We start from the raw sequence: 56151 nt of genomic DNA, 5'->3' as shown, positions 1-56151 counted from the left end.
CGATCAGATAATCGCCGGTCACCTGGTGTTCGCGGCCGGTGCCGACGTCGGCCAGCTCGACGCGCACGGCTTCGGAGTCGGCGGTGAAACCGGTCAACTCGGTGCCGAACCGGACCTGCCCACCGCGGCGCCGCAGCTCTTCCCAGGTGAACCGCTGCACCTCGTACTGCGTCATCACGAGCCGGGGATCGGTCGGGCCGCAGGTGTCCAGCCGCTCCGCGTAGCGCGGTGGCGGGGCCGACCGGTGCAGCACGGTTCCGGTGGCGCTGTCCTTGACGATCGAGCGCAACGGCGGCGGGCCTTCCCAGCCGACCCGATCCAGCGTCGGCCCCAGTCCGATGCCCCGGAACAACTCCAGGGTCCGCATCGACGTACCGGCACGCGGCGGCCGATCGAACGGGTCGCGCGCGTCCACCACCAGCACCCGTACCCCCCGGTCCGCCAGGAACAACGCCGTCGACAGCCCCACCGGCCCGGCGCCCGCCACCACTGCTTCGAATCGCTCCACGGTGTCTCCTCACTGATCACTTCGCGTTCCACCGTGCTCGCTCAAGTGGACTTGAGCGCAACCTGCGATCCTGGTGACGTGGATTACTCGATCAGCGAGGTGGCGCGGTACTTCGGGATCTCCGTCTCCGCCCTGCGCTATTACGACCAGGTCGGCCTGCTGCACCCGGCCGGACGGCGGGGAACCGTGCGCACCTACGGCCGCGACGAATTACGCAGGCTCGCGCTCGTCCAGCTGCTCCACCAGGACGGGATGATGAGCGTGGCGAGCACCGCCGCCACGCTTTCCGACGAACCGCCGAGCGGGGAGACGAGGAAGGTCATGGCCGAGTCGATCCGCGTGATGCAGCACCAGATCGAACGGCTCCGCGCGGCACAAGAGGTGCTCGAGCACCTGCTCACCTGTCCTCGCGACGACCCGATCCGGGACTGCACCGTCCTGGGGGCGCGGCTGGAGGCCACCGTCGAGGCCGCCGTCCACGAGTAGCCTGCCGCTGTCCTTTGTGGACGCCTCAGGGATTCCTCTTGCCGTGGCCCGGAATCCGGTGGACGGCGAGGGCGACGGTGTCGTCGGCGTGCAGGACGACGTCGTGCATCCGGGTGACCAGTTCCCGGGGGAGGTCCGCGGTGGCCAGGGTGGCGTGTGCGCGGGCGAGCGCGAGGAGCCGGGTCTGCCCTTCCTGGAAATCCTTGCGGCTTTCGACGAGACCGTCGGTGTAGAGCAGCAGGGTGTCGCCCGCCGCCAGGACACAGTGGGCGAGTTCGGGGGTGCCGGGGTCGGGAAAGCCGATCCCGCGGCCGACGACCGGGGACCGCAGCAGCCGTGGGTCACCGCCCGGGGTGAGGTGCACGGGGGCCGGGTGGCTGCCGCTCGCGAGCGTCACGTCGCCGGTCGCCGGATCGATCCGCGCGAGGATCACCGTGGCCATCAGATCGGGTTCGATCGTCGCCAGGGTCCGTGCGGTCCTGGCGACGAGATCGCGGAAGGGATGGCCTTCCAGGGCGAGGGTGCGGATCGCGTGGGTCACGGTGAGGGCGTGGCGGGTCGAGGTGACGCCGTGCCCGACGGCGTCGACGAGGGTGATGTGCAGGTGCCCGTCGGGGAGGACGAACCAGTCGTAGAGGTCGCCGCCGGTGGGGGAGTCCGGATCGGTCGGGGAGTAGTGGACGGCCAGTTCGAGGCTCGGGACGGCTGGTGGCGGGGGCCGGAGCGCGTCTTCCAGTTCACGGAAGATGACGGCGTGCGCCCGGCGGAGTTGCTCGTCGCGTTGTTCGAGTTCGACGTACATCGCCAGGACGCCGCTGTTCGTCTCCGCGAGTTCGTGTTTGAGTTCCCGCTGTTCCTGGGCGAGTCCGTCGGCCCGCGCGATGAGCGCGAGCGTTTCCTCCCGGGTGGCCTCGGCGTCGTCGGCCGGGGCGGGGTGCCGGGCCGGGGTCGTGGGGAGGTGCCAGGTGAGACCGGCGCCGTCCCCCGCGTCGGGCAGCAGCGGGAGCCAGTCTCGCTGTGACCGCGCGACCGGATACGGGAGCCGGAGGGTGACGGCGAGCAGGCCGTCCGTGGTGGAGGTTTCGAGCGTGATCTTCGCGCCCGCGTCGAGGGCGGGTTCGGCGAGCAGGGTCGCGGCGACGACGAGACGTGCGCGCTCGTACGCCGGGACACCGCCCTCGGCGCAGGCGGCGCGCAGGAGACGGCGGAGCCGGGCGAGATCCGGGTGCATCAGGTCAGCCTGTCCGGGTGCAGGGCGAGCAGGGCGGCGTCGTCGCGGGGATTGCGGTGGTGGTGGGCGACGCGGGCGGCGAGGGACAGCGCGTGCGCCGGGAGGTCGGTGACGGCCGGGGTGCGCCAGGTGCGCTCGACACCGTCGGTGTGCAGCACGACGACGTCGCCTTCGGCCAGCACGGTGTGCCGGACCTGGATGGCGGGCAGGGTGAAGCCGACGACACCGGGGATGCTCAGCAGCAGCTGCGACCGGCCGCCGGTGCCGATCGTCGTGCCGCTGACGTTGCCGACGCCGCAGAATTCGAGGCGGTGGGGCGTGATCCGGGCCAGCGCGACCGCCGCGCCGCGGGTGGTCCGCAGCGCCCGGTGCATGCTCGTGAGTTGCTGGGGGAGCGGCCGGTCCGGGTTCTGCCGGAACACCCGGATCGCCGCGTCGGCCGCTTCGGCGGCGTCCGGGCCGTGACCGAGGCCGTCGACGACGACGGCGGTCCAGCCGTCGGTCAGCTCGGCGACGGCGATGGCGTCGCCGCAGACGACCTCACCCTCGCGCGGCAGGCAGAAGTGCCCGATCGCCGCGGCGCGGCCCGCCGGGGTGCCCGGGACGAGGAGACGCGCCGCCGCGATGGTGCCGTCCCGTGGCACGGAACGGATCCGGAAGACGGTCGCCATCCGGCTGACCGCGCCGAGACCGGTGCCGAGCGTGCCCGTGGTGGTGTTGCCGTCGAGAAGCCAATGGCCGACGTCGGCCATCCCGGGGCCGTCGTCGGCGGCCAGGACGTCGATCCCGAGGCCGATCGGGGACCGCTGCACGACCACCGACCCGTTGATCGCGTGCCGGTCGAGGTTGCCCGCCAGTTCGGAGGTCACCACGGCCGCGCGTTCGGTGAGCACCTGCGGGAGCCCCGCCGCGCGGCCGGTCTCCCTGGCGGCCCTGGCGGCGGCGTAGACGGCGCTGACGTGGTCGACGCGCAGACGCCGCGAGGCAGGCGGGACCACCACGGGGCCGATCATGTCTTCCAGCGCGTGATCGTGACGGTCGTGCCCCGGCCGGGGGTGGTGTCGAGGTGGAATTCGTCGACGAGACGGCGGGTGCCGCCGAGGCCGTGACCGAGCCCGGCACCGGTGCTGAACCCGTCGGTCATCGCCTGTTCGACGTCGGCGATGCCAGGGCCGTTGTCGCGCACTCGCAGTCGCAGCCCGATCCGGCCGCGCTCGTCGCGCGGCACGGTGATCGTCATGACCCCGCCCCCTCCGTGGATGTAGGCGTTGCGGACCAGTTCGCTGGCCGCGGTCACGATCTTGGTCTGGTCGACGATGGAGAAGCCCACCGCGACCGCGCCGGCCCGCACGGCGTGCCGCGCGGTGAGCAGATCCTCTTCCACCTGCACGACGTGCTCGCGGGCCGGGACGGCGGGAGCGGAGCCGGTCAGTTCGTCAGGGAGCATGAGGCGCCTCTTCGGCGGCCTCGACAGGACGGCGCCAGCCCAGCAGCTCCATGGCCTGCTCGGCGTTGAGCGCGGTCCGGACGCCGGTGAGCTGCAGTCCGAGTTCGGACAGGGTGATCGCGACGGCGGGGCGCATCCCGGCGACGACCATCCGGGCGCCGAGCAGGCGACCGGTGTCGGCGAGCTGCATCAGCACCCGCGCGACGAAGGAGTCGATGATCTCCAGCCGGGAGATGTCGATGACCACGCCGCGGATGCCCTCGTCGGAGATGCGGGCGGTGAGCTCCTCGGTGAACCGGAGCGCGGTCTTGTCGTCCAGATCGCTCAGAAGCCCGGTGAGCAGGACGTCTCCGAGTCGCAGGATCGGCAGGCCCTCCTGGGCGTTCACCCGGTCACCGCGGCGGGACGGGCGTCGTCGCCGATCAGCCGCAGCGCGGTGGCCAGCGCGTCGGCGAGGGTGCCGCGCGTGACGATATGCGACAGATCGATGCCCAGCTGCGTGATCGTCTGGGCGATCGACGGGCGGATACCGCTGATGACGCAGTCCGCGCCCATCAGCCGGACCGCGCTGACGGTCTGCAGCAGGTGCTGTGCCACCGCTGTGTCCACTGTGGACACGCCGGTGATGTCGATGATCGCGACGCGGGCCTCGTGGGCCTGGATCGCTTCCAGGAGGTTGTTCATCACCACCTGGGTGCGTGCGCTGTCGAGGGTGCCGATCAGGGGCACCGCGAGCACGTGCCGCCACAGCCGCACGACCGGCGTGGAGAGTTCGAGCATCTGGTCGTGCTGCTCCCGGATGATGTGCTCGCGTCCGTTGGCGTAGATCGCGAAGGCCAGCACCCCGGCGCTGTCGAGGAGGTCGGTGACGAGCAGCGCCGCCCGGTAACGCAGTTCGGCGTCGTCGGTGCGCCGTTCGATCGCGGACAGCATCATGCGCTTCAGTGACAGGATCGCCATGGCGGTGGCCGAAGGTTCCGCGCCGGCGCGGGCCCGATGCTCGGACAGCGAGGTCAGCGCGTCGCGGACCGCGTCGTCCCGCGCGACGATCCGGCCCGCGGCCACCGTCGTGTTCAGCGCGGCCCGCAACGCTTCGAGTAGTTCGGCCGCTTCGCGGCGAAGATCCTGTTCGCTGTGTGGCGCGACGGCGGTGTCCAGCTGATGCCGTACCCAGTCGGCCACCAGCGTGGCGTGGTCTTCGTCGAGAGTCCGGCTCAGCAGTTCGCGTACGTGGGCGTCGTCCGTCCCCGGCACCGTGTCCTCCTGCGGTCGGGGCGCGCTCTGCTGTACGCCGAATCAACAGTTGTCATATAACAACAGTTGATCCTACTCGGGCAAGGCCGAACCTTCAGGATGGGCCGGTTCCCCGGCGGCGATGCCGTGGTATTCCCGCAGCCCCGCCGCCAGCGCCGCACGCCCGTCCGGGGTCATCTTCTTCAGCACCGCTTGGACGTTCTCCCGTCGCTGGGCGCGAAGATCCCGCAGGTAGGCGCGGCCACGCAGGCTCAGCCGCAGGGTCAGCTCCCGGCGACTGCGGGAACTGGGCAGACGTTCGAGGAAGCCGACCGCTTCGAGCCGGTCGCAGAGGCGGCTCACCAGCGGAGGGGTCGAGTCGAGCAGCTCGGCCAGCGCGCGCAGGTTCAGCCCATCGTGGTGGTCCAGCGCGACCACCGCACGCAGCTGGGCGGTGGACAACGGCCGCGGGGACACGTCCCGGACCTGCTCGACCACGAGTCCGAAGAGGTCGGGCAGGTCGAACTTCGCGGCCTCGCCTTCCGGGGCGGGCTGCTCGCGGGACCGATCCACAGGGTCCACTGTGGCATCCCTATGCTCATTCCTGCAGCACAGCTCACGCGAATCGCCGTAGACCGGCACGCCGGAGCGGCGCAGACTCAACAGAACCACCGTGCGCCGGACGGTGCGCGATCCGGGTGAGCGGGAGGCAGGCGTTGGACAGATCCCTGGCCGTGGAGCGTCTTTTGCGGGATGTCCCGCCCCATGACCTGCCCGCGGCCCTTCGCTCGGCCTTGGCCGAACATTTCGGCGCGCTGTCGGTCGAGCTGCTGATGGCCGACTACGCGCTCACCGAACTGTGCCAGGTCAGCACGCTGCCCTACACCTGCGACCCGATCCCCGTCGACGGCACCGTTCCCGGTTCGGCCTTCGTCGCGCAGGCCGCCACGTTCGAACAAGACGGCGCGAAGGTGACCGGATATCTGCCGGTCAGCGTCCGCGGTGACCGGCTCGGCATCCTCGCGGTGACCCTTCCCCGGGAACCGGAACCGCCCGTCTGGGCCGAACTCGAGCGGTTCGCCGAAGCGCTGGCGCATGAACTGTTCGTCGCCGACCGCGACACCGACCTCTATATCCAGGCCCGCCGCTCTTCGCGGCTGACGCTGGCCGCGGAGATGCAGTGGCAGCTGCTGCCCGGACGGGCCTGCACCCGCGCCGAGTTCGCGCTCGGCGGCCAGCTCGAACCCGCCTACGCGATCTACGGCGACTGCTTCGATTGGTCCGCCTCCGCCCACAAACTCGCCGTCACGCTCATCAACGGCATGGGGGAAGGCAGCGAAGCCGCGCTGCTGACCAACCTGGCCGTCAACGCGTTGCGCAACGCCCGCCGCGCCGGGGTCACGCTCGACGCCCAGGCCGAACTCGCCGACCAGGCGATCTACGCGCACTATCGCGGTTCCCGGCACGTCGCCGCGCTGCTGCTGGAATTCCACCTCGCGACCGGTTCGGTGGAAGTGGTCGACGCCGGCTCGCCGCGGCTGTGGCGGCTACGGGACGGCAAGGCCGAGCGGGTCGAGTTCGAGGAGCAGTTGCCGCTCGGCACCTTCGAGGACACCGTCTACGCGTCACACCGGTTCCAGGCCGCCGACGGGGACAGGTTCGTGTTCGTCAGCGACGGCGTCTACGACGTTGTCGGTCCCCATGGCGAGCGGTACGGGGACCAGGAGTTCGGCGACGCGGTCGTCGCGACCGCCGATCTGCCCGCCGCGCACGTCCCGGGTTCCGTACTGCGGGAGCTGACCACCCGCCGCCACGGTAAACAGGCCGAGGACGACGCGATGGTGGTCTGCCTGGACTGGTTCGGGCCGACACCGCGGCCGGACTCCGCCGGTCCGTCGATGACCGTCGGGCTGGCGAGTGCGCCGGAGCAGGACTGACCCGGGCCCCGGCGGTCAGTCCGCCCGGTAGGTGAAGCAGGCGCGGACGGTGGTGCCGAGCGGGCCGGTGTGGACGCGGACCAGGTCGGCCAGATGGTTGACCAGCAGGAGCCCGCGGCCACGCAGCTGCCCGGCGGGGGCGGGCCGCCGTCCGGCCAGCGGGTCGGTCAGGTGCCCGGGATCGCTGACCTCGCAGACGAGCTGCGCGGGCTCCGGCCAGATCCGCAGCCGTCCCTGCCCGCCTCCGTGGTCGACGCTGTTGGCCAGCAACTCGGCGACCACGAGTTCGACGTCACCGACCCGGTCCGGTGAGAAGCCCGCCTGCCGTGCCTGCGCGCGGGTCACCGCGCGGGCGTGGGCCTGTGATGCCGCGTCGCCCGCGATGGAGTCGAGTGTGGTGGACGTCGCCGGTTCGGGCAGCGGCGTGTTGTACTCGGCGATGACGTGCTGCGGGGCATACCCGGTGCTGACGCGTTCGCCGGTGGCGTCGATCAGGACGGGGTGGGTGACCTCGGCGTCGGCCAGGGCGCGGGCGTCCAGCCGTGCGGTGTCGTACGGGCAGAGAATGGTGACCTCGCGGCCGGTGAACGCGAGGTTGATCAGTGCCTCGTGCTGGGCGCAGGCCGGGTATTCCAGTTCGGAACGCCCGGCCCAGATCGGTTCGCCGATGATGCGGACCCGCCGTGCCGGATGGGCGTCGGCGAACGCGCGGAGGACGCCGGGGATGATCCGGCCGGGGTTGCGGCCTTCCTTGGTCATGTCCAGCAGCCGCACTCGCTCCGCGTCCCCGCCCAAGGCGGTGCGCAGCAGCTCCAGGTTGGCGCCCGGCACCGACACCGCGACCGGATCGCCCGCCGCCAGGCCATCGAGGATGAACGGCACGGTGCCCGCCAGGTACTCCTCCGGATCGCGGTAGAACAGCGCCGGATGGACGAACGGGTCGGTGGTGGCCGTGCTCACCGCGACCTCGTTCTCAGTCTGCCCACGTTCGTCCCCCTGATCACCGTTCCCGGGCGGCCCGGGTGGTTCGGGAGTACCCGCGACCCGGTCTCGTTAAGCGCCACCTCACGCGGCTATGTCGAGGATCGTAGGGAGTGGGTCAGGTAGCGGTCGAGGCGGTCGGCCAGATCGCCGAGTCCGGGGTGGTGACGATGACGCCCGACCGCGCGCTGAAGTGGCCGCATCCGTTCCGCCACCGTGACGGAGCTGAGCCGGCCAGCGCGGTCAGGCAGAACACAGATCCAGCCGGCGAGGTTGCAGATCCGCGATCGTCACCAGCAGCCTGCTCCGCCGTCACGTCTTCCGGTCGCTCCACATCGGCATCATCGGGTCCTCCCGTCGTCCGGGACGGACGAAGGAAATTCGCTGGGAGGGAGGAAACGTTCAGACAACGGTAATAGGGAATCGCGGCCGCCGATCGAGAGCACGATGGGTGTCCTTTGTGGACGCGAGTTCGCCTGGTCCGAAAAGGGAATGCGGCGCCGACGGTGTCGGGCGTAGCGTCCGGGACCATGCGCACGAACAGCTCCGAGACCGTCGAGCCGGGAGACGACCCGGCCGACGGCTGGTTCCCGGAAAGTGTGGCCGCGACCTACGACGATCCGGGCGGTGCGAACGCGCCCGACGTGGTGACGCCCATGGTGGACGTTCTGGCGGAGCTGGCCGACGGGCCGGTGCTGGAGTTCGCGGTCGGGACCGGGCGGATCGCTGCCCCGCTCGCGGCGCGCGGGGTGCGGGTGAGCGGCATCGAGCTGAGCCGGGCCATGGCGGCCCGGATCGCGGACAAACCGGGAGGCAACGCGGTCGACGTCACCATCGGCGACATGTCGTCGACGCGGCTGCCCGGCCGGTTTTCGCTGGTCTATCTGGTGTTCAACACGATCGGCAACGTGACCACGCAGGACGGCCAGGTCGACGTCTTCCGGAACGCGGCCGCGCACCTGCGGCCGGGCGGCCTGTTCCTCGTCGAGGTGGGGCTGCCGGGTGTGCGCGGCCTTCCGCCCGGGCAGGACACCGTGCCGTTCGCGGTGGCGCCCGGCCGTGACGGCGGCGGCTACGTCGGATTCGACCAGTACGACGTCGTGACGCAGGAGTTCACGTCGAACCACGTCACCGTGTCACCCGACGGGAAGGGGCGGTTTCGCCGTATTCCCTTCCGGTACGCCTGGCCCGCCGAGATGGACCTCATGGCGCGCATCGCCGGGATGACCCTGAAATACCGCTGGGCGGGATGGGACCGCTCGGAGCTGACGGCCGACAGCACCAAGCACGTCTCCGTCTGGGAAAAGAGCGAGGACGGGCTCACTCCTGGTGCGGGTCGAACCGCGACCGCCGGGTGATCACGGCCCGCGCTGCTCGTCGAACGAATCGACGGCGACAGGATCATTGGACTACTGCCGCACGGCCTTCGCCATCCTGGCACGCCTTGAGTTGCCGGCCCTGAATCCGCCGTCTTCGAGAGATCGTTCACCGGCGAATGCGAAGTGTTTCGCTTTCGATTCACGGCGCCAACCGCGTGATTGCGCTTGCCGGGTCCCGCTGTCGATCCTTAGGATTTTTCGTCTGTGGTGTGGTTGAGCAGAAGCCGTTGCCACGTATGCGAGATCTGAGGTGCTGTGCCCGTGGCCATTCGACAATTCCGGGATGAATGTAAACGGTGACCCGGAATGGCGATCATGGGTGGTTCGGCAGCCGACGCGCCAGGCGCCTTACTTCTTCCTGTGCGGTGGAGAAAGGAATTCATGAGACGAGAACAGCGCTTGGCCGACGCCGTGGTCGAGCTCACCGACACACTGGTGAAGGACTTCGATGTCACCGATCAGGTCACCCTGCTGGCCGAGCGATGTACCGAGTTCGTCGACGTCACCGCCGCCGCGGTGATGGTGGCCTCGGGAGAGGCCGGACGATGGACATCGGCGACGGCGGGCGCGTCCGCCGACCTGTTCGACGTGCTCACGCTGGCGCGCCTCGAAGGACCGGTTCTGGGCAGCTATCGCACGGGAGAGCCGGTCGGCCCGATGGGCTTGACCGGTGCGGCCCGCCGCTGGCCCGCTTTCGCGGCCGCCGTCCAGCGGGTCGGATACCGGCAAGTGTGTTCGGTGCCGATCCGGCTGCGGGAAGAGGTTCTCGGTTCGGTGCTGCTCCTGCACGCGGAGGCCGACCCGATGCCGGCGTCCGAAGTCCGGTTGGTGCAGACGCTCGCCACCGCGGCCGCCATCGGTCACGTGCACGAGCGTGAGGTCCGCGGTCAGTCCCTCGTGGTCACGCAGCTGCAGACCGCGCTGCACGGCCGTGTCCTGATCGAACAAGCCAAGGGAATCCTGGCCACACGTCTCGATACCGACGTCAACGCCGCCTTCGAGCTCATGCGCGGTCACGCGCGCCGTCATCGGCGGCGGATCCTCGAAGTCGCCCGTCACGTCGTCGAAAAGAGGGCGCTGCCGGACTTTCCTGCGAAGAGACCCGGACACTCCCACGCGCGCTGACCCAGAGGCGGCGTAAGGCCAGGTCCCGGAGAACCATGCCCGTGGGGCCGGGATCTCCGGGACCGTGGTGGCTCGGTGAGGGTCAGGCGTTGATCTGTTTGGTTTCGTCGGCGGCGTTGATGGTGATCTTGCGCGGCTTGGCGCGTTCGGCGACCGGGATCCGCAGGGTGAGTACCCCGGCTTCGTAGCCGGCCTCGATGCGGTCGGGGTCGAGTGTCTCGCCGAGGAACAGCTGCCTGCTGAACGTTCCGTGGGGCCGCTCGGCGACCTCGAACTCCGCGTTCTCGCCCGCGACGCCGTGGCGTTCGGCCTTGACCGTCAGCACGTTCCGCTCGACGTTCAGTTCGATCGACTCCGGCCGGACACCGGGCAGGTCGAACGCGACCACGTAGTCGTTCCCGGTGCGGTAGGCGTCCATCGGCATCGTCGCCAGGCGGGCCGCCGTCCCGGTGGCGCCGAGGAACTGCTGGGCCAGCCGGTCGAGCTCCCGGAACGGATCGGTACGCATCAACATCTCACAGTCTCCTTTCACACCGGTCAGAACTTCGGTCAGCCGGGAGCGGCCTGCCTCCGCCCGATCCGGGACAGAGCGATACCCGCCGCGGCGCGCGGGCCGCGGCGGGCGGGATCCGAGTCGTCAGTCGAGAAAGGAATACGGGGGCGGACACCGCCCTCGCCGGCATCACCTCCCAGCGCGGTCGTCGTCGATTTCCGCTTCCCGCAAGGACGGAGGTGACCGTTCCCGGGCCGGTGCTCTGGCGGCTGTCGCCTGAATGCCAGGGCGGGCCTCGTCTCGCGGGCCGAACCGGTGGGTGGACCCGCCCGCGCGGTCACCGCGTGCTTCCGAGTGGTGGTCCGGGGGACGGCGCGGGGGCACGCGGCGCGGTGCCGAGCGGTCGCCGAAGTTGGCGGCGACGCGGAGAACAGCCCAATCGTGCATCTCGATCACTTCCCAAGTCCCCACCACAAGGTCCTGATCGGATACTTTTCTTATAACCCTCGCCATAGATTATGTCAAGAGGCGACTATAGACAATCTATGCCGTCCAGGTGAGCTTGCCGCTCAAGGCGTCATCAGGGCGGTCAATAGCGACGTGTCGAACGCTCGCTTGTTCTCCAGCTCGCCCGCCCAGCTGGTCGTGGTGGCGGTCATCCGCGCGGGCGGCGGGCTCCCGATGCAGTGCGCGGCCAGCGCGGTGAAGAAGTCGTCGGGGTCGATGAGGGTTTCCTGGGTGTGCACACCGGGTCGGCGGGCGGCGGGGATGAGCAGCGCCGACACCGCCAGCGGGACACCGGTCGCGGCGGCCATGGTGAACCCCGGTGTATTGGCCAGGATCGTGGCCGCGATCCCGGGACTCCCGTGCCGGATGCCGGTCGCCACAGCGAAAAGCGGTGGCGGAGTGCCTTGTTTGAAGATGTCGCTCGTAGTGGTGGACAGAAGTTTCTCCGCGCGTTCGAGCAGCCTCGCGGCGCGATCGAGGGTCAGCGCGCCGGCGTCGATGAACCGCCGCAGACCGGCCAGCAACGTGAGCGCGGCCTTGTCCCCGACGCATACGTTGGTGCTGTCGCGCAGGCTGGGGAAGGCGCGGTGCAGGGTCACGGCTTCGGGATGTCCGACGGTGCGCCCGCTCAGGGTGCCGAGCCCGGGGTGGATCCATTCGACCTTCTCGAGTGCGGGGCGCCTGACCAGCCGTCCCTCGCGCAGCATGGGGATGGTGCCGCTGATCTGTTCCATCATGTGCACGACCGCCGCGCTGGGGCCCGTTCCGGGATACGGGGTTTCCGGCGGCGCCGCGCCGATGTTCCAGCCGGTGAGGATGGTTTCGACCGTGTCGAGTTCCCGTGCCGCGCGCACCGCGAGCATGCTCGCGATACCGGGGCTGGCGCCCGTGCCGATCAGGGCGCACACTCCGGCGGCCTCGGCCTGTTCGCCGAGTTCGAGCATGCGCAGCGTCGGCTCCGGATCGTCGCAGATGTCGATGTAATCGCAGCCCGCCTCGATCGCCGCGGTCAGGACCGGTACGCCGAACCGGAAGAACGGGCCCACCGTGTTGACGACCAGGTCGAACCGCTTCATCGCGGTGACCAGCCCGGCGTGGTCCGTCGCGTCGGACCGTCGTGCCGAAACCTTGGCGCCCAACGAGTCCGCCACCGCGGTGGCGCGCGACAGGTCACGGTCGGCGATCACCACTTCGGTCACGGAGCCGGCGGCGGCCAGGACCGCCGCCGCGGCCGCCCCCATCTCTCCGGCGCCACCGAGCGCGAGAACTCGCATGCAGACCACCCTCTCTGATATATTTACTGTCATGACAGTAAATCAAATCGGCCGCCCGAGCAAGGCGAAGGAGCGGATCCCGGAGATCCTTCGAGCGACGGCCGAAGTGGTGACGAGGGAAGGGCTGGCCGGGGTGACGTTCGCGAAGGTCGCCGAGGTGGCGGGAATGCAGCGCACGTTGGTACTGCACTACTTCGGGTCCCGTGACGAGCTGATCGGCGCGTTCATCGAACACGCCGTCGGGGCGATGGGAACGGAGATCTTCCGCCGTGATCCCGGTCTGCCGCTGCGCGAGCGGGTCGCCTCCCTTTTCGCGCCGGGGGCCTACCGCACCCACGAGGACTTGGTCGTGTGGACGGAACTGGTGGCCTTGGGCGCGCGCGACGAAGAGGTGCGCGGGCGCCTGCGCGACCTGTGGGCCGAGCTGTGGCTACCCGAACTGGAAGCCTTGCTGGCCGCACACTTTCCCGGCGCGTCCCCCGATGACGTCGCGGACACGGTGTACGCGTTGGTGTGCCTGTTCGAAGCGCACTGGGCGTTCAGCATCCAGGGCGTCGTCGACGAGCGCCGCCGTCGTCAGGCCGAACGCGCGGCGCTGCTGATCCTGGATCAGCTGGCGACACCGGAGCGCTGACATTGCCCCGCAGCCCTGTTCATATCCTTTGTGGACGATCACTTGTCCAAGTACCGCTGGGCTCGTTCCCTGGTCTTGGGGGAGTTCGCCGGATTCTTCGCCAACGTCCCCATCAGCTCCCGGCCACACTTCACGTTCAGGTCCCAGGCCTCTGTGGCGGCTTCGAAGCGCACGGATTCTGTTTCGTGACGATCGTCGACGATGTAGGCGAGCGCGTCCGTCGCCGCTGTGCCGGGCAGGCTGAGCGCCGCGTCGATCCGGATCCTGCTCGGTCTGGCTTTCTTGACCAGCTTCTTCAAGGCGGACCGGCCACCCGCGCGATCGATCTTCAGCAGTGCTTGGGCCGCTTGCAACCTGAGCCGGTCGGAGCGGGCGGTCTGCGCGAGGTCCAGTAGCGTGCGCTTCCCGTGTTCGCCTGCCTCGGTTGCCGCCGTCAACCGGAACTGGGGGTCCTCGGCCGTCCGATCGGCCACCCGTCCCATCAACTCCAGGCCTCGGGGGTGGTGCATGGCGAGGACTTTCCGTGCCGCGGTCATCGCGCTCTCGCCGTCGGCGGTGGCGACTATCGCGGCGTAGAGGTCGATCACGGACCGTGAGCTCAGTGACGACACGACGAGTTCGACGGCCTTCAATCGCACCGGCCCCGCCGCGTGGCTCTTCACGAACTTCTCGATCTCAGCCGCGGCTTCCCTGGGGGCGATCTTATGGGCTTTCTTCAGGATCGTGAACCGGGAGGCGTCTGTCGACGGGCCCGACCCGGCGATGGCCACGAGCCGCCGGGCGCCGGCTTCCGGTGCGGCTTCCTTGAGGGCCTCGGCCGCTCGGGCCTGATTTTCCCAGGTCACCTCCGGAGCTTCGGCGAGCGCGACAAGGGCGTCGATCGGACCGCCGTACTCGGTGAGAATCCGCGAGGCCGCGCGGAGCCGCACCTCGAAGTGTGTGAACTTGCTTTCCGAGAGTCTTCGCAGTGCCGGGATCGCTTCCGCGGTATCGATCTTGCCGATCATCAGAACCGCGTCATAGCGCGTTTCGCTGTCGGCGTCCTGATCCTCCTGCCAGGCGATGTCGGCCGCGATCCGCAGCGCTGTTCGCGGGCTCTCATGCCGGATCAGCTCCGCGACCCGCAGCGGGGTGTCGTCGTCGGCCGACGTCGCGGCGAATCGCTCGGCGGCTGTCACCGCGATCTCGGAATCCAAGGGCAGAAGCGTGTCGAGCGCTCTCAAGCGTGCGTCATCGGAAAGGCCGCGTCCTTCCGCGACGAGTTCGCGCAGCAGCTCCGGGCGACGGAGAATGATCGCGGCGTCCGCGCGCAGGTCGCCCATCTCCTCGGTGTCGGCGAGGTACAGCATGGCCACCTCGCCCTGGTCCTGATCGAGTTCGCCGATCAAGAGCGCCGTGTCATACCTGTCCTGGGGGAGTCCGGTCAGGTTTCTCGCCAATACCTCGAGGGCGTTCATACCGCGCACTCGGTCGTGCTGGAGCAATGCGACCACGGCGTCGTAGCGGCGTCGTGACCTGGCCGTTGGTCGTGCGAAGGAGACCAGGGCGTCCAGTTCGTCGGCCGCGGTGACCGGGTCGATCAGCTGAAGCTCGTTCGCCGCGACCGACCAGCGTTCGTCGTCCTGTCCGGGATCGCGAAGCGCGCCGCGGAGGATGTCGACGACCTGCTCCCGGAGATCATTGCCCGGCAGGAGATCCCGGCGGATCAGGTCCACGACGAAGCCGATGTTGGGTTCCCAGTGCCGGTGGTGCACCAGGTGGCGCAACCGTCGCTCGACCGCGGGCCTCTCATTTTTCCACCAGAGCCCGGCCAGGAAGGCGTTCAATCCCGCCTCCGGCCAAGGCCGGCTCTTCCGCGGTTTCAGGTACTTCCACGTCGACGGCTCCGTCAGGCGCGGGCCGCGAGGATGGTGTCGGTGGACGTGGCACGCGGCCAGATAGTCCCGGAGCGCCGGTCGCGCGAACCGGAGTTCCCCGTTCTCGGAGACGAAAGCACCGCTGCTCGCGAGCAGTCCGTCGAGGATGTGCCGGCGTTCCGGTACGGCTGTTCCAGCCGGCCAGGCCAGGCGGGCCGAAGCAAGCGCGACGTCGAGCACCGCCGTGTCGCCGGCACGGCAGCGGTACGCTGTTTCCTCCAAGAACACTGGCGCGTTGCGCGGTAGATAGGCCGTCCGGCCCAACGACTCGGCAGCTGAACGGACGATCTCTTCCAGTTCGTCGATTTCCCGCCGTGGCCCGTCTGTCACAAACCGGCATGCTAGTTCATCAAACCGGGGGCGAACAGGACAAAAGGTTGCCAATAGAGGACGTCGGCGGCCGCGCCTGTGTCCTTTGTGGACATATCGGCGGTAAGGGTGCCCCGGAAGACCTGGGTGTCGCGGTGACGTACATACTTCGGGGAGTTCGGGCAACAGGGCAGCGATGTGCCCGGAGAGTCGGTGGCGGTATGAGCGGTTTCGGAAAGTGGAGTCTCGGGATCGGTCTCCTGCTCATGGCCGTGGCCGTAGGGTGCTCGATGCTCGACCGGATTCCGGCCTCCGTGATCACCGGCATCATCGGCCTGCTGGGGCTGAGCATCGCGGGGTACGACCTGATCGACACCTGGTCGGAACGGGCCGAACTGCGTCGCCGGAGCGAAAGGGCCCGCCAGGCGCGGGAAAGCGAACAGGACTGAGTCAAGCAGTGCAGTTCTTGGGTGACGTCACCCTGACCTTGGCTCCGGTGAATTCCTCGATGATCGCGATGTTTTCCGGCGCGTAGTTCTTGGCGACGATCTTGTCCACGTCCGCACTGCCGAGTTTGGCGGCGTAAGGCGCGGATTGATCGAGCCAATACGCCGACCGGAGGAACTCGATGAGCACCAGATCGCGCAATGCGGGCTCGGCCTTGATCTTGGTCCAGTAGTCGGCGTGCTTCGTCTTGGCCGTGCGCAGGTAAAGCAGCAGATACCGGATATTGGTGGCGACGATGTCCCGGGAATTGCTCGCTCCCACGCCCTGGATGTACTCGGCGACGACCGTCGCCGCGGGCAGTCCCATGAGCCCGGCGTTCAGTTCGGCGAGGACGCCCTGGAGGCGATAGGTTCCTTGCTGCGCGTCCCGCAGGTAGATGTCGTCCATGGACGAGGTGAGTTTGTCCGTGATCAGCGGCAGGATCTCGCGCCGGGGGAATCCGCCGTGGAGGGGTACCTTCATCGCCTTCTGCGTAGCGTTGATCCATGCGGACATGTAGACGTCCCATGACGTTCTCGAAGGATCGAGGTCCCACATGTGGGTTTCTTCGTGGATCGCCACCATCAGGGATTCGGCCAGTGCGTTGAAACTCTTTTTGTCCACGAACTGGCTGAAATACTGGTCCTTGGCCTGAGCGATCGCGAGGGCTTCGCCACTCGGCCACCGTCGCTGGTACACGGCCTGGATCGTCTGCAACCATTTCGAAGACTGGAAAGCGGCCTTGATGTCGCTGACATCGGCTGTGGGTTGCACGGGCTCCTGGTAGCAGAAGGGGGCGCTCGGAGCGGGTTGCGCGGCGGCGGCGATGGGGGCCTGCACGAGGGACAAGGCGAGGCAAGCGGTCAGCAAGGAAACACGGTATTCGCGGCGCATGTGAACCTCGGTTCCCGGTCGGACTTCCGTGGTCGAGAACGGCAGTGTCTCCTACCCGGCGCCATCGCCTCAATGATATCGCTTCGCACGGGACTGGATGGCCTAGGTGTTACGGCGGCGTACGGGGGATCGCCGTGGCCCGCAAAGCCTCGTGAGTGGTAATGACGGTTATAGTGGGGTAAGGCAAACGTGGCGTGATCGGCTCGCCGCCGTGAAGGTCCCCCTTGTCTGCCCTCACGGTAGTGAAGGAGGCCTTCACTACCGTGTGCCCGGCGAGGGGTTCCCCGAGGAGGCGGGGCGGGCCTCCTGACTGTCCATAAAGGACAATTTCCAGCGACTCGGTGTCCGATTGGTGCTTATTCGTCTGGTTCTGGACGGGGTCGTGAGTGGCAATGAGGGTTAGAACGCTATTTGCCACTCACGACCACCTCGCGAGGCCGGGTAAACTGCTCAGGTCGGACATTGATCGCCGGGAAAGTGTCCCTTGTGGATACCCGTGGTCAAGGCCCGGCTTCCGTCAGCCAGTCCGGACCCGCACCGGGACGCGCCACATTTGGCTTACCCCTCAATAGAACCGTCATTACCACTCACGAGACCGACCTGGCCCCGCCGCGCTATCGCCTTACTGCCCCGAGTACTTGGGCGGGGTCTGCGGAAAGCCGAGCCGGCGGCCCGCGTCGCGGAGTTCGTCGCGGGCGCGGGGGTGGGCGACGTGATCGATGATCTGCCGGGCCTGTTCGCCCGCGTCGTGGCCCCAGATGGTGGCGGTGCCCTGTTCACTGACGAAGTAGCTGTGCTGGAAGGAAGTGACCGGCCCGGCCAGGCGGGGCACCACCGTCGACACGTCGGCCTTGGGATGCCAGGACGGGAGGGCGATGATGGCCCGGCCACCGGGGGAGTGCAGCGCCCCGACCACGAAGTCGGTCTGCCCGCCGAACCCGGAGTAGATGACGTCGTTCACCCGACTGGCGTTCGCCTGCGCGTACAGGTCGATCTGCAGGGCACCGTTGATGGAGACCAGCCGGGGCCGCCGGGCGATCAGGCCGGGGTCGTTGGTCTTTTCGGTGCGCAGGAGCCGGACCCGCGGATTGCGGTCCACCCACTCGTACAGTTCGGCGCCGCCGAACACGAACGACGCCGTCACCGGCGTCTCGCCGTCGAGCGCGCCGGCCTGTTCCAAGGCCAGGACGCCGTCGCTGAACATTTCCGACCACACGGCGAGCCCCCGGCGTGCGGTCAGCGCCGCGAGCACCGCGTCCGGGACCGCGCCGATGCCCAGCTGCAGGGTCGCGTCGGCGGGGACGAGGTCGGCGACGCGTTCACCGATCGTGTGGGAAACGTCGCTGATCGGGCGGAACACGGGGGAGGGCAGCGGCTCGTCGACCTCGATCGCGTAGTCGACGTCGTCGCAGGGCAGCACCCCGTCGCCGTAGGTGTAGGGCATCCGCGGGTTGAGCTGGGCGATCACCAGCCCACCGCGGGCACGGACCGCCTCGATCGCCGCGGGCAGGATGTTGACCTCCGTGCCCAGCGACACGCAGCCGTCCACCGGGGTGGACGTGTGGATCAGCACGATGTCGGGCGGCAGGGCCTGCTGGAGCAGGCGGGGCACCAGCGACAGCCGGGACGGGAAGTACCGCAGCGCGGACCTCCCACGCATACCCGACCCGACGAAAGGCGTCTCCAGGGTCACGCCGTCCCGGTCCGGGATGCCGGGCTGGGCGTTGAGCGCGAAGAGCCGGTACTCGGCCACCGACTTGTCCAGCAGGCCGAGAGCGTGATGAGGGGTGGCGAAGTTGCCGCTGACCACGACCCGCGGCGGGGTGGCGACGGCGGCCAGCACGGCGGCGAGGCGTGACTCGGACAGGATGCGCATGCTTCCTGCATACCCGATCGGCAGGGGAGGGCGACGCGGCGGGGGCGGTCAGGGGCGCTTCCACTCCTGCCCCTGCCAAGCCGGGTCCAGCGGGGTGTGCGCGACGTGATTGGTGTAGTTGGACAAGGTCTTCATACCGACACCTAGGATCACGTCCATCACGTTGCGTTTGGTGTAGCCCGCGGCGAGGAAGTCATCGACCTCCTCGTCGGTGAACCACAGGGCCGTGACGACATCACTGTCCACTCCGGACTTGAGCACCAGGGCGGAATGCGCGGCCACGCAGTATTCACATTCGTTCAGCACGGTGGCGGTGATCCACACGACCTGCTTCGCCTTGGCGGGTAAGGAAGCTTGACCTCGGGCATGATCACCGAGCGCTCGCAAGGCGCCGCCCGTCACCCGATCGCGGTGGTGCAGCTCATCGCCGCGTCCGGCGCGGCCTTGCCGTGGGTGCGCTCCAGATGGGCCTCACCCCAGACCCTCACGCCCTCGACGACGGGCAGGACGGTGGTCCCGTAAGGAGTCAGCCGGTAGATGACGCGGGCCGGAACCGGTCCGGTCTCCACGCGTTCGACGAGTCCGTCGGCTTCGAGTTCACGCAGCTGTTCGGCCAGCACCTTGGGGGTGATCGGCGCGCCTCTGCGGCGGAGACCCGCGAAATGGGACTCGCCGTGCGCGAGCCAGTACACCAGGGTCAGCTTCCACTTCCCGCCGATCGCGGCGAACGCCGCGGCCATCGGGCAGCCGGGCAACGGGTTGGGGCGCGAGGGGTTACCTGCAGGTGCCTTCTTGTCCATGGCCGTGCTCCACTCGGATAGTCGGACCATGACCGTGCCATACAAACGATTCCTGATCGCGGGCCTTTCGGTCCTCATGCTGATCGCGACGGCGGCGTCGGGTGACGCCGCGACCTCTCCCGCCTCTTCGGCGGCCGCCGGCGGCCAACGAGACTTCGACTGGGAGATCGGTACTTGGCGCTCCTCGGTGCGGGTGCTCGCCGAGCCGCTCTCGGACTCCGCCGATGTCTGGCTCCAGTTCGGGGGCACCAGCGTCGCGCGCCCCCTCTCGGAGGGACGGGCGAACGTCCTCGAGTTCGCGGTCTCGGGGCCGAACGGGCGCATCGACGCCCTCAACCTGCGGCTGTACGAACCGCAGGCGCAGCGGTGGAGCCTGACGTTCGTCAACATGCGCGACGGCCTGCTCACCCCGGCGGTGTACGGCGGATTCCGCGATGGCGTCGGTGAGTTCTACGGTGACGACCGGCTCGGAGACCGCCCGATCAAGGTACGGTTCCGGATCGTCCGCCCGAATCCGGACGAGGCGCGGTTCGAGCAGGCGTTCTCGGCCGATGGCGGGACGACGTGGGAAACGAACTGGATGGCCGTGGACTGCCGGATCCGCCGATGACTCAGTCCAGGGCGAGCAGTTCGTCCAGCACCGCCTTGAGCGCCGGGCCGTGGTCGTCGCGGCGCCAGGCCGCGCGGAGGTCGACGTCGTGCGGCGACGTGTCGAGCGGCACGAAGGCGACGTGAGGGTCGTTGACGTTCCTGGCCACCGACGCGAGGGTCAGGTGGCAGCCGACCTGGGCGCTCACGAGGGCGAGCGCGGTCTGGGTGTCCGGGGCGATCTGGACGACGTCGGCGATGAATCCGGCCTGGTGGGCCAGCCGCCGTAGTCTGTCCGGCAATACGGCGCCTTCGTGCGGGGGCAGGGACACGAAGCCGTCGTCGGCCAGCTGCCCGAACTCGAGCCGCCGGGCTCCCGCCAGGGGGTGGGTGTCCGGGACGGCGACCACGAGCGCGTCGGACATGACGACCCGGGCGGCGACTTCGGCGGGGATGACGTCCCAGCGGCCGAGTGCGATGTCCGTTTCGCCTTGGACGAGCTTCTTCATCGCCGGTTGGGCGAAGTTCTGGCTCGACAGTTCCAGCCGGATCCCCGGGCGTCGCGCCCGCACCGCGCGCGCGAGGCGGGCGACGAGGTCGTGGGTGGACACACCGGCGAACGCGATCCGGACGAGCCCGGCCTCGCCGTCACCCGCCGAACGCACGGCCGCGTCGGCCCGGCGCAAGGCTTCGATGACGTCTTTCGCGGGGCCGACGAGGGCTTGTCCGCCCGCGGTCAGGTTCACCGATCGGGTGTTGCGATCGAAGAGCCGGATCCCGAGCTCCCGCTCCAGCTGCTTGATCGTGCGGCTCAGCGGCGGCTGCGCGATGTGCAGCCGTTCGGCGGCCCGGCCGAAGTGCAGTTCCTCGGCGACGGCGAGGAAGGAACGGAGCTGCTGAACGTCCATAATTGCGTCGAAGGTATCACGGGGCGACGAATTAGGTCCGCCGTCGATCTGAATGGGTGATCAGCGCCAGGGGAAAGGCCCATTGACGCGGAACGGCACGCGGCGCTGGGGCCGCGTGCCGGATCGATCGGCGAGAAGTGGGCAGGTCAGTCGTGCGTGCCCTCGCTGGCGAGACCTTGGGACCGGTTGAGGTTCTGGGCTTCGTGGAGCTGGTCTTCGAGGGTGACGATGCGGCAGGCGGCGTCGATCGCGGTGCCCTGGTCGACCATTTCCCGCACCCGGGCGGCCAGGCGCAGCTGATGCCGGGAGTAGCGGCGGTGCCCGCCGGCGGATCGCTGCGGGGTGATCAGGCCTGCCTCGTCGAGGCTGCGCAGGAAGCCTTGCGTCGTGCCGAGCATGTCGGCGGCCCGGCCCATCGTGTAGGCGGGGTAGTGCTCATCGTCGAACTTGTTGTCGGCCCCGCTGGGCGTGGCCGGTCCTTCTTGGTCAGGGATCATTCCACCTCCATCACAAAGGGCCCCGGGTGCCAGAAACGGCACCCGGGGCCCTCAGGGTTGGGTTTCACCATTGTCAACCGGCGTGAACGCCGGCTTCCTGCACCCGCGTCCGGTGAAAGACCGGACCGTGCGGGGATCGCTCATTCGTGACCGAGAACCACCTCCGAACTCGATGGAACCACGGCACCCGCGCGGCACTACCTGGCCGCCGCGGGCGATCCAATGATGACGCCTTTCCCTTCTTTCCTGTGTTTTCCACTTGCTGGGTACTGCTACTTCACCTGCTGCGAACGCCACCGCCGGGAACCCTTCCACTGATCGGTCCCAGCACGCTGACGCCGCTGGTCACTGCCCGGAGCCCTGTTCACCGATCGGCTCCGGCCACCTGACCGGTCCTGCAACTGCACTTGCCAACTGCGTTACTTGCTACTGCGTTACTGCGTACTGCGTTGTTCGACTATCGATATTGCTGCTCCAGGCCGGTACTACCTGGCAAACCTCTTCACAACCCCGGCCTGGAGTACTGCTCTCGGCCACCAGCCGGAACCTGTTCCTTGATCGGCTCCGTCCTGCCTGACCGCTTGTCTCACCTCGCGGGTAGTTACGTCATCTCCCGCGCCTGCTTGACGTTGTCTTTCTCGGTACAAGGAGAAGACTACACACACCCGTCGTTGAATGTCTACTCCGCTCAGCATAGATTTTCTGCGGCGTGTCGGACGGAGTGTGGAAAAGGGGCTCACGGGCATGAGTGACGAGGTCATGCGGGAACCGCTCGACGAGCGGTACGGCCTGGTCGGGGTGCGTGACCTCGAGGAGTACGCCGAGGCTCTGGACCGGCTGCTGGAGCGGGGACGGCGGGAACGGTTCGCGGCGTTGCTGTCGGAGGCCGAGGCATACGCGGCCGCGGAGCTGCTCGGGCGCTTCGCGCAGCTCGAACCTCATGGCGCGCTGAACCAGCTGGCCGCGTCCTTGGCGAGCCGCCTCTACAGCAGGCTGGGTGCCTGAACTTCCGGAAGACCGGTGACGCGGTGGGTGTTCAGCACCGCGTGCCGCGGTCGGCGCCGGACAGGCGGGCGGGCCGGTCGGCGAGCGGGCCGCCCGAGCGCAGCAGTGCTTCCAGCGTCTCCAGCGGTTCGGGGACGACGGTGTACCAGCTCCATGTGCCTCGCCGTTCGCGTTCGAGGATGCCGGCGGAGACCAGGACGCGGAGATGATGGCTGAGCGACGGCTGCGGCATGTCGAATTCCTCGGCCAGGTCGCAGAAACACGCCTCGCCTCCCGGTGAATACCGCACGAGTGACAGCAGCCGGACGCGCACCGGGTCCGCGAGGGCCTTGAACAGTTTCGCGGCCGTCTCGGCGTCGGCCGGGTCGACGACGGCGGCGGGGTCGGCCATCAGGAGGGTCACCGCGACCGGTGACCTGAGGTGACCGTTCTCGCTCGCCATATGCCCTCCCGTGCCGGTGGAACCCCGAGTGTACCGGCTGAATTGACAAAGTTCGATCCAAGCCCTTCAATTGCATCGAGATACTTCGATCCAGTGTCCGTGTCACGAGGAAAGGGAACCGGGTATGACCCGCACGCCTGAGGTGTTGTTCGTCTGCGTGCACAACGCGGGCCGCTCGCAGATGGCCGCCGGACTGCTGCGGCACTACTCGCTCGGGCGCGTCGCCGTCCGCTCCGCCGGCTCCGAACCCGCGGAGAAGGTGAACCCGGCCGCCGCCGCGGCGCTCGCGGAATGGGGACTGGACATCACCGCCGAGCTTCCCACCAAACTGTCCACAGAGGACGTCGACGCCTCCGACGTGGTGATCACCATGGGCTGCGGGGACACCTGCCCGGTCTTTCCCGGCAAGCGTTACCTGGACTGGCCGCTGGAAGACCCGGCAGGGCAGGGCCTGGAGGCCGTCCGCCCGATCCGCGACGAGATCGATCGCCGTGTCCGTGGCCTGCTCGCCGAAATCCTCGACGCGTAGCCCCCGATCCCCACTGGATTCAGGAGAACCACTCTCGTGATCCCTATCGACGGCAAGGCGAGGTCGTCGGCCGACGCCGATGTCCTGCGCAAACTGTCCTTTTTGGATCGGTTCCTGCCCGTCTGGATCATCGCCGCGATGGCGGCCGGTCTCCTGCTGGGCAGCGTCGTCCCGGGTCTGCAGGGTGTGCTGGACGCGGTGAAGATCGGGCAGGTTTCGCTGCCGATCGCGCTCGGGCTGCTGCTGATGATGTACCCGGTGCTGGCGAAAGTCCGCTACGACAAGCTCGGCACGGTCACCGGCGACCGGCGCACGATGGTGCTTTCCCTTGTCCTCAACTGGATCGCGGGCCCGGCGCTGATGTTCGCGCTGGCGTGGCTGATGTTGCCGGATCTGCCGGAGTACCGGACCGGCCTGATCATCGTCGGGCTGGCCCGCTGTATCGCGATGGTGATCATCTGGAACGACCTGGCGTGCGGCGACCGCGAGGCCGCGGCGGTGCTGGTCGCGCTGAACTCGGTGTTCCAGGTGATCATGTTCGGTGTGCTCGGCTGGTTCTACCTCGACCTGCTGCCCGGCTGGCTCGGCCTCGACACCGCCAGCATCGACTTCTCGCCGTGGGAGATCGCGCTCAGCGTGCTCATCTTCCTCGGCATTCCCCTCGCCGCCGGCTATCTGTCCCGCCGCGTCGGCGAGCGCGGCAAGGGACGCGAGTGGTACGAAAACAGGTTCCTGCCGAAGATCGGCCCGATCGCGCTGTACGGGCTGCTGTTCACCATCGTCGTGCTCTTCGCCCTCCAAGGTGACAACATCACGTCCCGGCCGCTGGACGTCGTCAGGATCGCCTTGCCGCTGCTGGTGTACTTCGCGGTGATGTGGGGCGGCGGATACGCGCTGGGCAAGGCGTCCGGCCTGTCCTACGAGCGCACCACGACGCTGGCCTTCACCGCCGCGGGCAACAACTTCGAACTCGCGATCGCCGTGGCCATCGGCGTTTTCGGGGTCACCTCCGGGCAGGCGCTCGCGGGGGTCGTCGGCCCGCTGATCGAAGTGCCGGTGCTGGTGGGGCTGGTGTACGTCAGCCTGTGGTTGCGTTCGCGCTGGACGGCTCGTTCGCACTGATAGGTTGCCGATCATGACCGCGTCGCCGGTGGATGTTCCGGAACAGGTACTGCGCACTTCGATCATCGAGCGGCTGTTCACCCGCGCCGCCGATCCCCGTCCCTTGTTCACGCATCAGGACCACAGCGCGGGCGTGGACCACACGGTCACCTGGACGGAGTTCGTCTCCCGGGTGCGGGAAGTCGCGGGAACGCTGCGCGGCATCACGCGGCCGGGTGATCGCGTCGCGGTGCTCACCGGTCAGGACCTGAACTACCCGCTCGCCTTCTACGGGGCGCTCGCCGCCGGTCTGGTGGCCGTGCCGCTGATGGCGCCGGGCAGCCCCGCTCAGCGAGGCAGGCTCACCGGGGTACTGGAGGACTGCGACGCCCGGGTGTGGCTGACCTCTTCGGCCGCCGCGGCGAAAACCCGGGAAGCGGGGACGCCCGAACACCTCGTCGTGGTCGACGAACTTTCCGGGCCGGGCGCGGATCCGCTCCCGGCCGCGCCCGAAAGTCCCGCCTATCTCCAGTACACGTCCGGTTCGACACGGGAGCCTGCCGGTGCGGTGATCCCGCACCGCGCGGTCGTCGCGGCCTGCTGGCAGGCGAGCCGGGCCTACGCCGTCGACGAGGGGACGACCTGCGCCGGCTGGATCCCGTTCTTCCATGACATGGGCCTGATCCAGCTGCTGTGCCTGCCGGTCTTCGCCGGTGCGCGGTCGGTGTTCATGGCACCGGCCGAATTCGTGCACAAACCTGCGCGATGGCTGCGTCAGCTGGCGGACCATCCGGCCGTGTTCACCGCCGCGCCGAACTTCGCCTTCGACCTCGCCGCCGACGCCGCCGGAGAGGCCGGGGACGACCTCGATCTCTCGGACGTGCGTATCGCGCTCAACGGCAGCGAGCCGGTGCGGCCGCGCACGATCACACGGTTCCAGGAGGTCTTCGGCCCGCGTGGCTTTCGGCCGGAAGCCCACCGTCCGTCCTACGGCCTGGCCGAGGCGACCGTGTACGTGGCGAGCGCGGACGACGAGGGGCCTCGGAGCGCGGTGTTCGACCGCGAAGCCCTCGCGCAGGGCCATGCGGTGGAAGTGCCGGACGGCACGGAACTCGTTTCGGTGGGCCGTCCCCTCGGACAGCGGGTCCGGATCGTCCGCGACGGGGTCGCGCTGCCGGACGGCCAGGCCGGGGAGATCTGGATCCACGGCCCGAACGTCGCGGCGGGCTACTGGGGCCGTGGCGACGCCGCCGCGTTCGGCGCCGAACTCGAAGGTGTCCGTGGTTGGCTGCGCACCGGCGATTTGGGTGTCTTCCATCGCGGCGACCTCTACATCACCGGCAGGCTCAAGGATCTCATCGTCATCGACGGCCGCAATTTCCATCCTCAGGACATCGAAGCGGTGGCCGCCGAAGCGCATCCGGCGATCCGTCGCGACCGTGTCGCCGCTTTCGGTGTGGCGGACGAAATGGGTGAAGGGGCAATGGTGGTAGCCGAATGGGCAAAGAACGCCGACGCCGATGTCAAAGAAGTCACCAGAGTGGTATTGCGGGCGGTGTCCCGCGAACACGATCTGACGTTGCGATCGGTCCGCCTGGTCCCCTCCGGTGACCTTCCGCGCACTTCCAGTGGCAAGGTCGCGCGTGCGGCGGCCAAGGCGCGTTATAGTCGGCGCCGTGGGTGATCACCGCGCGGATGTCGCGAACGTCGTCAGTGAGACTTTTCGGCTTGATCCGGCCGAAATCGCACTGGACGCACCGCTCGAAGAGCTGGGAATCGACTCCAAAGGACGGATAAAACTCCTTTCGGCGCTGGAGATCTACCACGACGTGAAGATCGATCTCGACCAGCTCGGCCGGTTCACCGACATCGGGTCGGTGGCCGAAGTACTCGCCGAGGCACTCGGCGACAAGGCCGGCGTAGCCGACGAAAGGCGCTGAAAAGAATGAGCGGGGGCTTCACCGCGGCGACCGATGCGCTTTCATCGGCGTCGAAGAACGTCGGGAAACTGACGGATCGGTTGCTGGAGGACAACCCCGATCTGTCGAGTACTCCGGTGAACGCGGCCGGTTTCGGCCAGGCGCACGGCGATCACGCGAAGAAGTACACCGATGGCGTGGCGGCGCTGTGGGCCGCGGTCAACGGCTACAAGACCACCCTCGCCACGTTCGGCACGAATCTCGGTACGGCGGGCACCACCTACGGCGCCAACGAGGACGAGCAGAAGAACAAGATCACCAAGACGGGGATGCGCTAGTGGCCACCACGACCACCTGGACCGACGTCAAGGCCGTCCTCGACGACCCGAGTGTGCCCGCCGAGCAGAAGAACCGGCTCATCAGTACGTGGATGCGGACGCATCCGGCGCCGCCGCCGTTCATGGCGGATCAGGAGCCGGAGGAGATCAAGCAGAAACGCAAGGAAGCCGAGAAGTACGCGGATTCCTACAACGCCATGCCGATGCTGGCCTCCGGCGATCTCGACGAGGTCTTCAAAGGCGCGAAGGCCGCCGGTGAGCAGGCCAACTACAACCAGAAGCAAGAGACGAAGGCCGTCACCGAAGGCAACAAGAAGCTGGACGGCACGAAGGAACCCACCGCGGAGGGCGCCGGGACCAAGACGTCGGACGAGATCTTCGACGCCGCCGCGCCGGCGCTCAAGGTGTTCCAGACCTTCGGTTCGCTGCTGGCGAAGCTCCCGGAAGACTGCCGGGGCACCACCCGCGCGCTCGACTTCGAGAAGGACATCAAGAAGCCGTTCGACGAGCAGCGCGGCATCAACTTCAAGAACTTCGTCGACGACGCCGCCCACTTCAAGACCGGCTCGACGACCGTCGACAGGACGATCCAGGAAACCGGCTCCGAGCTGAACACCCTTTACGGGACCTGGACCGGGAAGGCCGCGGACGCCTCTTCGGAGAACTACAACGAGAAGATCCTGCCGAAGGCGAAGAAACTCGCGGAGACGCTGAACCACGCGAGTGAGGCGACGCTGAGCACCACCGCCACGGTGTTCAAGCTGTGCAAGGGCAAGGCCGACGCGGTCATCGACCTGTACAAGGAGGTGGTCGGCCGCGCGGACTTCCCGATGGCGCAGAAGGTGATCGCCATCGCCGCCGGGGAGAAGAGCGGCAAGGAGGACCTCGGCGCGATCGCGGGCTGGATGGACGTCAACTTCGGCTCCAACCTGGTCCAGCAGCTGAACAACGACGGCTGCTGCGACGACGACGAGTTCAAGAAGGCGGGCCAGAACCTCGCCAAGCAGTGGGTGCAGAAGCAGTTCGTCCCGGAGATGTGGGACATCATCTACCAGGGATTCGAGAAGACCTGCAAGGAAACCAAGGAGTTCGTCGACCAGGCCTACGCCGAACTCGACAAGGTGATGGGCAAGGTCAAGAACGAGTTCGAAGGGGCGGACAAGCCGGGCGGCTCCGGCGCGGGCGGACCGGGCGGCGGCCCTGGCGGCGGACCGGGCGGAAGTGGCGCCCCGGACTTCACCGGTGGTTCCGGCGGCGGCCCCGGCGGTTCCGGTAACGGAGGATCCGGCGGTTCGGGCAACGGGGGATCCGGCGGCGGCCCGAACGGCTCCGGCGTCGGCGGCCCCAACGGCGGGTTCGGCGGTGGCCCCGGTGGTTCCGGCGACGGTGGACCCGGTGGCGGCCAGGACGGCTCCGGCACCGGTGGTCCCGGCGGCTCGGGTTCCGGCGGCACCGATCCGTCAGGCCAGCAGAAACCTCCTCCGCCGATCCCGAACGTCTCCATCCCCGATGGCGGCTCCGGCGGGGGAGCACCCGGCGGTTCCGGTGGTCCCGGCCCCGACGGGGACAAGGACAAGACCTCGCCCTCGGGCTCGGTCCCGCCGCCGTCCTCCGGCGACGAGCAGAAAGCGGCCGCCGAAGAGGCGAAGAAACAAGCCGCCGCGGCGGCCGAGAACGCGAAGAAGCAGGCTTCCGAGGCGCTGGGCAAGATGGGCGACGGACCCGCCGGCGGCGAACTCGGCGGCGGTGGTTCCGGTCCGGCGGGCGGTCCCGGTTCGACTGGCGGTTCCGGTGGCGGCCCGGGGAGCACGGACGCCGCCGCCGAAGCCAAGGCGGCGAACGAGCGAGCCCAGGAAGAAGCGAAGAAGCAGGCATCCGAGGCACTCGGGAAGCTCGGCGACGCCCCGCTCGGCGGCACGGGTGACGAAGCCCGTTCGGATGCCGCCGACGCGAAAGACGCCGCCGACAAGGCGACCGAAGACGCGAAGAAGCAGGCTTCCGAAGCGCTGGACAAGATGGGTGACGGGCTGTCCGGGGAAGACGGCGACAAGCTGGCCGGGGACAAACCCGGGGACAAACCTGGAGAGAAACCCGGCGAAGACGGCGACAAGGCCGAAGACGGCGAACGCGAAACCCTCAAGGTCAAGCAGGGCGACAAGACCTTCGAGATGACCGAGCCGGACAAAGACGGCGAGATGGAGATCAAGGTCGGCGACGGTTCCGGGACGGCCAAGGACTTCAAGCTCGACTGGACCGGCGACGGTGAGGAATCCAAGCTGGGTTCCGCTCCCGGCACGGACGACGGGCAACCGGGCAAGGACGGGATCCACCGCCCCGGTCCGGACGGCAAGATCCACATCCAGGACGGCGACGTCAAGATCACCGCCGAACGTCCGGACGGCCCGAACGGCCCGACGGTCGTCACCGTCGACGACGGCACCGGCAAACCGACCACGTACACCCTCGGCGAAGAGAATCCCCGCACGGACAAGGCGGCGCATCCGCTCACCCCGGTCACCGGCACGGTGCAGCCCGAATCCCGCCCGGCGTTCACCCCACATGGCGGCACGGGCCCCGAAGGCATCCCCGGTACCGGCGGTACCAGTGGTGGCGGTGGAGGCGGCTTCGGCGGTGGCGGTGGTGGTGGCTCGGTGCCGCCGATTTCCCACGACATCGCGACTCCCGCGACAGGGCAGCCGTCGTCGTTGTCCGAAGGGGTGCACACCGGCGGCGGGACGCATCAGCCGCAGCCCGTGGCTTCGGCCGCCCCGTCGGGCACGATGGGCGCACCGGCGGGTCAGGCGTTCGGCGGCGGTGCGATGCCGCCGATGGGTGGCATGGGCGGCGGTGGCGCGGGCGGCGGAGCGGGCGGTGACCAGGAACGGTCCAACCGCGCGTACCGGATCGAGGGTGAGGTGTTCGACCAGATCAACGAACCCACCGGCCGGATCACCGGTTCACTGCTGGACGACGAGGAACAGCCGGTCACCCGCAAGCGGTGAGCCACGGCAGGGGAGAACTTATGAGCGCCGACGAAACGTCCAGTATGAAGACGACCCTGGACGGCCTTGTCCGCGAGCAGGCGGAGCGCCGGGGACTGCGGGATCAGCGTGCGAAGGAGATCAAGGCCGGCGCGCAGGAGTTCATGACCAAGCAGGTCCAGACGGCGCAGCGGTACGTCGAGCACCGGCGGGAACTGGGGCAGCGCAAGACGAAGTCCGGCTGGAGCACGGACCGGACGCACGCGGAACCAGGCAACGGCTCGGCGTTCGAGGACGCGCCCGCCTTCGACGCCCCGGCGTTCACCCCGGAGCCGTCCGCCCGCACGCCGCGGGACGCACCCCGTCGCGCTCCGCGGTCTCGGCAGGCGCCAGTGGACGACGAGGACGACGCCTTCCTCAACAACCGTTGGCGCGACTGACCTTCCGGACTGCTCGACGTCGTCAGACGACGACGTCGAGCAGCAGCACGAGCGGAAGTGAGAGCACCGAGGCCAGTGACATGGCCACGGTGTGGGTCTTGAACGTGCCTTTGGTGGTCAGCCCGAGCAGCGATTGGAACATCCAGAAGAAGTTGCTGCTGACGTGAGGAAGGAACAGCGCGCCCGAGCAGGCGGCCAGGGCGACCAGTACCACCGGGACACCGAGTGAACCCGCGATCGGGGCGAGGATGCCCGCCGCGGTGATCGCGGCGATCGAGATGGACCCCATCGCGATGTGCAGGACGGCGGCGATCAGCCATACGAGCACCAGGGGCGGCAGGAACCCGGTGCCGAACGAGCCTGCCAGTACGTCGCGCAGTCCCGATTTCCCGATCACCTCGGCGACCGAACCCGAGAGCCCGGACAGCACGAGAATGGGCCCGGCCATCGCCAAGGCCTTGCCCACGGCCGCGTTGACCTCGTGCGCGGGAAGGACACGCCGGGCCAGCAGATGTGCGAGGCCGGCGCCGATCGCCATGGCGATCACCGGTTCGCTCAGCAGCGTGACGGGCCCCAGCGGGAAACGGAAGGCGTTGGCGAGCGCGCCCAGGGCGATCAGCGCCAGCGTCACCACCACCGGGGAGACGGACAGCGAAAGCGGCAACTGCCGGACGGCCGTGGTGGTCGTGGCCGGGCTCGCGGCTGCGCCGCTCCCGTCGCCGTCGTCGTGATCGCGGTCCGCCACCAGTTCGTCGGTGGCGGGATTCCAGCGCAGCGGCCGCCGGAGCAGCAGCGCGAAGACGAGCATGGTGAGGACGGCGGTGGGAAGCCCGACGGCCAGCCCGTAGAGGAACATCTCGCCGAGCGGCACGTGCAGCAGGCCCGCGACGGCGAGCGCCGCCACACCGGGAACGACGAAGACCAGGCCGACCTCGATCCCGGCGGTCAGCGCACCGCCCATGAGCGCGACACCCCGGGAACCCAGCCGTCCGCCGAGACGCCGGGCCAAGGGCGCGGTGAGCACCAGGACCACATCGGAATAGATGGACGTGAACACGGTCGACAGCGAGACGGCGAACACCATCGGCACCCGTTTCTCCCCGAAGACGCCCAGCAGTCGTTCCAGGACGCGGTGCAGGGTGTTCGTCGCGGTCAGCAGCGTGCCGATGACGACGCCGAAGGTGATCAGCATGCCGATTTCGGCCATCACGTCACCGAATCCGGCGGCGAGCGCTTCGGTGGTGCCGCTCGCGCCCAGGCCCGTGGCCAGCCCCAGATAGGTGGCGCCGATCAGCAGTCCGAAGATCGGTGGCGTCTTCAGCCAGGTGATCATCACGACGATGCCCACGATGGCGATACCGGTGTGGGCAAGGAGCCAGGCATCGGACACGGTGCCCTCCTCGGGACTCGCGGCGGGACGGCGCCGGTGCCGTCCCACATGGCGACCCAGTAAGCCCCTCGGATGGGTCGCCGGTCCAAGACCGGGTTGCTGGCAAACTGATAGGCCACGACTATCGATCACGCGGAGGTTCGGCATGGACGCGCGTCAGCTGAAGTACTTCCTTGCCGTCGTCGACGCCGGAAGCGTCCACCGGGCCGCGGAACGGCTTTACGTCGCCCAGCCGTCGGTCTCCCAGGCCCTGCGCACGCTCGAACGGGACCTGGGCAGCCTGCTGTTCCACCGGACCGGACGGCGGCTGGTGCTGACCGCCGCCGGCCATGCGCTCGTGGCGCCCGCCCGCGAGGTCATGCGGGGGCTGGACCTCGCCAGGGCCACGGTGGAGGCCGTCGATGGTCTCCTCGGCGGGGAGCTGGTCATCGCCTCGATGCCCTCGCAGTCGGTGAGTCCGCTCGCCCGGCTCATCGCCGCTTTCGCCGCGGTCAACCCGCGCGTGCAGGTCTCCGTCCGCGCGGCGAGCACACCCGACGACGTGCGGAGGATGCTCACCACCGGCGACGCGGAACTCGGCGTGGTGGCGGCCTCGCCGGCGGCCGGATCGCTACCCGGTTTGGCGGCCTTGCACCTGGAGACGCAGCGCTTCGCCGTACTGGGCCGCGACGAAGCGGCCTTGCCCGCCGGGGATCCCGTCCGGCCCGCCGATCTCGCCGGGGCGGCGCTCATCGTCGGCCAGCAGGGCACGGGTATGCGCGGGGTGGCCGACACCGTGCGCCGTCAGGCCCCCGGCAGCCGGTTCGCGGTCGAGGTCGAGCATCGCGAGGCCGTCCTGCCCCTCGTCCTCGCGGGCGTGGGCATCGCCGTGGTCAGCGATTCCTGGCGTGCACTGGCGAAAGCGGCGGGTGCCGCGGTGCGGTCGCTGGATTGTCCCGATTCGCTCGACGTGTCCCTGGTGTCCCGGCCGGGCCGCTTGAGCCCGGCCGCGGCCGCCTTCCACGACCTGGCGGGATCACACTGATAGGCACAGCCTTTCAGTGGCGCAAGAACTGCGTCTTGGACTTGCCTGCCCGGCCCGGCGTCCACTGGGCGCATGATCAGCTACCGCATCGCACTCATCCCCGGCGACGGCATCGGCACCGAGGTGCTTCCCCCGGCCCAGGCGGTGCTCTCCGCCGTCGGTGCACGGCACGGGATCGCCTTCACCTACGACTCCTTCGACTGGTCCTGCGAGCGCTACCTCGCCGAGGGCGCGATGATGCCGTCCGACGGCCTCGACCGGATCCGGCGGCACGACGCCGTGCTGCTGGGCGCGGTCGGCTGGCCCGGCGTGCCGGACCACGTGTCGCTGTGGGGGTTGCTGATCCCGATCCGGCGCGGTTTCCGGCAGTACGTCAACCTGCGTCCGGTCAAAGTGCTCGACGGGGTGCCCAGCCCGTTGCGCGCCGCGGGTGCCGGAGACGTCGATCTGGTCGTGGTGCGGGAGAACGTCGAAGGCGAGTACTCCGAGATCGGCGGACGGCTCGGCCGCGGCACCGAAGACGAACTGGCCGTGCAGGAGGCGGTGTTCACGCGCAAGGGGGTCACCCGCGTCGTCGAGTACGCCTACACGCTGGCCGGGAACCGCCGGAACCACGTGACCTCGGCGACGAAGAGCAACGGGATCGTCCACACCATGCCGTTCTGGGACGAACTGGTGGAAGAGGTGGCCGGGCGGCACCAGGGCGTGCGCTCCGACAAGGAGCACATCGACGCGCTCGCCGCCAAGCTCGTCCTGGCGCCGGAGCGGTTCGACGTGATCGTCGGCTCCAACCTCTTCGGCGACATCCTCAGCGACCTCGCCGCCGCGGTGGCCGGGAGCATCGGGGTCGCCCCGGCGGCGAACCTCAACCCCGAGCGGGAATTCCCGTCGATGTTCGAGCCGGTGCACGGCTCCGCGCCCGACATCGCCGGGCAGGGCAAGGCCAACCCGCTGGGCGCGCTGTGGTCCGCGGCCATGATGCTCGACCATCTGGGGCATCCCGAAGCGGGCGAGGAACTGCTGGCCGCCGCATTCGGCGCGCTGGCCGACGGCATCGGCACCCCCGACCTCGGCGGGACCGCCGACACCGCCGGGTACACGCGCGCGGTGCTGAAACGAGTGGGGTGACGAGCTTTTCGCGGGCGCAGGTGTGAAGGGTCGCGACCGGGGTACCCGCCGAACTGTTCGCCTGGTTCCGGGCTGGAGAAAGCCGTCCTGGAGCCGTGCAGAGGCGGATGACCCCGGCCCTTCTGTTTTCGCTTGTCCCGAAGGAAATCGCGTTACCGCGTCAGCGGTCTGGCGGGGTTTTCGTGCGCCTTTCGGACGTTTCCCAGCATGGAGGTACTCGATGTTCCGCCATACCAAGCTCCTGCAATTCGAAGCCAAGCCCGAGAAGCCCGACCCCGTTTACGCCCGCAAGCTCCAGGAATTGATCGGCGGCGCGTACGGCGAGATGACCGTGACCATGCAATACCTGTTCCAGGGCTGGAATTGCCGGATCGAGGGCAAGTACAAGGACCTGATCATGGACACGGCCACCGAGGAGATCGGGCATGTGGAGATGCTCGCGACGATGGTCGCCCGGTTGCTGGAAGGAGCGCCCGCGACCGAGACGGCCGAAGCGGCCAAGGATCCGGTGATGGCGGCCGTCCTCGGCGGGATGGATCCGCAGCAGGCGATCGTCGCGGGCGGTGGCGCGCTGCCCAACAACAGCCAAGGTGTGCCGTGGAACGGTGGTTACATCGTGGCCAGCGGCAACCTGCTGGCCGATTTCCGGGCCAACGCGGCGGCCGAGGCGCAAGGCAGGCTGCAGACGGCGCGTCTCTACAACATGACCGACGATCCCGGGGTGAAGGCGATGCTGCAGTTCAACCTCGCTCGTGACACCGTGCACCAGAAGCAGTGGCTGGCCGCCATCGAAGAACTCGAAGCGGACGGCCTGGAAGGCGCCATCGCGCCGACCGCGTTGTTCGACGAAGAGAACCAGGACCACAACAACACCGTGTGGCGCCTCTCCGATGGCTCGGACGGAAGCAAGGGCGGCTGGAGCTTCGGCGGCGAAGGGATCGAATACCTGACCGATCCCCAACCGCTCGGGGGCCCGGGCACCGCGCCGAAACCCGATCCGGCCCTCTTCGGCACTTACGCGCCGATCCAGGACGCCGTCGGCACGGTCAAGGGCAAGGCCAAGGAGGCCAAGTCCAAGGCCACCAAGAAGCGCTAGCCTGCCGGAGCTGAAGGATGCTTTCCTCGCATGCGATGCGGGGAAAGCGCCCTTCACCGCGTCACATGCGGGGAAAGTTCCCTTCAGCCCCCGGCTCACGACCGGTGCCAGGCGATCCCGCGGTAGGTGGAGCTGTCCGGGCAGATGCCGTAACCGATGATGAGATCGCCCGTCGCGTTGATGTGCTGGGCGACGATCGCCGTGAGACCGCGAGGCGACGGGAGCGGCATCGGTGTCGCGTCGGCCTCCCAGCGGACTGGTCGCACCGTTCCCCGGCCCGCCGACTCGCCGACGACGGTCCCGGTGTCGGCGATGTCGAAGCAGGTACTGGTGACGTCGAAGGGGAGGGGCGGGAGCACCGTGGGCCGTCCGGCACGATCCCAGCGCGCGCAGGTGCCGTGCCGGCCCGGCGTCACGCCCCAGCCGATCGCGACGCCGTGCCGGGAGATCCGGACGACCTGTCCCGCGGTGAACTCCGGCTCGCCGGTGAGCAAGGTGGTGCCACCGTCGCGGTCCCACACCACCCCGTCGCCGAGGATGGCGCCGGAGTCGGTGATCCCGCAGGCGGTCGCGCGCCGGGGCGGGGGCAGTTTGGCGATCTTCCCCGAGCTGGTCCAGCGCACCGCGGTGCGGGCGCCGGTGCCGTCCTTCGCGGATCCGACGACCTCGTCCAGCCCGTTCATGTCCTGGCCGTGGGTGTCGCCCGCGCCGGGCAGCGCGTCGAGTTCCACGGCCTCGCCGTCGGGTTCCCACCGCAGCGCCCGCCAGCGGTAACCGGGCCGCATCGCGTTGCCCAGCACCGACCCGCGGTCGTTCACCCGGCTCGCCGTGCCGCAGACCATGCCCGCGGGGAGTTCGAGATCGTGCACCCGGCCGTCGGGTCCCCAGCACACGGGCCGGAGGAACTCGCCGGTGTAGAGCGCGCCGGCGACGACACCCGCGGCGTTGACATCGGTGGCGCGGCCGCCGGAATGACCGTCGAGGATCGGCAGGGGCGAGGGCCGCCCGTCGCGATCCCAGCGCACCGGTCGCGAACCCGATTCGCCCACGATCACCCCGGTGTCGTTCACGCGGTACGCGCTCGTCCCCTCCCCGGCGGAGAGCGGCCGCAGATCGACCGCGGTGAAGCCGGGTCCTGGCGTCGGATCGGGCACGAGTGGGCAGCCTAGTGCGGAAGTCGCTTGCAGTGGGGAAAGTTGCACTGACCGGGTGACGCGAGTGTCCTCATCGGAGCCGACACCGCGCTCCACAAAGGACTTCGTGCTCGTGAGTGGTAATGACAGGGTGGATTCACGCGATCGTCGCAACGTGCTCGTATGAGGACAGTAGCTTGTTGAGTCGTTCGGCTGGGGTGTCCCAGTCGAGGGTTTTGCGGGGGCGGCCGTTGAGTTCGGCGGCCACCCTCGCGAGGTCTTCGGGGGTATGTGTGGCGAGGTCGGTGCCTTTGGGGAAGTACTGGCGGAGCAGTCCGTTGGTGTTCTCGTTGGAGCCGCGTTGCCAGGGTGCGTGTGGGTCGCAGAAGTAGATGTCGAGGTCGGTGGCGAGGGTGATCTGGGCGTGCTGGGCCATTTCGGTGCCTTGGTCCCAGGCCAGTGACCGGCGTAGCTCGGCGGGCAGCCGCTGGATTGTCTTGATCATCTCCTCGGCGACGGTAGCGGCGTCTTTCCCGCCGGGCAGGTGCAGCAGCAGGCAGAACCTGGTCGAGCGTTCGACCAGGGTCCCGATCGCCGAACGATTGTCCTTGCCCATGATCAAATCGCCTTCCCAATGCCCCGGGATCGCCCGGTCCGCGGCTTCGGCGGGGCGTTCGGAGATCGGGACCATCCCGGCGATCTTGCCCTGGCGGGTCCGGCGCCCGTCAGGCATCCGCCGCGGTCGGCGGATCGCTCGCCCGGTCCGCAGACACTGCGCCAGCTCACGCCGCAGCGCGCCTCGTCCTTGGACGTAGATGGCCTGGTAGATCGTCTCGTGACTCACGTGCATCCTCGGCTGGTCGGGAAAGTCCCGGACCAGCCTGGCAGTGATCTGTTCCGGCGACCATCGTGCCCGCAGATCCGCCTGGACCCTGTCCCGTAGCACCGGGTCGGCGGCCAGCTTCGCCGGTTTCGGTCGTGTCGCCCGCTCCTCGGCCGCGCGCTGAGCCGAACTGGCCCGATAGCCCTGCCCGGTGCTGTTGCGGTCCAGTTCCCGCCCGATCGTGGAGCGATCCCGGCCCAGCCGGCGCGCGATCTCCGCTTTCGGCACCCGCTGGGCCCACAGGATCATGATCTCCTCCCGCTCGGCCAGCGAGAGATAGCGGCCCGATCCAGACTTCGGCGCATTACTGATCACGCCGCCAGCCTCGTCGAACAACCGTCTCCCACTGGCCCGCGACACGCCCACGGCCACCGCTGCCCGCTCCACCGACAACCCGGCCCGGACCCCATCCCAAAACCCCGCCCGCACATCCCGCAGCAACCAACGACGACGAAACCCAGCCATCACAACACCTCCACATCAGATGTTGCGACGACCACTAGAACCCAAGCAGTTCTAACCCTCATTACCACTCACGAGCACTTGGTCGCCCCACGTGCGGGCCGCCTCGACGAGCGCGGTGACGCATCCGGCGACGGCGGGCCGGGCCTCGCCTTGGGGCTGCACGGCGTAGAGCTGCCGGTGCAGTGGGGGATAGAGCGCGGTGCACACCACGGTCGGCGGCGCGATCGTGGTGGCCATACTCGGCACCAGCGTGACAGCGCCGAACCCGGCGACCACGGCGAACTGGGTGCCGAAACCGCTGACCGTATGCCGGACCGTCGGTTCGATGCCGCGTTCGCGCAGTGTCTGGCGGAGCCAGGCGTTCGCGCGCGTGGGGCGGGCCCAGGCGACCCAGATCTCGTCGGCCAGCTCTTCGGCGCGCACCGATTCCGCGGCGGCGAGGCGGTGCCCGGCGGGGAGCACGAGCCTCGCCGAGTCGTCGCGCAGCACGGTCCAGCGGGTGTCCGGCGGCCTGGTGAGCGGCAGGTTCTCCCAGCTCTCGACGACCACGACGTCGAAGACGCCGTCGGCGAGCCCCGGCAGGGCCACTTCCGGTTCGACCTCGTGCAGCCGGGCCTCGATACCGGGGTGGCGGACCGCGAGGCCGGTGAGCGCGGGTGTGATGAACGTGTGCACCCCGGACGGGATGGCGCCGATCTCGACGACGCCGGTCGTCGCCCCGGTGAGGGAGTCCAGATCGGCGCGGGCGGCCCGGAGTTCGGCCAGCACCCGGTCCGAACGTTGCGCGAGCAGCAGACCCGCCGGGGTGAGCCGGACTCCTCGGCCATGCCGGATGAGGAGCCCGGTGCCCGCCTCCCGTTCCAGTTTGGTCAGCTGCTGGGAGATCGCCGACGGCGTCACGTGCAGTACCTCGGCCGCCGCGGCGAGCGATCCCCGTCGCCACACCGCGTGCAGCATCCGCAGTCGCTCCACATTGGACAGATCGCCACTCATTAGCCGAGCTTAACCCTCGCGGTAAGAGGATCTCGCTGGTCCTCCCCGCTCTCCTGCGGTCGAATCGAAGTCATGTCCCACCGCGGAATCCTCGCCGATCCCCGGGCGCAAGGCCTGCTCGGCGCCCTCGCCATCGCCCTGCCCGCCCCGCTCGTCGCGTTGTCCGGCGTGAGTTCGACGACGGCGACGTTCTTCCGCTGCCTGTTCGCCTTGCCGATCCTCGTGTTCCTGGCTCTGGCACGGGAGCGCGGGCACCGGCCCGCCCCGGCGCACCTGCTCGCCGGTGTCCTGCTCGGGATCGACATGGTGCTGTGGAGCGAGGCGATCCTCGCCGTCGGCGCGGGGGTCGCCACGGCGCTGGTCAACGTCCAAGTCGTCCTGGTCCCGCTCGCCGGGCTGCTGTGGTTCGGCGAGCGGCCGTCGCGGTTCTTCTGGCTGTCGATCCCGCTCATGCTGGCGGGGACGGCCTTGGCCGGGGGGCTCGCGGACGGCGGTGCCGCGGGTAGCGATCCCTGGTACGGCACGATCATGGCGGTACTGGCCGGTGTGGCCTACGCCGGCTATCTGATCCTGTTGCGCCGCGCCGGGAACGAAGGCGGCGGACGCACCACGATGCTCGCCACGGCGACCGCGGCCTCCGCGAGTGTGGGCGGTGTTTCCGGTCTGGTGGCGGGAAATCTCGACGTCACGCCGCCTGTTCCGGCGCTGCTGTGGCTGCTCGTGCTGGCCGTGACCGGACAGGTGCTCGGCTGGCTCCTGGTGGGGAAGGCCCTGTCGGCGCTGCCGTCGAGCGGCGGATCCGCCGTGCTCATGCTGCAACCCGCCGCCGCGATCCTGTTCGGAGCCGCCCTGCTCGGCCAGTGGCCGACCCCGCCGCAACTGGCGGGCTGCGCGCTCGTCGTCATCGCCGTGGGCGCGGTTTCGTTCCTGGGTGGACGGTCGTCACGGAACCACGAGCACCGGCCGCTGAGCGGCGTTCAGCTTCGGTGACCGAGGGCGTAGGCGGTCGTCACCACCGTGGTCGCCGCGCGGACGAAGGCCGCGACGGCCGGTGACCGGGAATCCTGGGGCCACATCACGGCGAGCGTCGTGGGCTCCAGGTCGTCGACGGGCAGGTACGTGATGCCCGTGCGGCGGTAGCGATCCGCCACCGACACGGGCAGGAAACAGACGATGGTGCCCAGCTCGACGAGTTTGAAGATCTGCGTCAGGTCCGAGACGGGACCGTGCGCCGCCGCGGTGGCGGGCGGTCCGGCCGTCGGTCCCTGGTCGGCGGGAGCGCCGTCGGGGAGGAGCCGCCCCGCCAGATCCGCCAGGCTCAGCCGCGACCTCGCCGCCAGCGGATCGTTCGCCGCCAGCGCCACCAGCCGGGGTTCGGTCAGCAACGGCTCGAAGTCCAGGCGGCTCGAGTCGAAAGGGGAGGGGACGAGCGCCACGTCCGCCCGGCCGTCCCGGAGTTGGCGGGGTTGTTCGCCCCGGCCGCCGAGGACCAGTTCGATCGGCAGGGCACCGTCTTCGGCTTCGTAGGTCTCGATGATCTTCGGGAGCAGACCGGCGTCGTGGTCGGCCTTCAGCGCCAGCCGCAGCCGGGGATCGGGGCGGCCCGCCTGACGCGCTCGCCGTTCCGCCGCGGCGACGGCCTCCAGTGCGATCCTGGCGTCCCGCAAGAACACCTCGCCCGCGCCCGTCAGCGTGACCTGCCGGGTGGTGCGTTCGAGCAGCCGGACGTCCAGCCGTCGTTCCAGCTCCCGGATCGCCCTGGAGAGGGGCGGTTGTGCAATGGAAAGCCGTTCGGCCGCCCGTCCGAAGTGGAGCTCCTCCGCGACCGCCACGAAATACCTGAGCTGCCGCGTCTCCAGGTCACTCATATCCCCAGGGTATCAATGGCGACCGAGCCGGTCCTTCAGTCCGGCGGCCTTCCGGCCTTGACTGGGTGACGTCGAAATCCCCTATCACCTCGGAGTCCTCATGATCGTCGTCACCACGCCGACCGGGCAGATCGGCAGCCAGGTGCTCGGCACCCTGCTCGAAAGCGGCGAGCCGGTCCGCGTGATCGCCCGCGATCCCGCCCGCCTGCCCGATCACGTCCGCGAACGCGTCGAGGTCGTCAAGGGCTCACACAGCGACCCTGACGTCGTCGACGAAGCCTTCATGAACGCGGACGCCGTGTTCTGGCTCGTCGCCGCGGATCCGCGCGCCGAGAGTCTCGAAGCCGCCTTCGTGGACTTCACCCGTCCGGCTTGCGACGCCTTCAAGAAGCAAGGCGTGGCCAGGGTGGTCGGCGTTTCGGCCCTCGGCCGTGGCGTCGCGAAGAACGCCGGGCACGTTTCGGCGTCGCTGGCCATGGACGACCTGATCGCCGGGTCGGGCGTGAACTACCGGGCACTGACGATGCCCACCTTCATGGACAACCTGTTGTGGCAGGCCCATTCGATCGCGAACGACGGCGTGTTCTTCGCGCCGATCTCGGGCGACCGCAAGGCACCGCTGTGCGCCACGCGCGACATCGCCGCGGCCGCAGCCGGATTACTGCGCGATCCGTCGTGGCACGGCGTGGCGGACGTGCCGGTGCTGGGCCCGGAAGACCTGTCGCAGAACGACCTCGCGGAGATCATGTCCGAGGTGCTCGGGCGGCCGGTCCGGTACCAGCGGGTTTCCCTGGACGCGGTCCGCGCGGCGCAGCTCGAACGCGGATGGTCCGAAGCGATGGCGCAAGGAATGGCCGACATGATGGCCGCCAAGGAAGCGGGACTCGACAACGTCGAACCGCGCACCCCGGAGGCCACCACGCCGACGACCTTCCGCCAGTGGTGCGAGGAGGTGCTGAAGCCCTCTCGTGAGTGGTAATGACGGTTCTAACCGTCATTACCACTCACGAGCCGTCACGCCGCCTTGGCCAGGTCGAAGAGCAGCTTCGCGGCCACCGTCGCCCCGTCGGTCCGGATCTTGTCGGCCACGGCCTTCGCCCGCGCTCGGGTTTCGGGGGTCAGGACCGCCGTCAGCGCGGCGGACAGCGACTCGACGGTCGGCGTCGGTTCGTGATGTGCCACCCCGATTCCCAGCTCCGCCACCCTCGCGGCCCAGAGCGGCTGGTCCGCGATCCGCGGGGCGATCACCTGCGGCGCGCCTGCCCGGGAAGCCGTCGTCGTGGTGCCCGCACCACCGTGGTGCACGACGGCGGCCACCCGGGGGAACAGCGCCTGCTGGTTGACCTCGCCGACGACGAAGCAATCGTCGGCGTCGTCGACGGACGCCAGCCCGGCCCAGCCGCGGCCGAGCAGGATTCGCCTGCCCTGCGCCCGGATCGCCTCGACGGCCACCCGCGCGATGTCCTTCGGCGCGTAGGCGGCCATGCTGCCGAAGCCCACGTACACCGGCGGCGTGCCGGCGTCGAGGAACCTCTCCAGCTCCTCCGGGAGCGGGCGGTCGTCAGGCCGGATCCACGCTCCCGTTTGGACGAGGTCGAGGTCCGTCATCCCCTCCGACGGACACAGGGTCTCGTCCGCCGCCAGCCACGGACTGCCGGTGAAGACGTGGTCGCGGACGTTGTCCACCGGTGGCAGCCCGATCGCCGCCCGATGGCTGTTGAGCGCCCCGCCGTACAGGGCGTTCACGCGTTCGGCGTCCTGCCGCCACAGCACCCGCTTGTCGGTCTCGCCCTCCGGGGACGGCGTCCCCGGCCGCTGCCCCGGGGCGAAATGCCGCGACGGCAGCCCGAAGATGTGGAAACACGCGTACACGTAAGGAATTCCGAATTTCTCGGCCACATCCCGCGCGCCGGCGGGCAGCAGACCGGTCGCCAGGAGCACGTCACATCCCTCCGCCGCCGCGGTGAGCGTTTCGAACCGTGCGGCGACCAAGGCCGGGGCGAGCTTCAGCGCGTCTTCCCCCGTCGGCGGCTTCGGACCGGCGACCACCGAACGTACCGACGGGCCGAGCGGCACCAGCGGCACCCCGACCTGCTCCAGCAATTCCGCGAACTCCTCGTCCGGCGGCGCGCACACCCGCGCTTCCGCGCCGAGCTCCCGCAATCCCAGCACGAGCCCCGCCAAGGGCTCGACATCCCCGCGTGACCCCCACGTCGTCAACAAAACACGCACTTCGCGACTCCCATTTCCGCAGGTTTTGGCTTTCGGCGGGCAATTCTGGGGGATGACCCCGGCCTTGCCGCAAGCCCCCATGTCCGCTATAAATTGAAGGGGGCGGGGAAAAGACTTGAGTTCATCGCGGTTTTCGCGCGTCCATTCTGGACAGCCATCAGGGTTCCGGGGCAGGTCCTGATCCCGTTGATCGAGCTTCGCAACCGGGTGCGACCCGCGTCCATGAAGGAATTGGGACACTCAACGTCCCAATTCCTTCATCGTCGGCCTGCGCCATGACGACTAGGTGCCTGACCTGCAAGATCACGACTTTGCCGGGCCCCTGACCTTCAGGGTATGCAAGGGGGCTTCACGGACCGTGGTCTGAGTCTTCGGTAGGGCTGAAGGGCGCTTTCCCCGCATCACATGCGGGGAAAGCGCCCTTCGCCGCATGCGATGAGAGGAAAGGCCCCTTCAGCCCCGCGCACCCCACGGCCACCCCTGACCCTGGTCTTCCCGTCAAGTGCGACGGCGATCCTTCAGATGGAGCCGGTGCGCAGGGCGAAGGCGACGGCGTGCGTCCGGTTGTTGAGGCCATAGCGCGTCATCACCCGGTGGAGGACGTTCTTCACCGTGCTCTCCGAGTAGGCGAGTTCGGCCGCGATCTCCTCCGTGCCGTGGCCGTCGGCCAGCAGGCGCAGGACCTCGCGTTCCCGGTCGGACAACCCGGACAGCGCGAGACCGTTGGGCGCGAGCAAATCCTCCTGTATCCGTTCGAGTTGGGAGAGCAGGGTGCCCTGCAAACGGGGCGGCAGCGCCCCGGCGCCTTGGCTGACCGCGAGGATCGTCCGCACCAGGTGCTCGCCGTCGAGGTCGCGCCGCGGCAGCAACGCGGCCATCCCGCATTCGATCGCCGTCATCAGGACTTGGACCGGGAAGTGGTCGGTGACGATCACGCACCGGGGAGGCGGCTCCAGCGACGACGCGGCACGAACCCGGCGCAGGAAGGTGAAAACCGCGTCGCCCACCGAATCCCCGACGGTCACGATCACTTCGGCCAGGCCGAGGTCGGTGCCGGAAAGTACCTGGAGCCGCTCGTCGGCACCGAGGATGGCCGTCGCACCGAGTCCGGCCAGGACGTCCGGGGCGTGCACGGCGACCCTGACGCGGCCGGTCCCTCTGGTGCTCTTCCCGCCGCGATTCATGATCGAAGTCCCCATCCGAAGCGCTCGGAACCCGGAAACGGGCAGGTGGACCGGCCGTCGGGTGGCGTGGTGAGGACCGATCCGCGGTGAATGGCTCTAGCTTTACTTAGAAGCTATAACGACCGGCGGACGCTGTCAACAGCGGCACCGCTGACCTCCCCGGCGTCACAGGGCAAGACGACCGGCGGGGCGAAAAGGTTCAGCGAAGGCGGTCACCGCGTGGTGAGGTTGTCCAGTTCGTCCGCGATCAGCAGGTCGGGGTCGAACTTCATCCCGGTGAAGTGGCCGGCGAGTTCGAGCGAGAGCACGCCGTGCAGGCGGGTCCAGAAGGCGAGCGCGCGGTGCAGGGTCGCCGACGTGGCCGGATGGTCGCCCGCCCATTCGCGATGGCTGTCCAAATGCGCGTCGAACGGCGTCTCCGGCCGGTCCACGGTGATCGCGGCGCAGGCTTCGAGCAGCACCGCCATGACTTCGCTCGAGATGGCGGTGGTGTCCTCTGGCGCGTGGTAGCCGGGGACGGGCGTGCCGTAGATGAGGAAATAGCGCTGCGGGTCGCTCCGGGCCCAGTCCCGGATGGTGACCGCGAGCCCGGTCAGATCGGCGCCGGAGTCGAAAGCCGCCCGGACGGTGTCGGCGAGGCTTCGGTAGGCGTCGCGGATGAGCGCGGTGATGAGGTCGTCGCGGCCGGCGAAGTACCGGTACAGGGCCGGGCCGCTCATGCCGACCTGTTTGGCGATCGCGTTGAGCGACAGCGCGGAGACCCCGGCGGTGGCGATCTGCTCCCACGCGTGCTGCTTGATCTCCGCGCGCACCTGGTCGCGGTAGCGCTCCCGCGGGCTCTGCCCGTCCGCGTCCGTCATCGGCCCTCCCGCCTCGTCGGCACGAAGCTTAGTTGCCTGCCTCGTGAGTGGTAATGAGGGTTAGAACCGTCATCACCACTCACGAGGCTTGAGGGGGCAGGAGCGCGAGTTCGGCCAGTGCCTGTTCCCGGCGGGCGCGGAAGCCGGGTTCGGGGGAGAGTTCGACGGCCAGGGTGAGGCATTCCCTGGCCTCCTCGACGGCGCCCGCCTCCCGCCAGGCGCGGCCTTCGCGGAGCGCGCAGATCGCTTCCATCGAGCCGAATCCGCCTTCCCACGACAGCCACCGCCCGGTGCGGTAGCAGCCCGCAGCCTCCCGCCATTCGGCGAGATCCCCGCGTACGTCGCCGATGGCGCGGAGGGTCAGTGCCTTCAGCATGCGGTGAAGACCGGGGTAGGTGTCGGCGGCCAGCCGTTCGGCGTCGTCGAGGACGGCTTGGTGGACGGCGAGCGCTTCGGAATGCCGCCCGGCCGCGAGCAAGGCCTGCCCGTAGACGTTCCTCGCCGAACTCTGCCCGTTCCAGAACGGCAGCTCACCGGCCGATTCGTACCCGCGTTTCGCGAAGTCGAACGCTTCGGCGGGTTCCCCGGCGTAGCGCAGTGCCTGGCCGAGGTAGATGGCCGCCCAGGCCTGCTCGACGCGGTCGCCGATGCGGGTGGCGATCTCCAGCGCACGGCGGTGCGCCGCCACTGCGCCGTCGTGGTCGTCGAGACACACATTGCAGGCCCAGCCGACGAAGTTGAGCAGTTTCGCTTCGTCCGCGGCGTTTCCGAGTGCCCTCGCCGCGTCCGCGCCGAGCGAGAAGATCTCCCACCACGGCCGCTGCCCGCTCCGCCCGTCGGAGTACCAATGCAGCGCGACGGCGAGATCGCTGACCTCCTGATGCCAGCCCCGCCGCGCCGCCACCCGTTGCGCGGCGACCCAGTTCTCGCCTTCGACGTCCAGCCAGGGGCCTGCCTCGTCCCGCGTGCCGAATCGCCCGCTCTCCGGCGCGCCCGGGTAGAACAACCGGGCCACCTCGGTCGCCTTGCCGAGCAGATGGGCGAGCACGGTGTCCCGCTCGGCCGGGTCCTCCTCCGCCTCGAACCGTTCCTCGGCGAACAGGCGGATCAGGTCGTGGAACTGGTGCCGTTCCGGGACGGCCGTGGTCTGCAGAAGGCTGGCGTCGACGAGTTCGTCGAGCTGGTCGCGGACGTCGGCGGCGGCCGCGCGGGACACGACGCCCGCGAGTTCGAGGCCGAAGTCGGCGCCCGGCACGGTCGCCAGCCGCCGGAACAGCAGCCGCGCCCCGGCCGAAACCGCGCGATAGGACAGGTCGAACGCCGAGCGCAGCTGGAGATCGCCCGCCGCGAGCGCGCGCAGCCGGGTGCCTTCGTCGCGCAGCCGGTCGGCCAGCTGGGCCAGTGTCCATTGTGGCCGGGTGGCGAGGCGGTTGCCCGCGATCCGGACCGCGAGCGGCAGATACCCGCACAGTTCGACGAGTTCCCGTGCCGCGGCGGGTTCCGCGCGTACCCGGTCCGCGCCGACGATCATGCCGAGAAGACCGGTCGCGCCGCCGTCCGAAAGCGGCTCGAGCCCCAGCCAGCGAGCGCCCTCGAGCCCGGCGAGCGTGCGGCGGCAGGTGATCAAAGTGAGGGAGTCCGGTCCGGTGACCAGCAGCGGACGGACCTGCGCCTCGTCGGCGGCGTTGTCGAGCAACAGCAGGACTTTCCGTCCTTCGAGCAGCCTTCGCAGCAACGCCGACCGTTCGCCTTCGGAGGCGGGCACCTGCCCCGGGGCGACGTCCAGCGCACGCAGAAGCCGGTCGAGCGCCGCCCGGGCGCTCAGCGGTTCTTCGTCCATCCCGCGCAGATTCACCGCGAAACGGCCGTCGGGGAAGTCCCCGCGCATCCGGTCCGCCGCCGTCACCGCGAGCGCGGTCTTCCCGACCCCGGCCTGCCCGACGATCGCGACCACGCCGCCGCCTTCGGCGACCTTCGCCGACAGCTGCGCCAGTTCGCTTTCGCGGCCGCACAGATCCGAGAGGGGCGCGGGGAGCGCGCAGGTCGCCGCGGCCTGATCGGCCAGCGCCGGGTTCCGGCGCCGCCCCTGTTTGGCGACGGTCAGGAAGAACTCCCGGTCACCGCCCGTCAGGCCGAGCGCGTCGGCGAGCACTTCGGCGGAGCGTTGCTGAGCGGCCCGCGCGCGGCCGTGTTCCAGTTCGCGCAGGGCGCGGACGCTGAGCCCGGAGGCCTCGGCCAGCCGCTCCTGTGTCCACCCCACGGCCCGCCGGTGTTCGAGCAGGAGCTTTCCGAACACCGACCGCTTGTCGCCCGCCTCCACCGGTTTCACCGCGGTCCATTCAACCGGCAGGCTTCCGGCGACGAAAAGCTGCCCCCTGGTTGCGCTTGTCGCGCCTTCTCCGGAGCCGGTTACCTGGAAACATGACGACGATCATGACGACGTCCGTCCGCGCGGGCGTCCGGACCGAGGAGCGCCGTGAGATCCGGGTCGCGGTGTACGCCGACGACCCGCTCGTCCGGGCCGGTCTGCGCAGCGCGCTGGGCACCGGTCCGGGGATCGTCCTGCGAGACGATCCGGCGACGGCCGAGGTCCTCGTCGCGGTCGCGGGGGCCGAGCCCCACCGGATCCCGGTGGGGCCCGCGCGGCTGGTGCTGGTCGCCGATCAGCCGAAACAGGCCGAACTGTGGGCCGCGGTGGAACGCGGGCTCGCCGTCGTCGTCACGCGTTCCGAGGCGACGCCGGCGCGGCTGCTGCGCGCTGTCGCCGACGCCCATGCCGGCCGGGGCGATCTGCCAGCCGACCAGCTCGGCAGTCTCCTGCGGGGGATTTCGCGGCTGCACAAGGAAGTTCTGGAACCGCGCGAGATCACGCTCAGCGGACTGTCGCCGCGCGAGACCGAGGTGCTCCGGCTCCTCGCCGACGGGTTCGACACCGGTGAGATCGCCCGGCGCGTGGCGTACTCCGACAGGACCGTGAAGAACATCCTCCACGGGCTGCTCAGCCGGTTCGGCCTGCGCAACCGCACGCACGTCGTGGCCTACGCGCTCCGCGAAGGTCTCATCTGACCGGCGCCCTCGGATCATTCCCTCCCGGATCGCGTAGACCACCGCGTGCGACCGGTTCCGCGACCGCGGCCGGTCGGTGACGCGCTCACCCGGACTGCTTCCATGCGTTCGTCTCCTGTCCGGTCCGGACGGTGCCGTGTCCACTGTGGAACGTCGATTGTCAAGAGCCGCCAGGGCACAAAGCGCTGCCCGCGCGAGCAGGCGGAGTTCTTGTAGCGTGGATTTCGCCTGGGGACCTCGGTACCCGGGTAGCGACCTGCCTCGGCGACCCCCAGCGCCTGACGGCAGGTCGCTCCCCGTCTTCCGGCGGCTCGCGGCAATCCTCACCCGCCGGGAAAGCTGCGGTACGTCTTCGGCCTCTGACCTGCGAAGACGCCAAGTTGGCGCATGATGGCGCCAACTTGGACTTGCGATGGCGCCACTGTGGTGCCATGATGGCGTCATGGACCTGACGCCTTTCGTGGACACCGTTCGCCGGGAACTCGCCGTCGCCGCCGAGGCGGGCGGGCCCGAGGCGAGCGCACTCGCCGAACGCCTGACGGCGCCGCTCGGGTCGGCCATCCGGCTCGCCCTGCTGGACGCGTTGTCCGCCGCGTCCGACGAGATCACGCGGGACCTCGCGCCCGGTTCGGTGGAGGTCCGGCTGCGCGCCGGGGAAGCCAGCTTCGCCGTCACGCCTCCCGTGGCCGAGCCCGCCGAACCGTCCGGGCCTGCCGCCGCTTCGGTGCCGGAGCCCCCGGCGCCGTCACCGGCGGACGAAGAGGGCGCCACGGCCCGGATCAACTTCCGGCTGCCGGAGCACCTCAAGGCACGGGTCGAGGAGGCCGCGGCCGCACAAGGCCGTTCGGTCAACGCGTGGCTCGTGCGTGCCGCGTCCGCCGCGCTGCAGTCGGCGGAACGGCCGGCCACGCCCGGCTCGCCAGGGGTGGTGGGCCGTCGCGCCGCCCAGCGCTACACCGGCTGGGTCAGCTAGCACCCCGACCAGCACAAACACCGATCACACCACCTTCGAGGGGACAACCATGCCTACTTTCGCCACCCCGGAACCCATTCTGGCCGACCTCGAACCGGTCGTCGGCAACGTCCGCATCGTCGCCGGCGACCGCACGGACACCGTCGTCGAAGTCGCTCCGCTCGACGAGAACAACGAGTCCGATGTGGACGCCGCGAAGCGGACCGTCGTCGAGTTCTCCGGCGGCACGCTGACCGTGCGGGCGCCGAAAATGCGCCTGCTCGACTTCTCCAACCGGACGAGGTCGATCGACGTGACCATCGAACTGCCCGCCGGTTCCCGGGTGCAGGGGAGTACCGGCCTCGGCGACCTCACCGCGACCGGACGGCTCGGCGTCTGCCGCTACAAGTCCGGCACCGGGCACATCCGGCTCGACCACACCGGCGAACTGAAAGTGCACTCCGCGTCGGGGAGCATCGTCGTCGAACACGTCGAGGGCAACGCCGACATCAGCACGAGTTCCGGTCGCGTGCACATCGGAACGATCGAGGGCACCGGAGTGGTCAAGAACTCCAACGGCGCCACCACGATCGAGATGGCCGGTGACTCGATCCGCCTCCGCTCGGCCAACGGCGACATCACCGTCGACCGGGCCGATGCCGGGGTCGAGGCCAAGACCGCCAACGGTTCGGTCCGCGTGCTCGACGCCGCCCGGGGCACGCTCTCCCTCGAGACGTCGATGGGCGACGTCGAGATCGGCATCCGCGCGGGCAGCGCGGCCTGGCTCGACGTGAACACCCGGTTCGGCCGGGTCATCAACGAGATGGACACCGCCACCGGACCCGACGCCGCGGCCGACAAGGTCGAGGTCCACGCCGGCACCGCCGTCGGCGACATCGTCATTCGCCGTTCCTGACCCGATCGGGTCCCTAACCTCAGGGGGAATCCACATGAGCCAACCGGCCATTTCCGCGACCGGACTGCGTAAATCCTACGGCGACAAGGTCGTGCTGGACGGTGTCGACCTGCACGTCCCGGCGGGCACCGTCTTCTCGTTGCTCGGCCCCAACGGCGCGGGCAAGACCACCACGGTCAACATCCTGTCCACTTTGGTCAGTCCGGACGGCGGCGGCGCGACCATCGCCGGATCCGATCTGGCCACCGACCCGGACGGTGTCCGCGCCGCCATCGGCCTCACCGGCCAGTTCTCCGCGGTCGACAATCTCCTCACCGGCGAGGAGAACCTGTTCCTCATGGCGGATCTGCACCATCTGCCGCGCCGTGCGGGGCGCGAACGTGCCGCCGAACTCCTGGAACGCTTCGAACTGACCGATGCCGCCAAGAAGACACCGGCCACCTTCTCGGGTGGCATGCGCCGCAAACTCGATCTGGCGATGACGCTGATCGGCGACCCGAAGGTCATCTTCCTCGACGAGCCGACCACCGGCCTCGACCCACGCAGCCGCCGCACCATGTGGCAGATCATCCGCGACCTCGTCAGCGGCGGCGTGACGATCTTCCTCACCACGCAGTATCTGGAGGAGGCCGACCAGCTCGCCGATCGCGTCGCCGTAATCGACGGCGGCCGGGTCGTCGCCTTGGGCACGCCCGACGAACTGAAGCGGCGCGTGCCGGGTGGGCATATGCAGCTGAAGTTTCCCGACGCCGTCTCGTTGCGTGACGCGACCCGTGCGCTTCGAGTGTCCACTTCGGACGAAGAATCCCTGGCGCTGCGCGTGCCGACCGACGGCAGCGTCGCCGCCGTCCGCGCCGTGCTGGACCGGCTGGACGCCGAAGCCGTCGCGGTCGACAGCCTCACCGTGCACACCCCGGATCTCGACGACGTTTTCCTCAGCCTCACCGGTCACCGGACCGACACGACCAAGGAGATGGCCCGATGACCAGCCTGTCCCTCTCGATGCGTGACTCCGCGACCATGCTGCGCCGCAACATCCGGCATATGCAACGGTATCCGTCGCTCACCATCATGCTGATCGGCCAGCCGATCGTGTTCCTGCTGCTGTTCGTCTACGTCTTCGGCGGCACACTCGGGAACGGGCTCGGCGGCGGGGGCGGCCGCGCCGAATACGTCGGCTACGTGACGCCCGCCATCCTGCTCGTCACCGTGTGCAGCGCCGCCCTCGGCACCGCCATCTCCGTCGCGACCGACATGACCGAGGGCATCATCGCCCGCTTCCGCACCATGGCGATCAGCAAGGCCTCGGTGCTGACGGGGCACGTCGTCGGCGCGCTCATCCAGACGGCGTTCGCCCTCGCCGTCGTGTTCGGGGTGACACTGCTCATCGGGTTCTCGCCGACGGCGGGGGTCGGCGAGTGGTTCGCGACCGCCGGCCTGCTGCTGCTTTTGACGATCGCGCTCACCTGGCTGTCGGTGGCGCTGGGGCTGGCGGCCAAGAGCGTCGAGACGGCCAGCAACACGCCCATGATCTTCATGCTGCTTCCTTTCCTCGGCAGTGGTTTCGTGCCTACCGACTCGATGCCGGCGTGGCTGCGCTGGTTCGCCGACTACCAGCCGTTCACCCCGGTCATCGAGACCATCCGGGGCCTGCTGCTCGGCACGCCGATCGGCGACAGCGGCTGGCTCGCCGTCGGCTGGTGCGCGGTGCTGTCGATCGTGGGGTACGGCTGGTCGAAGTCGCTCTTCGCCAAGGAACGCGACCGGTGACCCGCCGGCCGTGAGCTCCTGAAACCCCCCCGCCGAGGCTAGACGGATACGCCTGGAGACGGACGCCTCGCCGCGGGTGCGTCCCTAGCCTGAGGTCAACGATTTCTTCAGACCTCAAGGAGTTCGCGTTGCCCAAAAGAACAGCCATCGTGGTGGCGCTGCTCGTCGCCGGGGCGTTGGTCCCGGCGACGCCCGCCACCGCGTCGCCTTCGATCACTTGGCACGGATGCGCGACGGGCCCGGACGACCGCCTGGGGACCGAGCTGGACAAGGCGGGCGCGCAGTGCGGCGACGTCGTCGTGCCGGTCGATCATCGCCGTCCCACGGGGCGCGGGATCACCCTCGCGCTGGCGCGGATCAAGGCCACCGATCCCGCGCGCCGCCGCGGCACACTGATGCTCAACCCGGGCGGACCGGGCGGTCCCGCCATGGAGCTGGTCCTGGCCGGGCCGCTCATGCCGGAGATCGCGGCACGATACGACCTCGTCGGCATGGATCCCCGGTTCGTCGGGCGCAGTTCACCGCTGCGGTGCGACTGGAAGACCGACACGTTCGTGCGCTCGGCCGGGCCGACCCTCCGCACGTTCGGTGAGAGCGTGAGACTCGCGAAGGAGCTGGCCCGCGGCTGCTCGGGCAACGATCCCGAGCTGTTGCGGGCCGCGTCGACCCGCAACACCGCCAGGGACATGGACGTCGTGCGCGCCGCGCTCGGCGAACGGAAGATCTCCTACCTCGGCGCGTCGTACGGGACCTACCTCGGCGCGGTGTACCTCCAGATGTTCGGTGCGCGAGCGGACCGGTTCGTGCTCGACTCGTCGGTGGATCCGGAGGCGTTCGGGCCCGGGCTGCTCCGGCAGACCGCCCCGGCTGTCGACGCCGCGTTGCGGAACTGGGCGAAGACTGCCGTGGGGCAAGGACTGGGGGAGACCGCGGACGAGGTCGTGACGACCGTGCGGGACATCGCGCGGACGGCGGAGCGGCGGCCGCTCCGGGTCGGGAAGTACACAGTGGACGGTCACACAGTGCCGTACCTGTTCTTCGCGCACCTCTACGACGATCGCCCCGCCGTCCAGGCGGGCTTCGTCGACACCGTGCGCACCCTCCGCGATGCCGCGGCGGGCCTGCACCCCACCCCCGCGCCGGCACTGGCCGCGCTGCTCGACGGCTTGACGACCGGATCCGGTTCCGCGACCGACCGGGCCGGGACGCCGGTCGTCTGCGCCGATCGCGCGGGCTCCCGCGACCCGGCGACCTACTTCCGGGACATCCAGGACCATCGGGCCGCCGAGCCGCTGTTCGGCCCGCTGGCCCGCAACATCACCCCGTGCGCGTTCTGGCCCGTGGCTCCCGCGGAACCCGCCACCCGGATCCACAACTCCGCTCCGGCCCTGCTCCTCGGCTCGACCGGCGATCCCGCGACGCCCTACGCCGGGCAGCTCGCCATGCACCAGGCTCTCGCCGGTTCTCGTCTGGTGACGGTGGAAGGGGCGTTCCGGCACTCCGTTTTCCTGAAGGGTGACCGGTGCGTCGACACGGCGGTGCGGGACTACCTCGTGGGCGGGGAGCTGCCCGCGGACCGGAGCTGCCGCTGAGCAGGGCAAGGCAGGCTTCAGGAACGCGCCCGGACGTGGGCGCGTTCCCCCTGCGGTCCGAACAGGACGAGGGTTTCGACGGCGCCGCCGTCGGCGGAGCCGAGCCAGTGCGGGAGCGACGTGTCGAATTCTGCGGCCTCGCCAGGCGGCAGGATCAGGTCCCGGTCGCCGACCCCCAGCCGCAACCGTCCATTGAGGACATACACCCATTCGTAGCCGCCGTGGGTCTTCGGCGCGGGCTCCGCCGGTTCGTCGCTTCCGGGGATGAGCATCTTGAAGGCCTGCACCCCGCCGGCGCGGCGGGTGAGCGGCAGGAAGGTCATGCCGTGGCGGTGGATCGGCCGCAGATGGATCCGCGGATCGCCGGTGCGCGGGGCGCCGACGAGGTCGTCGAGGGGAACGCCGTGCACGCGCGCCAGCGGCAGCAGTAGTTCCAGGGTGGGTCGTCGTCCGCCACTCTCCAGCCGGGACAAGGTGCTTTCCGAAATCCCGGTCGACGCCGACAGATCGGCCAGGGTCAGTCCCCGGTGCTTGCGCAGGGCGCGCAATCTCGGGCCCACCGCGTCCAGTACCTCGTCCGTCTCGTCCGCCATGCCGTCGATCTTGCCAGGTCGGCAAGTTTTCGTGCGTTTTCCCGGTGGCCGGGGCGAAGGTGGTCCGACGGTTCCACCGGACGTTGACCACCGAAACGGAGATCCAGCCCATGCTTCACCGAACCTTCCGGCGAACCGCGGCCGCGTTCGCCGCCGCCCTCGTCCTGCTGACGTCGGCGTGCGGGACGGCGGGCGATCCCGTGCCCGCTCACGAGAACGTCACTCGCGGCGACGCGGGTTTCGCCCAGCGGTTCCGTCATGAGTTCGCGGACGTCGACGGGGTGAAGATGCACTATGTCACCGGCGGCCGGGGCGCGCCGCTCGTCCTGCTGCACGGCTGGCCGCAGACCTGGTACGGCTGGCACCGCGTCATGCCCGCGCTGGCCGACCATTTCACGGTGTACGCCCTCGATCTGCCCGGCCTCGGCGACAGCGCGGGCGCGCCGCCCAGCTACGACAAGACCACCCTCGCCCGCTACGTGCACGGCCTCGTCGCCGGACGGCTCGGCCTGCGCGACGCCCGGATCGTCGGGCACGATCTCGGTGCCGCGGTCGCCTTCCAGTACGCCGCGCAGTTCCCGGACGATCTCACCCGCCTCGCCTACCTCGACCTCCCGTTGCCGGGGCCCGCGCTCGACGGGGCTGCCTACCGGAACCTGAGCTGGCACATCGCCTTCCACTCGCAGAAGACCGTTCCGGAGGCCATCGTCGGCGACGACGTCCGCGAGTACCTTTCGCTGTTCTATCCCCAGGTCGCCTACACCGGTACGGCCTTCGGCGGACCCGGGGCGCCGCCGCCGTTCGACGAGGCCGAGATCGGCGAGTACGTCCGCACCTACAGCAGGCCGGAGGTACTGCACGGCGGATTCGAGCTTTACCGCACCCTCGACCAGGACGCGGCCGCGAACGTGGGCGCGAAACCCATCACCACGCCGACCTTGCTGATGACCGCCGAAGGACTGCTCGAACCCCAGAAGGCCACGCTCGCGCCTCGCGTCGCCAATCTCGTCCGGGCGGTCGAGGTGCCGCGGGCGGGACATTGGCTGGCCGAGGAGAATCCGGAGTTCGTCACGGCGGAATTGCTCGATTTCCTCAAGAAATGACCCGACACTCGTGAGTGGTAATGACGGTTCTAACCGCCATTACCACTCACGAGGCGACCTGGGTCAGGAACGGGTCAGCGTGACCCCGTAGGTGTTCGCCGCGTCCACGACGGGCTGGTAGTAGGAGTACGAACCGGTCGCGTTGGCGCCCTCGTTGTAGCCGCAGTCGTGTCCGTCGTTCGGGCCGCCGGAGGTCATGCCCTGCGCGGTGTTGCCCGCGATGTAGGCGCCGCCGCTGTCGCCGCCTTCGGTGCACACGGTCGACTTCGCCAGCCCGCTGGTGGCGACGCTTTCCCCGCTGTAGCGGACGGTCTGGTTGTAGGCGGTGATCTTGCCGCAGGTCCAGCCGGTGGTGTTGCCCGCCTTGCACAGCGTGGTGCCGACCGGCGCCTTCGAGCTGCCGGTGATCCGGACCGTGGTGCCCTTGCGGGTGTCGACGTAACCCCGGCCGGTGTCCTCGTCGTCGATGTCCATCAGGCCCATGTCGGTCGACGGGAACTCGGTGGCGACGCCGCGGCCGATGTGGACACCGCTGCGGTTGAGGATGTCGGGATTCCCTTCGACACAGTGCCCGGCGGTGAGCAGCACGTTGTCGCCGTCACTGGTGGTCCCGGGGAAGCCGAGCGTGCAGTTCGTGCCGGGGTCGAGGTCCATGATCTGGCCGGGGATGACGTCCGCCTGCGTGGTGTTGCCGTTGGCGATCCCGGTTCGGACGGTCACCCCGGGCAGCGCCGAAAGCCGCCGGACGAGGGCGCTGTCGGCGCCGGGCGCCACGGTGACGACGACCTGGTCCGCCGCGAGTTCCGGACCCCAGGACTGCACCTGGGTGACATCGGCGCCGATGACTTCACCGACGCGGGCGGACAGGGAGTCCAGCGCCTTCTCCCCGCGCGCGCCGGTGCGCGGCGCGAGGCCCGCGGAACGGAGTGCCTGCGCGGATCCGGCGTCGGGGGTGTTCACCACGAGGGTGCCCGCGTCGTCGAAGTACGCGCCGTCGGTACGAAGGCCGCGCGCTCTGATGTTCTCCAGCGACGAGATCAGGTTCTTCTCGTGGACCAGCTTCTGCGCGGCCTGCAGCGGGGTGACCCGGAGCTGGGCGGCGAGTGTTTCGAGCATCGTCTGGTCGTAGGCGGTGGTCGGCCGGCTGGGAGCGGCCGTCGCCGGGACGGCGAGCGCGCCGATTCCGGCGCAGACACTCAGGAGAGTGAGCATGACGGGTCCGCGAATTCGCATGCGAATTTCCTTCGGTAAAGGAGGGGACGACGAACCGCCGGATATGTTGGGAATGGCAGGGACCGGGCGGTTCATCTCGACGTGACGCACATTACGAGCGCCCGACTATCCCGTCGTAGCGCCGAAAGTAGGTTCCATGATCGCGGTCCTACTTTCGTATGCGGAAAGCGCGAATCACCCGCGTATTCGATTTGCGCGGAAGTGTCATTGGCCGAAAAGTGTCAGGGCCTACGCGGAGCCCTTCCGCGTCGTCTCCGTCAGATCGGCGAGGTAGGCGTCCAGCGCGGCGGCGCCGGAGAGCAGGGCCCGGCTCCTGGTCGCGAGGCGGTCGTGCCAGCCGCGCAACGCCGATTCGAGCGGCACGACGCCTCCGGCCGAACGGACCTGCTCGATCAGCGGCGCGATC

Annotated in this window: 57 protein-coding genes (2 of these 57 only partly in view); 27 read left to right on the top strand and 30 right to left on the bottom strand. The window is 69.3% G+C overall.

Annotated features, from left to right (window positions below):
- A protein-coding gene (locus SD37_RS26290; protein ID WP_044849820.1) for an FAD-dependent oxidoreductase crosses the window boundary here: on the bottom strand, positions 1-508 show its beginning. Its footprint begins 1085 nt before the window's first position; 508 of the gene's 1593 nt are visible here — the first part of the coding sequence; it begins with the start codon at positions 506-508; its stop codon lies beyond the left edge, outside the window.
- A 78-nt stretch (positions 509-586) separates the two neighbouring features.
- Here SD37_RS26290 and SD37_RS26285 point away from each other — a divergent pair, with 78 nt between their 5' ends.
- Positions 587-994: a MerR family transcriptional regulator gene (locus tag SD37_RS26285; protein WP_052674800.1), complete on the top strand. Its 408-nt coding sequence runs from the start codon at positions 587-589 to the stop codon at positions 992-994.
- Positions 995-1019: 25 nt separating this feature from the next.
- Here SD37_RS26285 and SD37_RS26280 read toward each other — a convergent pair whose 3' ends face one another.
- The 6 genes from SD37_RS26280 to SD37_RS26255 all read right to left on the bottom strand — a co-directional run bounded on the left by SD37_RS26280 (position 1020) and on the right by SD37_RS26255 (position 5487).
- Positions 1020-2225 carry a PP2C family protein-serine/threonine phosphatase gene (locus tag SD37_RS26280; protein ID WP_044849819.1) on the bottom strand — a complete coding sequence of 402 codons (1206 nt, stop codon included), beginning with the start codon at positions 2223-2225 and terminating at the stop codon, positions 1020-1022.
- Positions 2225-3238 carry a SpoIIE family protein phosphatase gene (locus tag SD37_RS26275; protein WP_044849818.1) on the bottom strand — a complete coding sequence of 338 codons (1014 nt, stop codon included), beginning with the start codon at positions 3236-3238 and terminating at the stop codon, positions 2225-2227. Before SD37_RS26275 ends, SD37_RS26280 begins: the two co-directional genes overlap by 1 nt.
- Entirely contained in the window at positions 3235-3672 is a 438-nt protein-coding gene (locus SD37_RS26270) for an ATP-binding protein (protein WP_044849817.1), read from the bottom strand. Before SD37_RS26270 ends, SD37_RS26275 begins: the two co-directional genes overlap by 4 nt.
- Positions 3662-4060 (bottom strand): STAS domain-containing protein, encoded by a 399-nt coding sequence (locus SD37_RS26265; RefSeq protein WP_044849816.1) that lies wholly within the window; start codon positions 4058-4060, stop codon positions 3662-3664. Before SD37_RS26265 ends, SD37_RS26270 begins: the two co-directional genes overlap by 11 nt.
- Positions 4057-4926 (bottom strand): STAS domain-containing protein, encoded by an 870-nt coding sequence (locus tag SD37_RS26260; RefSeq protein ID WP_044849815.1) that lies wholly within the window; start codon positions 4924-4926, stop codon positions 4057-4059. Before SD37_RS26260 ends, SD37_RS26265 begins: the two co-directional genes overlap by 4 nt.
- A gap of 72 nt (positions 4927-4998) precedes the next feature.
- Complete coding sequence (locus SD37_RS26255) at positions 4999-5487, bottom strand: MarR family transcriptional regulator (protein ID WP_083255085.1); 489 nt, start codon at positions 5485-5487, stop codon at positions 4999-5001.
- Positions 5488-5621: 134 nt separating this feature from the next.
- Between SD37_RS26255 and SD37_RS26250 the strand changes: the two genes are divergently transcribed.
- Entirely contained in the window at positions 5622-6842 is a 1221-nt protein-coding gene (locus SD37_RS26250) for a PP2C family protein-serine/threonine phosphatase (protein ID WP_044849814.1), read from the top strand.
- 15 nt (positions 6843-6857) lie between these two features.
- On the opposite strand, the gene SD37_RS26245 is transcribed toward SD37_RS26250, so the two are convergent.
- A complete protein-coding gene (locus SD37_RS26245; RefSeq protein ID WP_044849813.1) occupies positions 6858-7802 on the bottom strand; it encodes a sensor histidine kinase in 945 nt (314 codons plus the stop codon).
- A gap of 551 nt (positions 7803-8353) precedes the next feature.
- Between SD37_RS26245 and SD37_RS26240 the strand changes: the two genes are divergently transcribed.
- Both SD37_RS26240 and SD37_RS26235 read left to right on the top strand, forming a co-directional pair.
- Positions 8354-9181 carry a methyltransferase domain-containing protein gene (locus SD37_RS26240; protein WP_044849812.1) on the top strand — a complete coding sequence of 276 codons (828 nt, stop codon included), beginning with the start codon at positions 8354-8356 and terminating at the stop codon, positions 9179-9181.
- A gap of 402 nt (positions 9182-9583) precedes the next feature.
- Positions 9584-10327, top strand: a complete 744-nt coding sequence (locus SD37_RS26235; RefSeq protein ID WP_044849811.1) for a GAF and ANTAR domain-containing protein — start codon at positions 9584-9586, stop codon at positions 10325-10327.
- An 82-nt stretch (positions 10328-10409) separates the two neighbouring features.
- Here SD37_RS26235 and SD37_RS26230 read toward each other — a convergent pair whose 3' ends face one another.
- Together SD37_RS26230 and SD37_RS26225 are read right to left on the bottom strand one after the other, a co-directional pair.
- Entirely contained in the window at positions 10410-10841 is a 432-nt protein-coding gene (locus SD37_RS26230; protein WP_044849810.1) for an Hsp20/alpha crystallin family protein, read from the bottom strand.
- A 548-nt stretch (positions 10842-11389) separates the two neighbouring features.
- Positions 11390-12601 carry a saccharopine dehydrogenase family protein gene (locus SD37_RS26225; RefSeq protein WP_044849809.1) on the bottom strand — a complete coding sequence of 404 codons (1212 nt, stop codon included), beginning with the start codon at positions 12599-12601 and terminating at the stop codon, positions 11390-11392.
- Between the two features lie 31 nt (positions 12602-12632).
- Here SD37_RS26225 and SD37_RS26220 point away from each other — a divergent pair, with 31 nt between their 5' ends.
- Entirely contained in the window at positions 12633-13235 is a 603-nt protein-coding gene (locus tag SD37_RS26220; RefSeq protein WP_044849808.1) for a TetR/AcrR family transcriptional regulator, read from the top strand.
- Between the two features lie 38 nt (positions 13236-13273).
- Here the strand turns inward: SD37_RS26220 and SD37_RS26215 are convergent, their stop codons facing one another.
- A complete protein-coding gene (locus SD37_RS26215; RefSeq protein WP_145926731.1) occupies positions 13274-15481 on the bottom strand; it encodes an NACHT domain-containing protein in 2208 nt (735 codons plus the stop codon).
- 200 nt (positions 15482-15681) lie between these two features.
- Between SD37_RS26215 and SD37_RS26210 the strand changes: the two genes are divergently transcribed.
- Entirely contained in the window at positions 15682-15909 is a 228-nt protein-coding gene (locus SD37_RS26210; RefSeq protein ID WP_044849806.1) for a hypothetical protein, read from the top strand.
- Position 15910: 1 nt separating this feature from the next.
- Here SD37_RS26210 and SD37_RS26205 read toward each other — a convergent pair whose 3' ends face one another.
- The 4 genes from SD37_RS26205 to SD37_RS26190 all read right to left on the bottom strand — a co-directional run bounded on the left by SD37_RS26205 (position 15911) and on the right by SD37_RS26190 (position 19516).
- Positions 15911-16816 carry a hypothetical protein gene (locus SD37_RS26205; RefSeq protein ID WP_236725120.1) on the bottom strand — a complete coding sequence of 302 codons (906 nt, stop codon included), beginning with the start codon at positions 16814-16816 and terminating at the stop codon, positions 15911-15913.
- A 646-nt stretch (positions 16817-17462) separates the two neighbouring features.
- Entirely contained in the window at positions 17463-18716 is a 1254-nt protein-coding gene (locus tag SD37_RS26200) for an acetyl-CoA hydrolase/transferase family protein (protein WP_044849805.1), read from the bottom strand.
- Positions 18717-18764: 48 nt separating this feature from the next.
- Positions 18765-19118 carry a carboxymuconolactone decarboxylase family protein gene (locus SD37_RS26195; RefSeq protein WP_167369660.1) on the bottom strand — a complete coding sequence of 118 codons (354 nt, stop codon included), beginning with the start codon at positions 19116-19118 and terminating at the stop codon, positions 18765-18767.
- A complete protein-coding gene (locus SD37_RS26190) occupies positions 19115-19516 on the bottom strand; it encodes a winged helix-turn-helix transcriptional regulator (protein ID WP_236725119.1) in 402 nt (133 codons plus the stop codon). The genes SD37_RS26195 and SD37_RS26190 overlap by 4 nt, the downstream gene beginning before the upstream one ends.
- Positions 19517-19544: 28 nt before the next feature.
- Between SD37_RS26190 and SD37_RS26185 the strand changes: the two genes are divergently transcribed.
- Positions 19545-20126, top strand: coding sequence for a hypothetical protein (locus SD37_RS26185; protein ID WP_236725118.1), 582 nt, complete (start codon positions 19545-19547; stop codon positions 20124-20126).
- Position 20127: 1 nt separating this feature from the next.
- Here the strand turns inward: SD37_RS26185 and SD37_RS26180 are convergent, their stop codons facing one another.
- Positions 20128-21012, bottom strand: coding sequence for a LysR substrate-binding domain-containing protein (locus SD37_RS26180; protein ID WP_044849803.1), 885 nt, complete (start codon positions 21010-21012; stop codon positions 20128-20130).
- Positions 21013-21158: 146 nt separating this feature from the next.
- On the bottom strand, positions 21159-21509 hold the full coding sequence (locus tag SD37_RS26175) for a helix-turn-helix domain-containing protein (protein WP_044849802.1): 351 nt from the start codon (positions 21507-21509) through the stop codon (positions 21159-21161).
- Positions 21510-22253: 744 nt separating this feature from the next.
- Here SD37_RS26175 and SD37_RS26170 point away from each other — a divergent pair.
- Positions 22254-22514 (top strand): hypothetical protein, encoded by a 261-nt coding sequence (locus SD37_RS26170; protein WP_044849801.1) that lies wholly within the window; start codon positions 22254-22256, stop codon positions 22512-22514.
- A 31-nt stretch (positions 22515-22545) separates the two neighbouring features.
- Here the strand turns inward: SD37_RS26170 and SD37_RS26165 are convergent, their stop codons facing one another.
- Positions 22546-22956: an ArsR/SmtB family transcription factor gene (locus SD37_RS26165; protein WP_065912980.1), complete on the bottom strand. Its 411-nt coding sequence runs from the start codon at positions 22954-22956 to the stop codon at positions 22546-22548.
- Positions 22957-23080: 124 nt separating this feature from the next.
- Here SD37_RS26165 and SD37_RS26160 point away from each other — a divergent pair, with 124 nt between their 5' ends.
- The 7 genes from SD37_RS26160 to SD37_RS26130 are packed head-to-tail and all read left to right on the top strand — an operon-like array spanning position 23081 to position 30264.
- Positions 23081-23485, top strand: coding sequence for an arsenate reductase ArsC (locus tag SD37_RS26160; protein ID WP_044849800.1), 405 nt, complete (start codon positions 23081-23083; stop codon positions 23483-23485).
- Between the two features lie 45 nt (positions 23486-23530).
- Positions 23531-24607, top strand: a complete 1077-nt coding sequence (gene arsB / locus SD37_RS26155; protein ID WP_044850121.1) for an ACR3 family arsenite efflux transporter — start codon at positions 23531-23533, stop codon at positions 24605-24607.
- 13 nt (positions 24608-24620) lie between these two features.
- Entirely contained in the window at positions 24621-26270 is a 1650-nt protein-coding gene (locus SD37_RS26150; RefSeq protein ID WP_044849799.1) for a fatty acyl-AMP ligase, read from the top strand.
- Positions 26263-26526, top strand: coding sequence for an acyl carrier protein (locus tag SD37_RS26145; protein WP_044849798.1), 264 nt, complete (start codon positions 26263-26265; stop codon positions 26524-26526). Before SD37_RS26150 ends, SD37_RS26145 begins: the two co-directional genes overlap by 8 nt.
- 5 nt (positions 26527-26531) lie before the next feature.
- The gene (locus tag SD37_RS26140) at positions 26532-26843 is read left to right on the top strand and encodes a hypothetical protein (protein WP_044849797.1); all 312 of its coding nucleotides are present in this window, start codon (positions 26532-26534) and stop codon (positions 26841-26843) included.
- The gene (locus tag SD37_RS44160; protein WP_044849796.1) at positions 26843-29845 is read left to right on the top strand and encodes a WXG100 family type VII secretion target; all 3003 of its coding nucleotides are present in this window, start codon (positions 26843-26845) and stop codon (positions 29843-29845) included. The genes SD37_RS26140 and SD37_RS44160 overlap by 1 nt, the downstream gene beginning before the upstream one ends.
- Positions 29846-29865: 20 nt before the next feature.
- Entirely contained in the window at positions 29866-30264 is a 399-nt protein-coding gene (locus tag SD37_RS26130; RefSeq protein WP_044849795.1) for a hypothetical protein, read from the top strand.
- Between the two features lie 22 nt (positions 30265-30286).
- Here SD37_RS26130 and SD37_RS26125 read toward each other — a convergent pair whose 3' ends face one another.
- Positions 30287-31654 carry a GntP family permease gene (locus SD37_RS26125; protein WP_044849794.1) on the bottom strand — a complete coding sequence of 456 codons (1368 nt, stop codon included), beginning with the start codon at positions 31652-31654 and terminating at the stop codon, positions 30287-30289.
- A 145-nt stretch (positions 31655-31799) separates the two neighbouring features.
- On the opposite strand from SD37_RS26125, the gene SD37_RS26120 reads away from it, so the two are divergent.
- From SD37_RS26120 to SD37_RS26110, 3 genes are all read left to right on the top strand, one after another.
- Positions 31800-32678, top strand: coding sequence for a LysR family transcriptional regulator (locus tag SD37_RS26120; RefSeq protein WP_044849793.1), 879 nt, complete (start codon positions 31800-31802; stop codon positions 32676-32678).
- Positions 32679-32750: 72 nt separating this feature from the next.
- A complete protein-coding gene (locus SD37_RS26115; protein ID WP_044849792.1) occupies positions 32751-33806 on the top strand; it encodes a tartrate dehydrogenase in 1056 nt (351 codons plus the stop codon).
- A gap of 220 nt (positions 33807-34026) precedes the next feature.
- The gene (locus SD37_RS26110) at positions 34027-34902 is read left to right on the top strand and encodes a manganese catalase (RefSeq protein ID WP_044849791.1); all 876 of its coding nucleotides are present in this window, start codon (positions 34027-34029) and stop codon (positions 34900-34902) included.
- 95 nt (positions 34903-34997) lie between these two features.
- On the opposite strand, the gene SD37_RS26105 is transcribed toward SD37_RS26110, so the two are convergent.
- The 3 genes from SD37_RS26105 to SD37_RS26095 form a co-directional block, all read right to left on the bottom strand.
- Positions 34998-36056 (bottom strand): hypothetical protein, encoded by a 1059-nt coding sequence (locus SD37_RS26105; RefSeq protein ID WP_044849790.1) that lies wholly within the window; start codon positions 36054-36056, stop codon positions 34998-35000.
- Between the two features lie 136 nt (positions 36057-36192).
- Complete coding sequence (locus tag SD37_RS26100) at positions 36193-37383, bottom strand: IS30 family transposase (RefSeq protein ID WP_044852078.1); 1191 nt, start codon at positions 37381-37383, stop codon at positions 36193-36195.
- Between the two features lie 51 nt (positions 37384-37434).
- Positions 37435-38376, bottom strand: coding sequence for a LysR family transcriptional regulator (locus tag SD37_RS26095; RefSeq protein ID WP_044851228.1), 942 nt, complete (start codon positions 38374-38376; stop codon positions 37435-37437).
- 72 nt (positions 38377-38448) lie between these two features.
- Here SD37_RS26095 and SD37_RS26090 point away from each other — a divergent pair, with 72 nt between their 5' ends.
- Positions 38449-39366, top strand: a complete 918-nt coding sequence (locus tag SD37_RS26090) for a DMT family transporter (protein ID WP_044851227.1) — start codon at positions 38449-38451, stop codon at positions 39364-39366.
- Here SD37_RS26090 and SD37_RS26085 read toward each other — a convergent pair.
- Positions 39354-40244 carry a LysR family transcriptional regulator gene (locus tag SD37_RS26085; RefSeq protein ID WP_044851226.1) on the bottom strand — a complete coding sequence of 297 codons (891 nt, stop codon included), beginning with the start codon at positions 40242-40244 and terminating at the stop codon, positions 39354-39356. The genes SD37_RS26090 and SD37_RS26085 overlap by 13 nt on opposite strands.
- 100 nt (positions 40245-40344) lie before the next feature.
- Between SD37_RS26085 and SD37_RS26080 the strand changes: the two genes are divergently transcribed.
- Positions 40345-41223, top strand: coding sequence for an NAD(P)H-binding protein (locus tag SD37_RS26080; RefSeq protein WP_044851225.1), 879 nt, complete (start codon positions 40345-40347; stop codon positions 41221-41223).
- Positions 41224-41258: 35 nt separating this feature from the next.
- Here the strand turns inward: SD37_RS26080 and SD37_RS26075 are convergent, their stop codons facing one another.
- From SD37_RS26075 to SD37_RS26060, 4 genes are all read right to left on the bottom strand, one after another.
- The gene (locus tag SD37_RS26075) at positions 41259-42476 is read right to left on the bottom strand and encodes a glycosyltransferase (RefSeq protein ID WP_044851224.1); all 1218 of its coding nucleotides are present in this window, start codon (positions 42474-42476) and stop codon (positions 41259-41261) included.
- 518 nt (positions 42477-42994) lie between these two features.
- Positions 42995-43660 (bottom strand): helix-turn-helix transcriptional regulator, encoded by a 666-nt coding sequence (locus SD37_RS26070; RefSeq protein WP_044851254.1) that lies wholly within the window; start codon positions 43658-43660, stop codon positions 42995-42997.
- A 212-nt stretch (positions 43661-43872) separates the two neighbouring features.
- Entirely contained in the window at positions 43873-44520 is a 648-nt protein-coding gene (locus tag SD37_RS26065; RefSeq protein ID WP_044851223.1) for a TetR/AcrR family transcriptional regulator, read from the bottom strand.
- A gap of 79 nt (positions 44521-44599) precedes the next feature.
- Positions 44600-46849: an ATP-binding protein gene (locus SD37_RS26060; protein WP_044851222.1), complete on the bottom strand. Its 2250-nt coding sequence runs from the start codon at positions 46847-46849 to the stop codon at positions 44600-44602.
- Between the two features lie 92 nt (positions 46850-46941).
- Between SD37_RS26060 and SD37_RS26055 the strand changes: the two genes are divergently transcribed.
- From SD37_RS26055 to SD37_RS26030, 6 genes are all read left to right on the top strand, one after another.
- The gene (locus tag SD37_RS26055) at positions 46942-47586 is read left to right on the top strand and encodes a helix-turn-helix transcriptional regulator (protein ID WP_037314416.1); all 645 of its coding nucleotides are present in this window, start codon (positions 46942-46944) and stop codon (positions 47584-47586) included.
- A 442-nt stretch (positions 47587-48028) separates the two neighbouring features.
- Positions 48029-48559, top strand: coding sequence for a toxin-antitoxin system HicB family antitoxin (locus tag SD37_RS26050; protein ID WP_044851221.1), 531 nt, complete (start codon positions 48029-48031; stop codon positions 48557-48559).
- Between the two features lie 49 nt (positions 48560-48608).
- The gene (locus SD37_RS26045) at positions 48609-49454 is read left to right on the top strand and encodes a DUF4097 family beta strand repeat-containing protein (protein ID WP_044851220.1); all 846 of its coding nucleotides are present in this window, start codon (positions 48609-48611) and stop codon (positions 49452-49454) included.
- Between the two features lie 34 nt (positions 49455-49488).
- Positions 49489-50439, top strand: coding sequence for a daunorubicin resistance protein DrrA family ABC transporter ATP-binding protein (locus SD37_RS26040; protein ID WP_044851219.1), 951 nt, complete (start codon positions 49489-49491; stop codon positions 50437-50439).
- Complete coding sequence (locus tag SD37_RS26035; RefSeq protein ID WP_044851218.1) at positions 50436-51224, top strand: ABC transporter permease; 789 nt, start codon at positions 50436-50438, stop codon at positions 51222-51224. Before SD37_RS26040 ends, SD37_RS26035 begins: the two co-directional genes overlap by 4 nt.
- Positions 51225-51352: 128 nt before the next feature.
- Positions 51353-52816: an alpha/beta hydrolase gene (locus SD37_RS26030; RefSeq protein ID WP_063774569.1), complete on the top strand. Its 1464-nt coding sequence runs from the start codon at positions 51353-51355 to the stop codon at positions 52814-52816.
- Between the two features lie 17 nt (positions 52817-52833).
- On the opposite strand, the gene SD37_RS26025 is transcribed toward SD37_RS26030, so the two are convergent.
- Positions 52834-53409 carry a helix-turn-helix domain-containing protein gene (locus SD37_RS26025; RefSeq protein ID WP_065912979.1) on the bottom strand — a complete coding sequence of 192 codons (576 nt, stop codon included), beginning with the start codon at positions 53407-53409 and terminating at the stop codon, positions 52834-52836.
- A 110-nt stretch (positions 53410-53519) separates the two neighbouring features.
- Here SD37_RS26025 and SD37_RS26020 point away from each other — a divergent pair, with 110 nt between their 5' ends.
- A complete protein-coding gene (locus SD37_RS26020) occupies positions 53520-54512 on the top strand; it encodes an alpha/beta fold hydrolase (protein WP_044851252.1) in 993 nt (330 codons plus the stop codon).
- Between the two features lie 63 nt (positions 54513-54575).
- On the opposite strand, the gene SD37_RS26015 is transcribed toward SD37_RS26020, so the two are convergent.
- Entirely contained in the window at positions 54576-55724 is a 1149-nt protein-coding gene (locus SD37_RS26015; RefSeq protein WP_236725117.1) for a S1 family peptidase, read from the bottom strand.
- A gap of 249 nt (positions 55725-55973) precedes the next feature.
- On the bottom strand, positions 55974-56151 hold the 3' end of the coding sequence (locus SD37_RS26010; RefSeq protein WP_044851215.1) for a TioE family transcriptional regulator. Its footprint extends 557 nt past the window's final position; 178 of the gene's 735 nt are visible here — the last part of the coding sequence; the start codon falls outside the window, past its right edge — the gene reads right to left on this strand; it ends in the stop codon at positions 55974-55976.

The organism is Amycolatopsis orientalis, assembly GCF_000943515.2.
Lineage (GTDB): Bacteria > Actinomycetota > Actinomycetes > Mycobacteriales > Pseudonocardiaceae > Amycolatopsis > Amycolatopsis orientalis.
This window is presented reverse-complemented; position numbering and strand designations above follow the sequence as displayed.

Bases quoted from the DNA above. Each gene is read 5' to 3' on its own strand.
- SD37_RS26175 (WP_044849802.1), bottom strand. From the start codon at position 21,509: ATGATCCCTGACCAAGAAGGACCGGCCACGCCCAGCGGGGCCGACAAC.
- SD37_RS26035 (WP_044851218.1), top strand. From the start codon at position 50,436: ATGACCAGCCTGTCCCTCTCGATGCGTGACTCCGCGACCATGCTGCGC.
- SD37_RS26230 (WP_044849810.1), bottom strand. From the start codon at position 10,841: ATGTTGATGCGTACCGATCCGTTCCGGGAGCTCGACCGGCTGGCCCAG.
- SD37_RS26280 (WP_044849819.1), bottom strand. From the start codon at position 2,225: ATGCACCCGGATCTCGCCCGGCTCCGCCGTCTCCTGCGCGCCGCCTGC.
- SD37_RS26095 (WP_044851228.1), bottom strand. From the start codon at position 38,376: ATGAGTGGCGATCTGTCCAATGTGGAGCGACTGCGGATGCTGCACGCG.
- SD37_RS26235 (WP_044849811.1), top strand. From the start codon at position 9,584: ATGAGACGAGAACAGCGCTTGGCCGACGCCGTGGTCGAGCTCACCGAC.
- SD37_RS26170 (WP_044849801.1), top strand. From the start codon at position 22,254: ATGAGTGACGAGGTCATGCGGGAACCGCTCGACGAGCGGTACGGCCTG.
- SD37_RS26090 (WP_044851227.1), top strand. From the start codon at position 38,449: ATGTCCCACCGCGGAATCCTCGCCGATCCCCGGGCGCAAGGCCTGCTC.
- SD37_RS26210 (WP_044849806.1), top strand. From the start codon at position 15,682: ATGAGCGGTTTCGGAAAGTGGAGTCTCGGGATCGGTCTCCTGCTCATG.
- SD37_RS26015 (WP_236725117.1), bottom strand. From the start codon at position 55,724: ATGCTCACTCTCCTGAGTGTCTGCGCCGGAATCGGCGCGCTCGCCGTC.
- SD37_RS26085 (WP_044851226.1), bottom strand. From the start codon at position 40,244: ATGAGTGACCTGGAGACGCGGCAGCTCAGGTATTTCGTGGCGGTCGCG.
- SD37_RS26120 (WP_044849793.1), top strand. From the start codon at position 31,800: ATGGACGCGCGTCAGCTGAAGTACTTCCTTGCCGTCGTCGACGCCGGA.
- SD37_RS26045 (WP_044851220.1), top strand. From the start codon at position 48,609: ATGCCTACTTTCGCCACCCCGGAACCCATTCTGGCCGACCTCGAACCG.
- SD37_RS26100 (WP_044852078.1), bottom strand. From the start codon at position 37,383: ATGGCTGGGTTTCGTCGTCGTTGGTTGCTGCGGGATGTGCGGGCGGGG.
- SD37_RS26070 (WP_044851254.1), bottom strand. From the start codon at position 43,660: ATGAATCGCGGCGGGAAGAGCACCAGAGGGACCGGCCGCGTCAGGGTC.
- SD37_RS26020 (WP_044851252.1), top strand. From the start codon at position 53,520: ATGCTTCACCGAACCTTCCGGCGAACCGCGGCCGCGTTCGCCGCCGCC.
- SD37_RS26050 (WP_044851221.1), top strand. From the start codon at position 48,029: ATGGACCTGACGCCTTTCGTGGACACCGTTCGCCGGGAACTCGCCGTC.
- SD37_RS26225 (WP_044849809.1), bottom strand. From the start codon at position 12,601: ATGCGAGTTCTCGCGCTCGGTGGCGCCGGAGAGATGGGGGCGGCCGCG.
- SD37_RS26115 (WP_044849792.1), top strand. From the start codon at position 32,751: ATGATCAGCTACCGCATCGCACTCATCCCCGGCGACGGCATCGGCACC.
- SD37_RS26185 (WP_236725118.1), top strand. From the start codon at position 19,545: ATGACCGTGCCATACAAACGATTCCTGATCGCGGGCCTTTCGGTCCTC.
- SD37_RS26130 (WP_044849795.1), top strand. From the start codon at position 29,866: ATGAGCGCCGACGAAACGTCCAGTATGAAGACGACCCTGGACGGCCTT.
- SD37_RS26180 (WP_044849803.1), bottom strand. From the start codon at position 21,012: ATGGACGTTCAGCAGCTCCGTTCCTTCCTCGCCGTCGCCGAGGAACTG.
- SD37_RS26165 (WP_065912980.1), bottom strand. From the start codon at position 22,956: ATGGCGAGCGAGAACGGTCACCTCAGGTCACCGGTCGCGGTGACCCTC.
- SD37_RS26025 (WP_065912979.1), bottom strand. From the start codon at position 53,409: ATGGCGGACGAGACGGACGAGGTACTGGACGCGGTGGGCCCGAGATTG.
- SD37_RS26220 (WP_044849808.1), top strand. From the start codon at position 12,633: ATGACAGTAAATCAAATCGGCCGCCCGAGCAAGGCGAAGGAGCGGATC.
- SD37_RS26080 (WP_044851225.1), top strand. From the start codon at position 40,345: ATGATCGTCGTCACCACGCCGACCGGGCAGATCGGCAGCCAGGTGCTC.
- SD37_RS26110 (WP_044849791.1), top strand. From the start codon at position 34,027: ATGTTCCGCCATACCAAGCTCCTGCAATTCGAAGCCAAGCCCGAGAAG.
- SD37_RS26150 (WP_044849799.1), top strand. From the start codon at position 24,621: ATGACCGCGTCGCCGGTGGATGTTCCGGAACAGGTACTGCGCACTTCG.
- SD37_RS26200 (WP_044849805.1), bottom strand. From the start codon at position 18,716: ATGCGCATCCTGTCCGAGTCACGCCTCGCCGCCGTGCTGGCCGCCGTC.
- SD37_RS26065 (WP_044851223.1), bottom strand. From the start codon at position 44,520: ATGACGGACGCGGACGGGCAGAGCCCGCGGGAGCGCTACCGCGACCAG.
- SD37_RS26190 (WP_236725119.1), bottom strand. From the start codon at position 19,516: ATGGACAAGAAGGCACCTGCAGGTAACCCCTCGCGCCCCAACCCGTTG.
- SD37_RS26275 (WP_044849818.1), bottom strand. From the start codon at position 3,238: ATGATCGGCCCCGTGGTGGTCCCGCCTGCCTCGCGGCGTCTGCGCGTC.
- SD37_RS26140 (WP_044849797.1), top strand. From the start codon at position 26,532: ATGAGCGGGGGCTTCACCGCGGCGACCGATGCGCTTTCATCGGCGTCG.
- SD37_RS26270 (WP_044849817.1), bottom strand. From the start codon at position 3,672: ATGCTCCCTGACGAACTGACCGGCTCCGCTCCCGCCGTCCCGGCCCGC.
- SD37_RS26055 (WP_037314416.1), top strand. From the start codon at position 46,942: ATGACGACGATCATGACGACGTCCGTCCGCGCGGGCGTCCGGACCGAG.
- SD37_RS26040 (WP_044851219.1), top strand. From the start codon at position 49,489: ATGAGCCAACCGGCCATTTCCGCGACCGGACTGCGTAAATCCTACGGC.
- SD37_RS26240 (WP_044849812.1), top strand. From the start codon at position 8,354: ATGCGCACGAACAGCTCCGAGACCGTCGAGCCGGGAGACGACCCGGCC.
- SD37_RS26160 (WP_044849800.1), top strand. From the start codon at position 23,081: ATGACCCGCACGCCTGAGGTGTTGTTCGTCTGCGTGCACAACGCGGGC.